Genomic DNA, 57,671 nt, shown 5'->3' on the forward strand with positions numbered 1-57,671 from the left:
CCTTTGCCATGGTGAATCACGTATTACAACAAATGGGAATCCCCGAATTTAATAGGTCCTGACCCTAGATTGTTATGAATTGAAGGGTCAATCATGATGATGGGTTCGGAACGCATTCTTGCTCAGGATGAAATCATCGTTTCCAAAACGGATACCAAGGGGCGCATCCTGTATGCGAACCGGACATTTTTAAGCATAGCGGATTATGAGGAGCGGGAACTGCTTGATAAACCTCATAATATTATCCGGCATCCGGATATGCCGCGCACCATTTTCAAAGTGCTATGGGATCATATCCGTGACGGGAAAGAGGTGTTCTCATATATCAAGAACAGCGCCAAAAACGGCGATTATTACTGGGTGTTTGCCCATGTAACGCCAACATTTGGCGAGGCTGGCCGGGTGGTTGGTTATCATTCCAACCGCCGCGCCCCCGAACGTGCGGCCATCACCGATATGACCAGACTGTACCGGGAATTATGCACCGTTGAAGCGGCGCAAGGCGGGCGGAAAGAAGGGCTTGCCGCCGGTGAAGGGCTTTTGAACGACAAATTGAAGGCCGCCGGTATGACGCTGGACGAGTTTGTCTTTTCCTATGCGTCCGATGAACGGGCGGTTGGATGAGTCTTTCCAAGCGCCCGGAAAAATATTCGGGATAGGCGGGGCGGGCTTTGGAGTTTGATCCTGAATCCTTTGTATTTAACCTTTCTTAAGCCTGTTTGCTGATAGTGGTGACGGCAGGAACCACTCTTGGAAGGTGGCTCTCGGTCATCTTCTGATAGGCATCTTTAAGGCAGATTCGGGCATGTTTCTTATTATCGGTTTTGTGGTCGTGCTCTTCATGGTGTTCGGCGGCTATGTGTTTGCCGGCGGCAAGATGGAGATCATCGTTCACGCACTGCCATTCGAATTGATGATTATTCTCGGCGGGTCGCTCGGGGCGTTTGTGATCGCCAATTCCATGGGCGTGATCAAGAAATCTCTCAGCGGGATGGGGCGGGCCTTCAAAGGCGCAAAATGGAAACGTCAGGATTATGTGGACCTGCTCAGCCTGTTGTTCGTTTTGATCAAAACCATGCGTTCCAAAGGCGTGGTGGCCATTGAGCAGCATATCGAAAAGCCAGAAGAATCAAAGATCTTCAATAACTTTCCCAGAATCGCTGCGGATCATCATGTGGTGGCGTTTATCGCCGATTATTTGCGCATGATGACCATGAATTTCGAAGATCCTCATCAGATGGAAGATGCCATGGATCAGGATCTGGAGCGCCATCATGCAGAAGAGCATGAACCTCAACATGCGCTTCAAACCATGGCCGATGGCTTGCCCGCCGTGGGGATCGTGGCGGCGGTGTTGGGGATCATCAAAACCATGGCCGCCATTAACGAGCCGGTCGAAGTGCTCGGGCGGATGGTGGGGGGCGCTTTGGTTGGCACCTTCTTGGGAATTTTCCTGTCTTATTTGATGGTTGCGCCCATTGCGGGGCGTTTCGGGCAGGTGCTTAATGAAGAAAGCCAGTTCTTCAATATCATCAAAACAGTGCTGATTTCGCATTTGCATGGGAATGCCCCACAGATTTCCGTTGAAATCGGGCGGCGCAATGTACCTGCCCAGCATCAGCCAGACTTTGCTGAACTGGAAGATGCGCTGGCCGAATTGCCGCCAGATCTTTAAACTGGGCTTTTGGGTGCAGGCCAACGCAACCACGCCATGATATGCGACTGGGGAAAAAAGCGCGCAGGGCTTGCGCTTTCCCTTGTCCAAATCGCTGCAGCGCAATAGTCTGCACGGCATGAGCACACAGACATTCCGTATCGGTATTTTGGGCGCATCGGGCTATACCGGTGCCGACCTTGTTCGCATTCTTTCCGTCCATCCCAATATAGAGATTTCGTTGCTGGTGGCGGGCCGCAGTGCCGGGCGCCCATTGGGCGACGTGTTCCCCCATCTTGGGCATCTGGGGTTGCCGGATCTGATTGGTCTGGATGAGGTGGAATGGCCAGCGCTGGATCTGGATCTGGTATTTTGCGCCTTGCCGCATGCCACCACGCAAGAAGTGGTGAAGGGCTTGCTGCATGCAACCGGCCACAGCTTGCTGGATGAAATGCTGATTGAACGGCGCGAAGATCTGGTGTCGGCAGTGCGCCGGGATATCAAGATTGTTGATCTGTCGGCTGATTTCCGCCTTGAAGATCCCGATAGCTACGAAACATGGTATGGCCGCGCCCATCAGGCTCCGGAATTTCAAAGCGCCGCTGTTTATGGGCTGACGGAATTTAACCGCGATGCGGTACGTGGGGCGGCGCTTGTTGCCTGTCCGGGCTGTTATCCCACCGCGGCCTTGCTGGCTTTGTTACCGATTGTGGGGGCACAAGCCATCGACGCATCTGACATTATTATCGATGCCAAATCGGGGGTTACAGGGGGCGGACGCAGCTTGAAGGAATCGATGCTGTTTTGCGAGGTGGCGGAAGCCATGCACCCCTACGGTATCGGTCATCATCGCCATATGCCGGAAATGGAACAGGAACTGGCAAAACGGGCAGGCCAAGAGGTGGGGCTGAGCTTTACACCGCATTTGGTTCCGATGAATCGCGGCGAGCTGGAAACCATTTATGTGCGCTTGGCCAAGGGGCAAAGCGCGGATAATTTGCGCGATATTTTGGCAGACCGTTATGCCAAGGAACCCTTTGTCCGAGTGCTGGACCCCGGTGTTGCGCCGGCCACGCGCCATGTGCGCGGGTCGAATTTATGCGTGCTCAATGTATTTGAAGACCGTATTCCGGGCCGCGCGATCATTGTGGCTGCCATTGATAATCTGGTGAAGGGATCATCGGGGCAGGCGGTGCAGAATATGAATTTGATGCTGGGTCTGCCGGAAACCACCGGTTTGATGCAGGCACCGCTTTTCCCTTGATCCTCTTAAGAACGGGACTGTTTTGCAGATGACCAATCATGGTGGTGGCACGCTTTTGCCGTTTCGGGGCATCTGCCCACAGCTTGCCGATGATGTCTATGTGGCACCGGGGGCGCGGATCATTGGTGATGTGGAAATTGGCGCAGGGTCGTCTATCTGGTTCAATTGCGTTTTACGGGGGGATGTGAACAGCATTCGCGTGGGGCAAGGCAGCAATATTCAAGATGGCACGGTGGTGCATGTGTCGCGCAAAACCCATCCCACCCATATCGGCAATGATGTGTTGATCGGGCATATGGCGATGATCCATGGGTGCAGCTTGCAAGATCGCAGCTTTGTCGGGCTGTCATCCATTGTGATGGATGGCTGCGTGATTGAGGAAGATGGCATGCTGGCGGCGGGGTCGTTGCTCTCGCCGGGTAAATATATTGGCGCAAAAGAATTATGGATGGGCCGTCCGGCGCGTCGGGTTCGGGTGCTGGAAGATGCGGAAATCGCCGCTTATCGCCAAGGAGTTCTGGGCTATGCGGAATTGGCGCAGGTCTATTTGTCCGAAGCGCAGCGACGGGATGGCAAGGACGCACAATGACCGAAGCCGTGCCGCAAGCCAAAACGCAAGGCCTGAGCGCTTGTGCTGAAATTGTGCGTGACCACGATCATGATCGCTGGCTGACATTGCTGTTCGCCGCGCCCCATATGCGCGAGGATCTGGCGGCGCTTTATGCCTTCGCCCATGAAATCGGCAAAACCCGCGAACGGGTGTCCGAGCCGATGATGGGAGAAATCCGCCTGCAATGGTGGCGCGAAAGCATTGAAGGAATTTATGACGGCCTTGCGCGTAAACATCCGGTGGTGGCGGGCTTGGCAGATTTGGTGGCACGCCATAAGCCGGACCGGTCGGTGTTTATCGACCTGATCGATGCCCGCGCCGCTGAACTTTATGATGAAGGCCCGGTGGATTTTGACGGGCTTTTGGCCTATGCGGATCAAACCGGCGGGGCGTTGAACCGGATGGCCGCTTTTTTGTGCGGTGCGCGGGACGATGCGCATTTATCGGCAGCCCATGCTGTGGGGCGGGCCTGGGCTTTGACCGGAATTTTGCGGGCGCTGGCTTTTCAGGCGGCCATGCAGCGCATTACGCTTCCCAAAGATGCGCTGGAAGAGGCGGGCATTGCTCCTGAAAGTCTTTATCGCGGCCAGTTCTCACCGGACATGATCCCCATCATTCGGCGTATTGCCAATGCGGCGCAAAAAGCCATTCGTAAAGCCCAAATACAAAATGGCAGCTATCCTGCCCAGGCGCGTAGCCCCATGCTGCTGGCGGTGCTGGCCCGCGATTATCTTGATCGTTTGGCCCATGCGGGGGATGATCCTTTTGCGGCGCCTTTCGATCGCGGGGCGTTGACCCGTCAACTCAAGCTGTTCTGGGCCGTGTTGCGGGGCCGGTTTTAGGGGCTTTGTCGCCCATATTACGGATTTGGAAAAATTGCTTGAGAGATATGATTCTTAGGCTGTCGCAATGCGCTTTGAGGCTGTTATAGTTGGCATATGAGTACAGAACCCACATCCGATCATATCATTGAAACCTCGTTCGACACCGCATTGTCAGAGCGTTATCTGGCCTATGCTTTGTCAACGATCATGTCCCGCTCATTGCCCGATGTGCGCGATGGCTTGAAGCCTGTGCATCGCCGCTTGCTATATGCCATGCGGCTTTTGAAGCTGGACCCCGGCACCGGTTATAAAAAATGCGCCCGCGTGGTGGGGGATGTGATCGGTAAATATCATCCCCATGGGGATCAGGCGGTTTATGATGCGCTGGTGCGGCTGGCCCAGCATTTTGCGGTGCGTTATCCGCTGATCGACGGGCAGGGCAATTTCGGCAATGTGGATGGCGATAATCCCGCTGCCATGCGTTATACCGAAGCCCGCATGACCGCTATTGCCGCCACCTTGATGGAGGGGCTGGACGAAGATGCCGTTGATTTTCGCCGTACCTATGACGGGGAAGAAGAAGAGCCGGTGGTGTTCCCCGGTGCCTTTCCCAATCTGTTGGCCAATGGGGCGGCGGGGATTGCGGTGGGCATGGCCACATCCATTCCCCCGCATAATGCCGGTGAACTGATCGATGCCCTGCAATTGCTGATAGAAGCACGGTTGGGGCGGCGCGGTCCGGTGACGGATGAAGAATTGGTGGATCGGGTGCCCGGCCCGGATTTTCCCACCGGCGGTATCATTGTGGAACCCCGTGAAAGCATCGCCCAGGCCTATCGCACGGGGCGTGGCGCTTTTCGTACCCGTGCCCGCTGGGAACGGGAAGATATCGGCCACGGAACATGGCAGATCGTGGTCACGGAAATTCCGTATCAGGTGGCAAAGTCCAAGCTGATCGAGAAAATCGCCGAATTGATCAATGACAAGAAATTGCCCATTCTGGCGGATGTGCGCGATGAATCCACCGAAGATATCCGGCTGGTTCTAGAACCGAAAAGCCGCAATGTGGAACCGCAGATTCTGATGGAGAGCTTGTTCAAGCTCACCGATCTGGAGGTGCGCGCCTCGCTCAATCTCAATGTCATTGATCTGGATGGTGCGCCGCGTGTTCTTTCCTTGGGGCAGGCGCTGGAAGCGTTTTTGGATCATCAGCTGGATGTTTTGAAACGCCGTACGCGCTATCGTCTGGAAAAAATCGCCCATAGGCTTGAGGTGCTGGATGGCTATCTCAAGGCCTATCTCAATCTGGATGAAGTGATCCGCATTATCCGCGAAGAAGACCATCCCAAAGCGGAGTTGATGCGCACATTTTCTCTTAATGATGTGCAGGCAGAAGCCATTTTGAATATGCGGCTGCGGTCTTTGCGCAAGCTGGAAGAAATGGAAATCCGTACCGAGCATGAAAAGCTCAGCGCGGAACAGGCGCAGCTCAATGGCTTGTTGGCTTCATCGGAACGCCAATGGATATCGGTTGGGGAAAAACTCTCAGGCATAAAAGATCGTTTCGGTTCCGATACAATTGAAGGCCGCCGCCGCTCCGGCTTTGGTGAAGCTCCGATATTGGATGTGGTGCCCATGGAAGCGATGATCGAACGCGAGCCGGTGACGGTGGTGTGTTCGCGTCGTGGCTGGTTGCGGGCATTGAAAGGGCATATGGCGCCCGATAGCGTGCTGAATTTCAAGGAAGGCGATGAAGAACGCTTCCGCTTCCATGCCTATACCACCGATAAGATTTTCGCCTTCACGTCCCTTGGCCGGATGCACACGCTGCCTGCGGACAAACTGCCCGGCGGGCGCGGCCATGGAGAGGCCTTGCGGCTTTTGGTGGATCTGGATGGGGAAGAAGAGATCGTTGCCCTGATGCCCTATAAAGCGGGAAGCGAATTGCTGCTGGCCTCATCGGAAGGGCGGGGCTTTCGGGCCGAGGCGGATAAGGCTGTGGCCTCTACCCGTAGCGGCAAGCAATTGATGAATGTGGGCAAGGGCGCGCGGGCCACCCATTGTCTGGTTGTTGAAGGCGATACCGTTGCCATTATTGGCGAGAACCGTAAGCTTTTGCTGTTCCCTGTGGAAGAACTGCCGGTGATGGCACGCGGACGCGGTGTGATGCTGCAACGTTATAAGGATGGCGGCATGGCCGACATTCGGTTGCTGAATGCTGCGGAAGGGCTGAGCTGGCCTATGGGGGGGACGCAAGGCCGCACCCGCACGGAGCCGGATATCGCCTTGTGGCTTGGAAAACGCGCAGGCTCCGGCCGCCTGCCGCCCACAGGCTTCCCAAGAAGCAATCGTTTTAGTGGCTAGGAAAGATATGGGCCCCGGCGGTTTCGTCGGGGCTTTTTAAAGCCAAGGCTCAGGCAAGCGAAATGGCGCTGCCATGCTCTAGATCAAGCATATGTGCGGCACTTCCCTGGGTGACAGCGATTTCTGCCAAACCGCAGGAATTGGCGTACCAAAAGGCCATGCCGGGGGGATGATCCGTAAAGGTGCGCCCCCGCGGCAAGCGCTTGCCCCCCACCATCAGACAGCGATCCCCCAACCGGTCCGCATTGATGCCGGTCATGGCATTTCCATAATGGTCAATATAAATGATGCGGCCCAGATCATCGGGCCAATCGCCGCCGGGCATGGGATCTTTCAATTCCTCTAGGGGCAGCGTTTCCCCCATGGCCAAAGTGGCGGCGGCAGGGGCAAATAGATCGCGGCCATGAAAGGATGCGGACAGCCGCACCGGCGCGCGGGTCAGGCGATAGACCGCACGATGTTCCTGCGCGCGGCGGAGCACCATTTCAAATAATCCATTGCCGGGGCCGATAAATTTCCGTCCATCGGCTTCCACCATCACCGGCGGGCGTGGGCCGCCCACACCGGGGTCCACCACCGCGCAGATGACGGCATCCCACGCCAGATCGTCCACAAGGCTTGCCAAAAGATAGGAGGCGGCTTGCGGAGAAAAGGTGGGGGCATCATGCATCAGGTCGATAATGGGAATATTCGGGGCGCGCTGGGCAAGAACCGCTTTCATCTGCCCCACATAAGGGCCATTCCAGCCGAAATCGGTAAAAAGAACGATCATAAGGCACTGCCGAATAGTGGTTTAAGCCTTGAAATATCCAAAGGGAAACGGGCGCTCGCAAAGCCAAAGACGCAAAGGAGCATTCCCATGTTCCGATAGGTTTCCCAAGGCCGCGTCTTCAAGCGACGCTGCGCGCTGCCCGCACCATATCAAGCGATGGGCGGTCAGATGCTGTGCCGCTTGGTTGTAAAAGCGCCTCGGCTTCCACAGCCGTGAGTCCCGAACGGATCACGATGTCCGTCAGGCTATCGCCGCCTTCCAGGGCGTCGGTTGGTTCTGTGACCGGATCTGTGTGCTTGCGTCGAAAGATTTTGAGCATTTTTGCCTCCCTATATGCTCATATTATCGCGTATTTGTGACAAATAGGTGTCAAAAATATCACGCAGCCACAATATCTTGGGTTAATTGTTGTAAAGCATAGCGGGAAGCCAGGTGGCCAATTCCGGGATCAGGGCCAAAAGCAATAAGCCGATGATCTGGATAGCGACAAAGGGCAATGCCCCGCGGTAAATTTCACCGGTCTTGACGGAATCGGGGGCCACACCGCGCAGATAGAATAAGGCAAATCCAAAGGGCGGCGTGAGAAAACTGGTTTGCAAATTCATGGCCATCATAACCCCCAGCCATACCGGATCTACCCCCATGACAAACAGCACAGGGGCAACGATGGGCACCACCACAAAGGTGATTTCAATGAAATCGAGGAAGAAGCCAAGGACGAACATCACCAGCATAACGGTGATCAGGGCACCTGTGGTCCCACCGGGCAGATTGGCCAAGGCGGCTTCAATGCTGTGATCGCCTCCCAAACCGCGAAACACCAGGGAAAACAACGCAGCGCCCACCAAAATGGTGTAAATCATCACCGTCACCCGAACGGTGGACTGCATCACAGGGGCCAAAATTTTGGCTTTCCACAAGCGCCATAGGGCCAAAAGCAGGCCAAATCCGGCAATGGCACACAGCCCAAAAGCAAAGATCAGGGGCATGCCTTGGGTGGCGGGGCCAATTAGAGCGCTTTGCCCCAATACCAAAATCAGGGCGGCGATGGCGGAAATCAAGGGCCAGTTCCGGCCAGATCCAAGGCGGGCGGCCCCAAGGAAAATTGCTCCCACAGCGCCGAGGGACGCCGCTTCGGTGGGGGTAGCAATGCCGCCAAGAATAGAGCCAAGCACAGCAATGATCAGAAGAACCGGTGGCAACAAGGCACCCAAAAGACGCCCGACCATTTGGCGATTGAACAGCTCACCATCGGCAGGCGGCATGGCAGGGCTGGATTTGGGACGAAAAACCGCCTGTGCGATCAGATAGAGCAAATAAAGACCAACCAGCCCCAAGCCGGGCAATAAAGCCCCTGCAAACAACTCTCCCACAGAGACGGCATCGGGCGCGGTGATGCCCATATCCCTTTGTGCCTCTTGATAGGCAGAGGACAGCACATCACCAAGCAAAATCAAAACGATTGAAGGCGGAATGATCTGTCCCAATGTGCCCGCCGCAGCGATGGACCCGGTGGCAAGGGCGGGATCATAGCCGCGCTTGAGCATCACCGGCAGCGACATCATTCCCATGGTGACAACCGTGGCCCCCACAATGCCGGTGGAGGCCGCCAAGAGCGCGCCCACAATCATCACCGAAAAGCCCAGTCCGCCGCGCACCGGCCCAAAAAGCCGTCCCATGGAATCCAGCAAATCTTCTGCCACGCGCGATTTTTCCAGCATCACGCCCATGGCGATGAACAAAGGCACCGCCAACAACAACTCGTTCTGGATCAGGCCATAGATGCGGTCCGGCATCAACAAGATGAAGCCCGGTTCCAAAAGCCCGAACACAAGGCCGATGACCGCAAAAACCAGCGCCACGCCCCCCAGCACAAAGGCGACGGGAAAGCCGGTAAGCAAAAAGCCGAGCAGGGCCAGAAACATAAAGCCGACAAGGGCGGTACCGGCGTTGCTCATAGGGTGGCCTTTTTGTCATCAAACAGGTGCAGGCCCGCCCGCAAAATCAAGGCAATGCTTTGTAGGCTCAGGGTGGTGGCAAACATCAGGATCAGAGCTTTTTTAAGATACACAAAGGGCAGCCCGCCAGTTTCCAAAGACCCTTCATTACTGATGATGCTTTCAAAAACATAAGGAAGGCCGGCCCACCAGATAAGAAACAGGAAAGGCATCAGAAAGATAAAGCTGCCCAGAAAATCCACCCATGAACGGGCGACGGGGTCGGCTGTCCGATAGAACAGATCTACCCGCACATGATCTTCATGCAAAAGCGCATAGCCCGCACCGCCAAGAAAAATCAGGGCATTGATATAAAGGCGTGATTCCTGAAGCCAGATAGAGCCTTGTGCAAAAACAGCGGTGCTTAGAACCAATATGAATTGCACCAGAACCAAAGCCAGCGCCGCCCAGCCCAAAGCATGACCGATGGCTTCATTGAAACGGTCAAGCAACCTGATGACGGCATGGAGCCGGGGATATGGTTCTTTTCTGGTCATCTATTGGTGGAAAAAGCACGGGCGGCGGCAAAGGCTTGTTCGGAAATTTCTCCCCAGCGCGCCCCTCTGCGCCGGGCGGTTTTGAAGCTGTCATAAACCTCTGCGGTGAAGGAATCAGAGGCGGCCACTTCGGCCAAGACCTGTTCGCTGATTTCGGCCATTCGCTTTAAAACGGGATCGGAAAAGCGGCGTAATTTGACATCGGTTGTTTCAATCAACCGTTCCAAAGCCATCGCGTTGTTATGTTCGAATTCCGACCGCATGGTCAGGGATTCTGCCGTTGCAGACTCCTGGATGATCGCCCGTTCCCGATCGTCCAGATCATTCCATAATGATAGATTGACCCCCATGGATAATGTGGTTCCGGGTTCGTGGATGCCGGGATAATAATAGGATTTGGCGATGGTGTGGAAGGCAAAGGCCATATCGTTCCACGGGCCAACCCATTCCGTTGCATCGATGTTGCCCTGATCCAATGCCTGGAACAGTTCACCACCCGCCTTGGTGACGGGGGTGGCGCCCAGACGTTGCATCACTTCACCGCCCAGCCCCGGCATCCGGATGCGCAAGCCGCGGAAATCTTCCAGAGTATCGACGGGGCGCTTGAACCAGCCGCCCATTTGCACGCCGGTATTCCCGGCAATGAATGGCTTGATATTGAACCGCGCCGAGAGGCGATCCCACAAGGCTTGCCCGCCGCCAAAACGGATCCATGCTTCCATCTCGCTGGCGGTCAGCCCCATGGGAACGGCGGCGAAAAAATTGAAGGCCGGCGAGCGGCCCTGCCAATAATATTCCGCGCCATGATAAAGATCCGCTTTGCCTTGGCTTACCGCATCAAAGGCCGACAGGGCCGGGACCAATTCCCCCGCAGCATAAACCTGCACCGCCAATGTGCCGCCCGAAACATCGCTGATACGTTGGGCTAGCCGCGCAGCTCCGGTACCAAGGCCGGGGAAATTCTTGGGCCATGTGGTGACCATACGCAAGGTGCGGGATGCCTGACCGAGAAGGGCAGGGCCCGAGCGGCTGATGTTTTTGGATTGTCCGGACAAGACCAGTCCGGCCGCCAAGCCCGCACCTGTGGCCGCAGCGCCCAAGCCTGCCGCCGATTTAAGCGCCGTGCGGCGGTTTATGCCTTTGTTTGCAGAATCACCCATCAAAAAAGTTGCGCCCCTATGCTGGCAAAAACAGATTTGACTATAAGCAGGTGAGCGTCGGGTGCAAGGGATGTGAAAGGCCGTTCAAGACAGAAAAGTCTTGTCCTGTCACATGGATTTCCAGCCTTCCGCCCCCAGTTTTTCAAGGGGATGGAACGCGCATTTATAGGCCATTTTCGGGCTTTTTTCGATCCAGTAGCCCAGATACACATTACGAAGACCGCGCCTTTTCGCGCGCTGGATATGATCGAGAATGATAAAGGTGCCAAGGGACCGGCGGGCCATATCGGTGTTGAAAAAGCTGTAAACCATCGACAGGCCATCGGACAAAATATCGGTCAGAGCCACGCCAACCAGCTGTCCGCGATTTTCGGTGTTTTCAGGATCATCTGCTTTGGGCGGAAGGCGGTATTCCACCAGCATGGTTTCGATGGGGCTGTTTTCTACCATTTCGGCAAATTCCTGCTGATCCATAGACGCCATGCCGCCATCCCCGTGCCGGTCTTGTAGATAGGTTTTCAAAAGCTGGAATTGTTCGTCGGTGATTTTGGCCGGTTCTTCGAACATCTGAAGATCCGCATTGCGGTTTCTGGTGCGGCGCATGCTTTTGGATGGAAGAAACGCATTGGCTACAACCCGAACGGAAATGCAGGCATTGCAATGATCGCAGGCCGGACGATAGACCACGGACTGGCTGCGGCGAAACCCCACCCTCGACAGGGCTTCATTCAGGGCGTGGGCGTTCGTTCCGGAGAGTTCGGTGAAGACTTTTCGTTCTTCATGGCCGTCCAGATACGGGCAGGGCGATGATGCCGTTACGTAAAAGCGGGGGAACTGCATGGACTGGTCGGTCATGAATGCTCCCTTTTGCCGGACGAGGACACAGGATCAAAAGCCATAATAGAATGCCGCAATGGCGGTGAAGGTCAACCACATGATCACGGTCAGCGGCAGGCCCGCCCTTACGAAATCCAGAAAACGATAATGCCCCGGTCCCATCACCAGCAGATTGGTTTGATAGCCAAAGGGGGTGGCAAAAGAGCATTTCGACGCGAAAATCAGGGCAATCACAAAGACTTCCGGCTCCACACCAATGCGCTGTGCCACGGAAATGGCGATGGGGGTGAACAATACCGCTGTGGCATTGTTCGACAAAACGTTGGTCAAGACCGCCACCAGCAGGAAAAAGCCGGAAATCACCACCAGCGCCGAGGCATCACCCAAAAGCGCAATGACAGTATCGGCGATAAAATTTGCCCCGCCGGTCACCGCCATCGCATGGCCCATGGCAAGGGCTGCGGCGATGATCATGATGATTTTTTGATCGATGGCTCTGGAGGCTTGCCGTATATTGATACAGCTTGACCCGATCATGGCCAGCGCCCCGCCCATTGCTGCTACGGCGATCGGCAGAATACCGAATGCGGCCAGCGCAATGGTTATGGCAAAGATGGCAATGGCCACGCCGCTATTGCGTTCGGCAGGGAAATCCGAGGCAGACCATTCCAGCAACAAAAGATCGCGGTTGCCGCGCAAAGCATGAATGTCGTTCCGACTGCCGAGCAAAAGCAAAACATCGCCCGGCTCCAACACCAATTGCGCCGTATGCGACCGGATCATCCGCGATCGTCTCTGGATGCCAAGAACAACGCAATTGGTCAAAGAGCGAAATCCCACCTGTTCCAGCGTACGGCCTTGCAACCGCGAGGCCGGGGCGATCATCACTTCGGCCATCATGCTTTCCCGACCGGGCAACGGTCCTTCGCCACTATCGGAAGCACCGCCCACGCCGCCGGTATGCCACGCCCCGCTTAAAAGCTCTGGCGATTTCAGCATCATCTGGGTCAGGCTTTGTCGAGTGGCCGCCGCCACCAGCGTATCGCCAGCCAATAAGGACATATCGTGAAAGGGCGGCAACAGCACTTCATCATCGCGGCGGATGCAGCGGATGGTCACATCGGTCAGGCCGGGGAACAGGCCGGAGGTGGCCTTCAGCCCTTCCAGTGCGCCGCCATAGGTGACTTCCAATTGCACCAGAAATTGCTTGGAGGACCCGCCGAATTGCGAGGACATGGTGGCTCTGTCTGTCAGCAAACGGGGCGCGATGAAGGCCACATAAATAAAGCCGACAACCCCAAGCATCAGGCCGGGAAGAAAGATGGTGAAAAAGCCCAGATTTTCTCCGGTGATATGGGCATAGCTGCTGGCCACCAACAGGTTGGCGCTGGAGCCGATAAGGGTGAGATTGCCGCCCAGAATGGCTGCATAGGAAAGCGGGATCATCACCCGGCTGGGGTTCATGTTCATCTTGCCGGCAAGGGCATTCAGGATGGGGATGAAAATGGCCACCACCGGCGTGTTGTTCAAAAAGCCGGAAAACAGCAAGACAATAGCCAGAACACTAAACAGGACCAAACGCGGTGAAGATGTCGCGGGCCCCACCAATCGGCGCACCGGTTCATCCAATGCGCCTGAAACCACCAATGCCTGCCCCATGACCAAAAGGCTGAGAATGGCCATCAGGGCGGGGTCGGCAAATCCGGCGATCAAGGCTTTGACAGAGCCAGCCTGGTCGCCGGATGCGGGATCGGCAATCGGGAAAATCTGGAACACGATCAGCAAGGCGACAATGATCGCCAGCGATGACAGTTCCATGGAAATTCGATCAATGGCGTAAAGCACCATGCCGAAGGCGATCACCGCAAAGGTGATCCACATTTGTATGGATGGATCGGCTGCGATCATAAGACGAAAAAAGGCTCCCCGTTTTTGCCCTCAAGAAAGGCAGACGCACAGTATAGCGTCACAACGGGCTGGCACCAGAGAGTTGTTTTTAAGGGAGGGGCAAGTTTTTAACGACCACCACTGGCTCTGGGGGAAACCACAGGGGCTTCGCGGAGCACCAAAATGGTGATGCGACGATTTTCCGCACGAAACGTGTCTGTTGGATAGAGCGGTTCCGTTGCGGCTTTTCCGGTGACTTCGGAAAACCGATCAGAGCTGACACCGGTGCGCGATAGCACCCGCCGTGCGGAATTGGCACGGTCGGCGGATAATTCCCAGTTGGTGTAATCGCTGCCCGCGCCATATGTCCCGCCATCGGTATGGCCCATAATGGCAATGCGGTTGGGCAAGGTGGACACAATGGCCCCGATTTCCCGTATCAGGCGCTGGGCATAGCCAAACAGATCCGCGGTGCTATCGCGGAACATGGACCGGCCATCCTTGTCGGTGATCTGGATTCGCACGCCTTCCGGTGTTTGTTCGATCAATACCTGGTCTTTATGCTGGGCCAGTTCGGGGGAATCCTGAATGGCTTGGCGCAGGGTTTCTTCCAGGGCATTCATCGCCCCGTCTTGCAGTTTATCTGCAAAATCTGCCTTGGGCGTTTCGGAGCTGTCTTCTGCTTGCGATTGGTCGTCCGCATCGGTTTGCGCCGAAGGCGGCGGCCCTTGGATCTGGGTGATGGATGAACTGGCATCTAAAGCGCCCTGAGATCCAATGACCGTGCCAGCCAAAGGCTTACCGGAGCCGGAGGTGCCGCTCACGCTGGCAGAGGAGGGCGAAAAATAGTCCGCCAACCCCTCGAGCGTTTCCTTATCAGACACATTGAGCAGCCATAAAAGCATGAAAAAGGCCATCATTGCCGTGACGAAATCCGCATAGGCGACTTTCCATGCCCCCCCATGATGACCGCCGCCGCCCCCTTTCTTGACCTTTTTGATCACGATGGGTCTTTGATCGTCTTTTTTCGCCACGAAATGCTCCGCCAACACTGCTCACGAAGCGCAAGCATCCGCCTTTAGCCTTAATATTCCCTTTATGATCAAGGGGCGGTCACGGCAAAGCCCCGCCCGTTTCACCGGAAGATTGCCGCTTCAAAACCAGCTTGTCGCCCGATTGATATGTTTCGGGATTTGTTGAAATTTCGACGAAATCCCCATGAAGCCATTTGTCCATCATGTCGGAATAATGCTTTGAAAAGGGAATGCCCGATTGTCCGGTGGGAATGATGTAGGACGAGCGATCCAGATCGGCCAGATCATAAACCACCCGATAGCTGGGGCCATGGGTGAAGCCATAGGGATCAGGGGCCGAAAAGCTCGGTCCGGCCACATTCACCGTATAGGTACCGCCCGGCGCCGGCGTGGATGTTTCGAAAAACCGGGCAAGAACCGGCACCTGGGAGAAGGGGCGGTGTTCCTGCACGCCCCGATGAAGGCTGCCCCATTGCCAGTCGCGCCATGATCTGGGGGTGCGATCCAGCCGCGATGAAAGATCCTCAAGGGCATCGTTAAAGGCCAGATGCACCCTGTCTGCGCAGCTTTCATCATCTGATGTACCGATATCATCACACCAATTTGCCTTGGTGGTGCCTAGCAAGGCCATCTTCAGGAAATCCACTTTCGCCCCCCAATAGCGGTCGAACTTGTCGCCCAATTCGTCGGCATAGAGTCGTTTGGCCAGAGCACGGTGCCATGCGGTGAAAATCATGGGTTCGGGTCGGTCGGCGGCCATCTCGAAATCCCATGCACCCAAGGCGTCCAGAATATCCTTTTGTGTTTCATCCAACGCTTTTTGCTCTTGGTCCATAAGGCCCAGCATCAGGGGCAGAAGATCGGCAGCAACGGTGGATTTCACATCCATCTGGATGCGGGCCATGCTGGCTTTGTCATGAGGGCCGGTGTCGGCGATCAGTTCACGGATGCGGTCGCCGCGATAGGGAAGCGCCCAACCGCTGGTAAGAAAATGCGGATAATCCGGTCCGACGATTTTTTCATTGGCGGTAACGATCACGCCATTGGCGGGATTTTCACGCTCGGGCATGTCCTCATAAGGGATCGTGCTTTCCCAGTCATAATCAGCCTTCCAGCCCGGTGCGGGTACCAGACCATGGGTGTCGTTTTTTGCCCCGCGGATGGGCACACGCCCCGGTGCATAATATCCGATATTCCCGTCGATATCCGCATATACAATATTCTGGGCCGGTGCCGTATAAAGACGGAGGGCGGTTTTGAACTGCTCATAATTCTTTACGCTGGAAAGGGTCGCCGCAGCGCTCCCCGAAGTGTCCTCTTCATCCAGCGCGGTCCAACGCAAAGCCAGCACGGCGTTTTTTGGCATTTTTTCTGCCAGATCGGCGCGGCCATCGGAAATCACCGGTCCGTGGCGTGTTTCGCGGACAAGAATGGCTTTCGGTTCGGCATCTTTGATATGGATGGTTTCTTCCCGGGTGATGAAGGGGGCCGGGCCGTCCGGGGTCAGATAGGCGGTGCCGTCATCCACCAGCTTTTCCACATATAAATCCTGCACATCCGGATTGACATTGGTGAAGCCCCAGGCGATCCGGTCATTGCGCCCCAAAATCACAAAGGGAATGCCGGGCATGGTGGCCCCGATCACATTTTCTCCGCCGATATTCATATGGGCCAGATACCAAAGAGACGGTGTGGTCAGGCCCAGATGCGGATCATTGGCCAGCAAAGGCATGCCGGTTTTGCTGTGATCGCCGGAAATAACCCAATTATTGGACCCCAGCCCTCTGGGCTTTCCGATATCCGTTTGCGCGGTTTTAATATGGGCAAGGTCCAACCCATCATAAAGTGTGTCCAGATCGGGCAGGGGGAGGGCTTCTTCACCGGGATAGGGCGGGAAGAAATCCATAAGCTGGTCGGTATCAAGGCGGCTGGCCAGATCAAGGCGGGCCAGCTCGCTCCAATAATTACCGCCCAGATCAAGCGCCATCACCTTGAGCCAGCTCAAGCTGTCAATGGGTGTCCAGGGCTCCGGCTCTGTGCCTGTAAGCAGGAATTCCGGCGGCAGCGCCCCTTTGCGGCTGTTCAAAAAGGCATTCACGCCATTGGAATAGGAAACCATCCCGGCGCGGGCTTGTGGTGTTTGATGAGCCCATGCTTTTCGCGCCCGGTCGTAAAGCGATAAGGTGCGCAGGAAGACATCGGTGGAAAGGGTGGCTTCTCCGGCGATTTCAGACAAGCGTCCGGCGGCAATGCGGCGGTGCATGCTCATTTGCCATAGCCGATCCTGTGCATGGGCATAGCCCAAGGCAAAGAACGCATCTTCGGGCGTTTGCGCAACAATATGTGGTACGCCGTGGCGGTCGCGGGTGATGCTGACCTCGGCCTTAAGCCCCTCCAAGGTGACCGTGCCCGATATTTGGGGCAATGCACTTCTAAGATAAACCCAGCCAAAAATCGCACATAGAATGGCCAAAATACCAATGGCGGCGGCTATTTTCCCTATCAGTCGCATGGTCTTTCCTCCCCGGTCTCTTGCTTTTTGCCCCTCACGGGTCTGGACAGTATGTGTCACAGCCCGTTAGCCTGCGCCGATCCGATTATGCTGTGCAACCAGCTTTAACCGAATGGCAAACTGATGACCGATAAGCTGACATTTTTAGGGTTGGGTGTCATGGGCTTTCCTATGGCAGGCCATCTGGCGCAGGCGGGCTATGCCGTCACCGTTTATAACCGCACAGCACAAAAAGCGGAAAAATGGCTGGAAACATATGGGCAGGCCCGATGTGCTCTGGCGGCAACGCCGGCCCAAGCGGTTTGTGAGGCCGATCTGGTTTTTGCCTGCGTGGGGGCGGATAAAGATGTGGAAGACATCTGCGTGGGCGAGGCCGGCGCATTTGCGGCTATGAAGCCCGGCGCGGTCTTCGTCGATCACACCACGGCGTCTGCGCAAGTGGCGCGGGCCATGTATGACAAAGCCAAAGCGCTGGGACTCGGATTTTTGGATGCGCCGGTTTCGGGCGGAGAGGCCGGGGCGCAGGCGGGGCAACTGACCGTGATGTGTGGCGGCGATCAGGCGGATTTCGATCAGGCGCGTCCGGTTATGGAAAATTACGCTAAAATGATGCGCCTGCTCGGCCCTGCGGGGTCGGGACAGACGGCGAAAATGGTCAATCAGATCTGCATCGCCGGAACGCTTCAAGGGCTGTCGGAAGCCCTGCATTTTTGCCAAAGCGCCGGACTTGATGTGGCGGCGGTGGTGGATGTGATCTCAAAAGGGGCGGCGCAAAGCTGGCAAATGGAGAATCGGGCGGCCAGCATGGCTGCAGGGTCTTTTGATTTCGGATTCGCGGTGGATTGGATGCGGAAGGATTTGGCCATCGTTTTAAAAGAAGCGCGCCGCATGGGCGTGTCTTTGCCGTCCACAGCGTTGATCGATCAATTCTATGCGGATGTGCAGGCCATGGGCGGCGGGCGGCAAGATACGTCCAGCCTGATCCGCCGTTTGCGCCACTGATTAAAACGGCCAGCCGCTGAGCGGTTCATAGGGCGGCTTCAGGGCTTGACCTTTTGTCGCGCATGGCTATAGTCCGCGCACTTCGAACGGGCGGCAGATTATGTCCGTCGCCCGCGTGGGCACCTGTTCGTTCTGGATATCGGTTGATCCGCTGAACGGATCTTTCGATGGATGAGCGGCAGGGGGCGATTGGCGTCCGGCCCATGGCGCAATGAAAGGACGCGGTTCGACATGAGCAAGCGTATCTCTGCCAAGCATAAAATCGATCGCCGTATGGGCGAAAATATCTGGGGTCGTGCGAAAAGCCCCGTGAACACCCGCCAATATGGCCCCGGTGAACATGGTCAGCGCCGGAAGGGCAAATTGTCCGATTTCGGTATTCAGCTGCGTGCCAAGCAAAAGCTGAAAGGCTATTACGGCTCGATCACCGAAAAGCAGTTCAATCGCTATTATAAAGAAGCCGCTGGTAAAAAAGGCGATACCGGCGAGCATCTGATCGGCATTCTGGAGCGTCGTTTGGATGCGGTTGTGTACCGCGCCAAATTTGTTCCGACCGTTTTTGCCGCCCGTCAGTTCGTCAGCCACGGCCATGTTCTGGTGAACGGCAAGCGCGCCAATGTTCCCAGCTATATGGTGAAAGAAGGCGATGTGATCGAAGTGCGTGAAAAATCGCGCCAGATGCCGATGGTTCTGGAAGCAGGCCAAAGCCCCGAGCGTGATGTACCGGAATACATCACGGTTGAAGGGACGAAAGCCACCTTCATGCGGGTTCCGACCTTGGATGAAGTGCCTTATCCGGTTCAGATGGAACCGAATCTGGTGGTGGAATTCTATTCGCGTTAATGCGCGATTCGGATTGCCGTTCAAAGCGCCGCAGGGGAAACCTTGCGGCGTTTTTTATGGCGTCTCCCTTTATTGGCGGGATGGCCTGATTTGCGCATAATCCATGCTGTTGTTATTGTTTGACAGCGATAGATTTTTTGCGCTTCGGCCCAGACAAAGATAGCAAAAATGGATCGGACATACGCCCCATGGATGATGCGCACACCTCTTTTATGACTGAAGGTCCGGCGAATATTATCATCCGGGATGGTGCACCCGAAGATACGGATCAGGTGATTGGCCTGATTGGCAGATGCTTTGCCGCTTATCCCGGTTGCGTTCTCGATCTTCCCGGTCTGGATGCGGACCTACCCCGGATCTGTGACACTTTCGCCCGTCAAAATGGGCGCTTTTGGGTGGCGGAGCGGGCTGGAACAGTGCTTGGCTGTATCGGCTATGTGCCATGCGGACAGGATGTGGTTGAATTGAAGCGGCTTTATGTGGATGCGTCTAGCCGCCGGTCTGGGCTGGCCACTGCGTTATTGAATCGGGTGCTGCACGCTGCGCAATCAGTGCACGCCACGCGCATTGATCTGTGGTCTGATACCCGTTTCGTTGAGGCCCATGCCTTTTATCACAAGCACGGGTTTGTCATGCCCGGCGAAATGCGAGACTTGCACGATCCTTCCAACACAACGGAATATTTGTTTCAGAAAAGGCTTTAAGGGACCGCCTTGAATTTTAATCATTCTCATTTCGTTAAAAATTTATTAAAGTCTGCTTTGAGGGTCGATCGAAACAGGTGACATATGATTTCTCTTTTTGCTGCAGCATCTATTGCATTGTTTTCCGCGCCGGAGCAGGCGGATCGCCCCGTGGATATTCCCGTTGAACACTGCGCTTTTTCAGAAATTTCCAAAGCGCTTGCGGGGCATGAGCAGTGGCATGATCTTGCCGGGCTTTTCTACACAGACCCCGAATTGGCTGCAGAATTTTCAGAAATGATGCCGGGTTTCAAAATGGCTTATTTCCATGCCGATAGCACTGGCGTGCTGTTGGTTGGAGGAGAACGGTTAAGCCGCAGCCCGTCAGAGCCGCAACAAAACCATGGCTATTGGGTGCAGGCCGTCGATGAAACGCAAGAAGCGTGCGCCCAAGAAGGGGTAGCCTGTGATGTTGAAGCCTTTTCCGAGGCTCCTTTCGGGCTGTCTGCCAGCACCTATATCCAATCCGATGCGGATCGGACACGCCGCGAAACGCTGGCCTTTGTCGGTGGGAACCAATGCGTCTATTCCATCCAGTTTTCAGGCCCGGAATCCGCCATCAGCGATGACGGGTGGCATGACCTGAAAGTCGCCTTGCTGGATTTGCGGGCTCTTGTGAAGCTGGCTCCGGTTGGCCCCCGTTGAGTGCGATTGTGATCGCGTCAATCGGGATAGGATATTGAAACATCTCTGGATACGGCTACTGTAAAGGGTGATCCTTTTATGGAAGGGATGCGATGTTCTTTCGGCGGAAACTGTTGCGTTTATCTGTAATCTGCTTTGGGACAATGGGCGCCAGCCTGGTGTCCCTTGCGCAGGAAAACGCTGATCTGCCTGACCTGCGCCGCGCCTATGATCTGGGGGAGCCGGGGGCTGCCTTGGCCTTGGGCACAGCCTTATTGGAAAGCGATGAAGACGCACAATGGGCCCAAGCCATTGCCTTATTGGAGCAGGCCGCGTCTCAGGGTGCGCCGGTTTATCTGCTGATCGCCGATGCATATCGGGACGGTTTGGGCGTGCCGGTGAATTTGGAAAAGGCGGCAAACTGGTATCGAATCGGAGCGGAAACCGGCGACGGATTGGCGCAGTTCGAGCTGGGCCGCATGTATCTGGAAGGATTGGGGCTGACCCGTGATATGGTGCAGGCAGCGCTTTATCTGCAATTGGCCAGTGACCGCTTGACCGATCCGCGCTTGAAAGAGGACGCCGAAGCTGCCTTGGCCCATGCCAAATGGGGCGCAGACTGGAAGGATTGGCAGGAAGTGAAGCTGCTTTTGCAATCCTGGAAGCCAAAGCGCTTGTCTGATCTTTTGAATTGATCCCGTGCCGATGACCAAGAACCTCAACAGAGCCACCCCATAAAGAAAGCGGCGCTGTCATATGACAAACGCCGCTTCAAGGGTGCGAGATGTTTCAGGCAAAACATCTCGCGAGTCGCACCTTAAGTCTCAGGCTCGCTTAAGGACGACACACCCCCTTAGAAGCACAGCCCGTGCCAAAGCAGGCGATGCTGTGGATTCAATGGCTTATGGATTTGAGTGGGCAGGGCGGGGCGGCCTATGTGCCAAAACCTGACAAGGGAGGCCCCCGTTTTGGCACGCCTGTCCCTATTCGGGGCAGGCTATTTCTTTATGAAAGGTCGGCGTCTGCCAGCGATTGCAGTTGATCCAGATCGAGGATTTCGATCTGGTTGACCGCTTTGATCCGAATGATCTGGCTGGATTTCAAGCGAGAAAGAATACGGCTCACGGTTTCAATGGTCAGGCCAAGATAATCGGCAATGTCGCTGCGGGTCATGGCAAGATGCACATGTAAGGCGGGATCATCGCAGCCCCCCTGCTTGTGGGACAAGCCGATCAGGAAAGAAGCCACCCGTTCCTGTGCGGTTTTGCGGCCAAGGGCAAATACCAGATCCAGCATCGCATCCATGGCGGCGGCGCCCATACGGCGTAATTGCCGGTCCATTTCAGGGAAGCGTTCCACCAGTTCATCCAAAGACCGGCGATCAAAGCGGCAGAGCTTTGCATCCGAGAGCGCCTCGGCAGAGAAGCTGTAGTTTTCCGACAAGGTTAAACCGACAAAATCGCCCTTGGACAAAAAGCCCAGAATTTGCCGTCGTCCATCGGAGGACACGCGGGATACAGCAACGTCGCCGCTGATGATATTATACACATTGTCGGTCGGGTCGCCTTCAAGGATCAGGTTTTTCCCCCGCATCAATTCAAAGCGGGAGGCCCGTGCGGCCAGATGTTGAAGCTGGTGATCGTCTAGGCCGGAACAGAGAAAGCTCTGGCGGGCCGGACAGCTAAGGCACATGACCTTCGGGGCCGTCCGGTCGAAAGGGGCAGGCCGATTTGTCATCAAAGCTCCCCCTGAATGTGGGTGGTTCATGAAAAAGACTGTGCTTCGGGATCAGGCGGCTTTGCTGTCCACGCCATCTTTGAAGCGATAAAAGAGAGACTCGCCATCCTTGGTTAGAAGGTGGGCCTTGATCAGATAGCCATCATCATCTATCCAGAATTCATGGCTCAAGGCGTCTTTTTCCAGATTGACGATGCGGTAATAACGCGCATCCTGAATCTGGCCATTCAATTCCACCTTCACCCGATCATGGCATTCCAGACGGGACGGGCGCATCAGGCCGGTTAGGGTGTCGAGCAGCATGAAATCCTTTTGCCCCTCGTCGATCCAGAAATCTGTTTTTGTGAAGCTGCTGGGGACCAGATCCAAAGGCGCGGTTTGGGTGGCCTCATCGGTGGTGAGCATATAATGATCGTCTGTCGCCTCAAGCGCGACTTCTTCGCGGTCATTGTTGCGGCGGGTTTTGCTGGTCATTTCGACAAGCTGCCCATTCCGCCAGATTTCCTGTGCCTTATGGTCCATTTTAAAGACCGTGATAAAGGCCATTTTCACACGTATGCGGGCTTCGATATCGACGGAAACGCCGTTATCATTGGTGAAGTCATAAGAAACGCTGTGGGTCCCGATTTCAGACCCTTTGCGATCAATAGCATAGGTCAGCGTTGTTTTTTCGGGAGCCTTATTCACGGCGCTCGCCGGAGCAATATAAGCTGTTGTGATGGCGAGCAGGACGAGTGAAAAACGTTTTTTTAATGTCAAAACATACGCCTCATTTTATAAGCATAAACCGCGAAGCGCTTGTCGCGCGCTCATGTCAAGCACAAGCAAAGTTGATTGCGAAGCTTATGATAAACAACTCTTCACGAAGATTCCATAACTTATAATGTTAAATTGAGGCGAAAAAGGGCCGGATCATACGTTTACACGGAATAATTGTCTTCAAGTTGTTATTACAATTAAACAAAATACAATTTATTTTTGTTTAATTGTTTCGGAAAAGCACTGTTCATCTTGTTCGTCAATCCAGAGATGCGGAGCGATTCGCAGCCAATCGCCGCGAACGCTGACATAGACATTCCGGCTTTTCCAGTCTGCGGCCACGTCTGCTGCGGCTTTATGGGGATGGCGGGCCGCGATCATATGGGGGCTACGCCAGCTTTCGGGAGTAACGGCATATCCCGCATCAAGAAGGTGATCGACCAAGCGGTGGTTCAATGCGGACAGACTTTCGGCGATGGCCGCGATCTTCCAATCCAGAATCATCTGCAAGGCATCGCGTGCCAAGGGCATCAACTGGAAATTTGACCGTTCGCCCATATCAAAGCGCCGCGACCCGGGTTGGTAAGCATCCTGATAATCCACAAGGCGGCTGAAATCTTCCGATCCGGCGCGCAAGATCCAGTTTTCTTCCAAAGGACGCCCGTCCCGCCAGCGCGGGCTTACATACATATAGCCCAGTGCATAAGGGCCAAAGAGCCATTTATAGCCCGCCGCCACGGCAAAATCCGGATCGATTTCCGCCAAGGACACCGGAAGTGCGCCCAAGGACTGGGTCAGATCGAGAAACAAAGCCGCGCCCACCGCACGGGTTGCTTTGCGAATGGCCACAAGATCCAGCATTGCGCCGGTTGACCAATGCACATGGGGAATCGCCACTAAGGATATCTGCGACCCCAATTGGTCGATCTGGTCTAAAAGTGCGGCTGTCCAATCCTGTTCCGCAGGGCCGGGAACGGCAAGAACGGTTGCCCCATGTTCGGCAGCAAGCCGCGTCCAACCATAATAATTGGAGGGAAATTCCTCGGCCAATGTCAGGATGACCGAGCCTTTTTCCGGCGTTAAATTGCGCGCCGCCGTTGCCACGGCATAGCTTGCAGAGGGGACAAGGGCGACCGCATCGCTGTCGCAGGCCATTATCCGTGCGGCCAGTGCACGCACCTCTTCGCTTTGGGTGAAGAAATCTTGCGGTGTGACCTGCCATGGCCGTTGCCGAAGAGCGACGGTGCGATCATTGGTGGCGGCAAAGGCTTTCGGTGCCGGTGTCATATAGGCGGCATTGAGATAGCACAGCTCTCTGGGCAGGTCGAAGCGATCTCTTTGTGGTGCGATCATGGCTTAGAGCTTTTTTTGTGCAAAGGGCTTTGGGGGCTTGGGGGGCTTGGGCGTTTTCCCCCATATGGTGGACCGGGCAGCCAGACGGGCGGCATCGAAATCTTCTAAACGATTGCCGGAAATGATGGATTGTAGATCCTGCACATAGGCTTCCCGTCGCTCGGAATACTGGATCAATCCGGGGGTAAGGGGGCGTCCTGTCACCGGCTGGTCATTGGCCCGCAACGTTTGGCGGATGGTCCGGAGATGCGTATAGGCACGGTTGCGGTTGATATTGCGTATATAGCCACGCACCGAATCGATCAGGAAGTCAAAGGCTTTGATCCGGTGGGTTTTGCCGCTTCCCCGGCGGGTGGGAACGATGCCGTTGTCTTCGTCATTCCATGTCCATTGGCCATAAAGGGCATTGCCGGTTTGGGCAAAGCGCGATGTGCCCCAGCCGCTTTCAATGGCTGCCTGTGCCAAGGCCAAAGACGGCGGGACAATATCCACCCGTTTTGCCAGACGCTTCAGGCTGTCATCCCTGATTTTAAAGTCGGACCCCAAGCCGTAGGTGCGGGCAAGCCGATGCAGCCAGCGTTTGTTAAGGGTGCTCAGGCGCGCTTCTTTTGCCCTTTGTTCCATAAGGGTCAAAAGCCGTTTTCTGTCTTCCAATACCAGTTCATTCACCCGCAAGATCAGTGGCAGCATTGTGGCAATGAAAGCCCGTTTGCGGTCGGTGGCGCGGGGGATATCTTGCAATCCATCGGGCAAAGACGCGAAAAATATGCGGGGAACGGCGTGGGCGCCTTTCCGGATATCAGGCAAGCGATATCCAAGTTTTTGATAAAGCTGGTCAAGAGCATCCGGCGGTGCAAGATGGCGTGCATAGACCACCCGATCGGCTGAAAACGCCCGTTCCCGTGCCATATTCCCCTGAAAAACGGCCATCGCAAGAATGGCAACAAAAAGCAGGGCTGGCGTTAAGAAAAGAAAGAGTTTGCGCATATATAAGGCTCATTGACCGTTTCTATCGCGTGTCACATGACGGGAATGATCGGGGGCTGTCAATGTTTCACAAGATGGCCCGGCAGATATTGAAAGCAGGATGGACAGCCTTGCAAGATCTGGTAACAAAGAGGCCGAAACGCGGCAATTTGGAGAAATTTGCGTGCAAAATATGACGAACGGACAGGGGCGGACCTTGAAGCGCGGGGCCCATATCCTTGTGCTTGGGAATGAAAAGGGCGGTTCGGGGAAATCCACAACGGCGATGCATTTGCTGATGGCCTTGGCGGCTCAGGGGCGGCGTGTGGCGGCGATTGATCTGGATTCCCGTCAGCGCAGCCTGTCGCGTTATCTGGAGAATCGCAGCCGCTTCATTGCGGACAATTCGGTTTCTCTCGAGGTGCCTGTGGTGCATACTATCGCCCGGTCGGAATTGAATTCGGTTGATGCGGCCAAAGCGGAAGAAAAAGAGCGCCTGATGGCGGCACTTTCGGAATTGCGATCTTTGTGCGATGTGGTGGTGATTGATTCTCCGGGCAGCGATACCAATCTGGCCCGCTTGGCCCATGCGCAGGCCGATACCATCGTGACGCCTTTGAACGATAGCTTTGTCGATCTGGACCTTTTGGCCCGCGTGAACAGCACCAGTTATGAGATCGAAGGCCCCAGCCATTATGCGGAAATGGTGTGGGAGGCCCGCAAGCACCGGGCCATTGCGGACCGCTCGCAAATCGACTGGATCGTGATGCGCAACCGTGTTTCTTCCTTGAACGCCCGCAATAAGGCGCGTGTAGAAAAGGTGTTGGCGGCCTTGGCAAAGCGGGTTGGTTTTCGCTTTATCCCCGGCCTGAATGAGCGGGTGATCTATCGCGAGTTGTTTTTAAAGGGCCTGACGCTGGTGGATCTGAAAAAAACCGCGGGGCTAGGCGTGAGCCAATCGCTGACCATGAGCCAGGTGGCGGCCCGGAATGAACTGCGTCGGGTGGTGGAAGCGTTGAATTTACCGCCGGTGGCAGAGACGGCTTCCGCTGCGGAATAACCTTTAAAGCCATCACATAAAAAGCCTGCGGCGAGTGATCGCCGCAGGCTTTTTCTATGGGAGTTGTTTGTCGCCTGGTCTTGGTTCAGACTTTCACACGCTCTCGCTTGTTCATCACCACAAGGCCGGTGAGACCCATAAGGCAGATCAGGAACAGAGCAAGGGTATGGGGTTCCGCAACGGCGACCAGATTGGTGGACACCACATCAAGTTCAATCCGGAAGTCCCACGCGCCACCAAAGCCTGTGCGACTCATATTCCAGAGTGACCGATAGGTGCCGGAGCCAAGTACAATATCGGAGAAAGCATGTGTGGCCGTGCCCCCAAGCCAATTTTCGCGAGGACCACCGAGAGTGTCGCCCGTGACAATATTCCGTAGAAAGGAGGTGCTTTGCCAATAAATTGTGGGGCCGACAAGGGACAAATCTTCCAGAATGAAGCGATAGCCCACAAGCTGTGTGTCTTCGGCGATTTCAAAGGAAAAATCATTTACCTTCAGGCAAGAGTTAAAGGCGCCCCCCACCCAACAGCCGCGTCCCTCAACCACATTGGTTCCCACACCCATGGTCAGGGGGGCATTGAAGCGCAAAAGCCCGTCGATGGCCTCATCATAGTGAATTGGCGTTGCTTTCGCTTCCAGAGAAGCTGTGAAAAGCGTGACAAGGCTGATTAAAAAAAGAATGGGTCTCATGGGATATCCTATGGTCATAGTGCTCATATAAATTATAGCAATTTGAATCTATGTCAGCATTTTTTATGCCAAATGCTGTTTCCTTTTGATTTTATTGGGTTTTATTTTGTTGCGTTGCAATAAGATCTGAAAAACTGTCAAAGATTCAGACAGGGCTTTCCCATTTTGAAACAGTATAAAAAGGCCCGCCTTTTCACCGGGCCGATTTACGGTGCCGTCCGGGCTTGGCTTTTCCTTTCCCTCCCGGTTTTCTTTTAGCCTTGTCGCGGCCGGCCTTTGGTGTTGTGCCGGATTTATGTGGTCCTGCGCTGTGCTTTTTATAGGGGCGGCCGGATGATGGTTTGCCGTTTCGGTTCGGTTCGTTCACCAGTTCCAGTTTCAACCCACCAGAGATGGGTTGCGCTTCAGAAAGCCGCACATCCACCACATCGCCGAGCCGGTAAACCTGGCCATGGCGTTGCCCCACCAAGGCATGTTGGTGTTCTTCATATTGGTAGAAATCCGATCCCATGGTGGAGACAGGAACCAGCCCGTCGCCGCCCGAAGGCATCAGGGTGACAAACAGGCCAAAGCGGGTGACGCCGGAAATACGGCCTTTGAAACTGTGCCCGATACGCCCTGCAAGGAAGGCGGCCAGATAGCGGTCCACACTATCGCGTTCCGCTGCCATGGCGCGGCGTTCGGTTTGGGAAATGGCTTCTCCCAAGTCTCCCATCGCATCGATTTCGCTATCGAGCAGGCCATCATCGCCAAAGCCAAGTGCGCGAATAAGCCCGCGATGCACCAATAGATCGGCATAGCGCCGGATCGGTGAGGTGAAATGTGCATAGCGCGTAAGGGCAAGGCCGAAATGGCCTTTGTTTTCAGGGCTATAATAGGCTTGGGTTTGGGAGCGCAGCACCACTTGATTGATCAATATGGCATGGGGGGTATCGCGGAATTTTTCCAATACCTTATTGAACATGCGCGGGCTTAGGATTTGGGAACGGGCCAGCTTATAATCCAATGTGCCAAGGAAATCGCGCAGGGCTTCCACCTTGTCCATGGCCGGTTCTTCATGCACGCGGTACATGCAGGCCATACGCTTTTGCTCCAGCGTTTCGGCGGCACATACATTGGCCCAGACCATCAGATCTTCGATCACCCGATGGGCACGCAGCGGCACGCGGGGCACGATCTCGGCAATTTCCCCATCTTTGTCCAACAGGATCTTCTTTTCGTCCGATTGGATTTCCAGGGGGGAACGCTCAGTCCGGGCTTCGGTGATGGCATCATGGGCGGCATAAAGCGGCTTCAGGACAGGGTCCAGCAAAGGGGCCGCTTTGGAGGATGGATTGCCGTCCATTGCGCCTTGCACTTCTTCATAGGAAATATTGGCGGCAGAGCGCATCACGCCGCGCACAAAGCGGTGGCGCTGCTTTTGTCCATGGGCATCAAACCACATATGCACCGCCATGCAGGGGCGGTCCTCACCGGGCCTCAAGGAACATAGATCCGTTGACAGTTCTTCGGGCAGCATGGGCACAACCCGGTCAGGGAAATAGGCGGAATTGCCGCGCAGGCGGGCATCCCGATCCAAAGCGCTATTGGGGCGCACATAATAGGCCACATCGGCAATGGCGACGATCACATGCCAGCCGCCCGGATTGGCCGGGTCCGTATCAGGTTCGGCAAATACCGCGTCATCATGGTCGCGGGCATCCGCAGGGTCGATGGTGATCAGCGAAATAGCCCGCAGATCTTCGCGGCCATCAAAAGGGGCAGGGCGGGCCGCTCGGGCTTCGGCCAGGGCTTCTTCGGAAAATTCCGTCGGCAGATCATATTGATGGATAGCAATCAGCGAGATTTGCTTTGTTTGCGATACATCACCATGCCGTTCCACGATGCGGGCGGGCTTCAGGCCCCTTTGCTGGTTGTGGCGGCGGGGCAACAAATCCGCGGTCACCAGTTCACCATCCAGCGCGCCGGCCACATCGCCTTGATCAATCAGCAATTCATCCCGGGCCTTTTTATCAATGGGCACCACGCGCCCGCCCAGATCACTGCCGTGGAAAACACCCAGCATTTGCTTGGTCGAGCCTTCCAGAACCTTGATGATGCTGGCGCTATAGCTTTGCTGGTCTTCCAAAAGTGTGAGCCGCACCAAAGCGCGATCTCCACGGCCCAAGGCCTTGGTTTTGCCGCGCATCTTGCCGTCGGAGAGATAGATTTTTGGGGCAGGTGCATCGCTGTGCCAATTGGCTGGCCGGGCCAGCACATCGCCAAAGGCATCGGGGCCAGTGATGTCCACCACGGTCACGCTGGGCAGCCGCCCCGCAGGACGCAAGGTTTTTGAAGAATCGCGCTCGATCACACCGTCTTCCACCATTTCGCGCAGGCGGTGCTTCAATTCAATGCGATCAGACCCCTTCACCGAAAAGGCGCGGGCGATTTCCCGCTTGGTGATCTTTTCGTCGCTGCTTTCCAAAAATTGCAGAATGTCTGCCTTTGATGGAAGGGTCGATTTTCGGTCAGTCGGGGCCTTGCTCACGTCGTTTCTTTCTAAACAAGGCTGCCCATTTTTCAGGTTTTTTCAGGGACGGCCTTTTTTTGCGTTTTGCTGCTTTTCGCGGGGGCTTTCTTTGCAGAGCCTGCGGCTTTTGCAGCGGGTTTCTTGGCGGCAGTTGCTTTCTTCGTTGTTGTTTTTTTAGCCGCCGGCTTCTTCTTTGCCGCCGGTTTCTTCTTTGCTGCCGTTTTTTTCGCGGCGGGCTTGCCCCCCTTGGCTTCCTTTGCTGCCAATAGTGCCAGCGCTTCATCCAATGTCAGCGCTTGCGGGTCCGTGTCTTTGGGCAGGGTTGCATTGGTCTTTTGATGGTTCACATAAGGGCCATAACGACCGTCCATAACACGGATTGGCTTGCCCGTCTCGGGGTGATCGCCAAGGGCTTTGAGCTCGCTTTTGGCAGCGGTCCGGCCTTTGGCATTTTCCGCCAAGGCAGCGATGGCCCTGTTCATGCCGACAGTAAACACCTCTTCGGTGGAACTGAGCTTTCCATAGCTTTTTTCATGCTGAACATAAGGACCATAACGCCCGATATTGGCGATGATCGGCTGGCCGCTTTCGGGATGTTTGCCCACTTCGCGGGGAAGGGACAGCAGCTTTAAAGCGGTGGGGAGGTCTATATCATCGGCGGACATATCGCGCGGGATCGAAGCGCGGGGCGGCTTTTCGCCTTTTTCCACCGCTTCCCCGCGCTGCAAATAGGCTCCGAAACGGCCTGAACGCAAGGTGATCTCTTCGCCGCTTTCAGGGTCGGTTCCCAATATTTTTGGTCCGTCTGCCGCCGCTGTGGCACCGGCATCCGCGCCGCTTTCCGAGAATTGTCGGGTATAGCGGCAGTCCGGATAATTGGAGCAGCCGATGAAAGCTCCGAACTTCCCTGTTTTCAAAGACAGGCGGCCATCTTCACAAGACGGACATTTGCGCGGGTCGGTTTCGCCATCCGTGGATTTGAAGATATAAGGGCCAAGAAAATCGTTCAGCTTTTCCAGAATATCCGTGTTGCGAATGGCCAGAACATCTTCGGTGCGCGGTTTGAATTCACTCCAGAACGCACGCAGAACCGCTTTCCAATCGGCTTCCCCCGCGGAAATATCATCCAGCTGGTCTTCCAGCTTGGCGGTGAAATCATATTCCACATAGCGTGCGAAAAAGCTTTCAAGGAAGGCCGTGACCAGCCGCCCTTTATCATCGGGAATGAAGCGCTTTTTCTCCAGACGCACATAATTGCGGGCCGCCAGCACTTCCAGAATCGAGGCATAGGTGGACGGGCGCCCGATCCCCAGTTCTTCCAGCTTTTTCACAAGGCTGGCTTCAGTAAAGCGGGGCGGCGGTTCGGTGAAATGCTGGGCCGGATTGACCTTTTCCGTGGTCACATCTTCGCCTTCCTCTACGCGGGGCAGGCGGGCTTCGGCCTCATCTTCTTCATCGTCGCGGCCTTCTTGATATAGCGTCAAAAAGCCATCGAAGGTGATCACGGTGCCGGTGGCGCGCAAGCCCACATCGCCGGAGCGCGATGTCAGATCTATGCTGGTGCGTTCCACATCGGCGCTTTGCATCTGGCTGGCCAGTGTGCGCTTCCAGATCAGTTCATAGAGTTTATATTCATCATCATTCAGGGCCGCCCGCAGCTTTTGCGGCAACAAGCCGGGGTCGGTGGGGCGGATGGCCTCATGGGCTTCCTGAGCGTTTTTCGCTTTGGATTTATAGGCCCGGGGCGCATTGGGCAGATAGGCCTCGCCATAGCGGGCGGCAATGGTTTGACGGGCGCTGGCAATGGCTTCGGCGGCGATGGAAACCCCGTCGGTTCGCATATAGGTGATCAAGCCGGTGGTTTCACCGCCCACGGTTTTGCCTTCATAAAGCGTTTGTGCCAACCGCATGGTGCGCGAGGCACCAAATCCCAGTTTGCGCGCGGCTTCCTGTTGCAATGTGGAGGTGGTGAAAGGCGGCTGCGGATGGCGCTTGCCGGGTTTTTTCTCCACCGATGACACAGAGAAGTCGCGGTTTTTGATGGCCTCAACAGCACGCATGGCGCTTTGTTCATCGCCAAGGCTGTAGCGATCGAGCTTTTCCCCTTCCAATGTGACCAGCCGGGCCGTAAAGCCATTGCCCGCCAGCGTTTTTACGGCGGTTTCGACGGTCCAATATTCGCGGGGGACAAATTGTTCGATCTGCAGTTCCCGCTCGCAGATCAGCCGCAATGCCACCGATTGCACCCGCCCTGCGGAGCGTGCACCGGGCAGTTTGCGCCACAAGACCGGAGACAAGGTAAAGCCCACCAGATAATCCAGCGCCCGGCGCGCCAGATAGGCATCCACCAGTTCCTGATCGATATCGCGGGGCGTATTGATCCCCGCCTGAACCGCGCGTTTGGTGATTTCGTTGAACACCACGCGCTTTACTGTCACGCCCTTTAGAACGCGTTTTTTCTTTAAAACATCCAGAACATGCCAGGAAATGGCCTCACCCTCGCGGTCGGGGTCAGTGGCCAGATACAGATGGTCAGCCCCTTTTACGGCAGCGGCAATTTCGGTGAGGCGCTTTTGCGAAGCGCGCTCCACTTCCCATTGCATGGCGAAATCCTCGTCAGGGAGCACCGACCCGTCCTTTGACGGAAGGTCGCGTACATGCCCATAGGACGCGAGAACTTTGAAAGTGCTGCCAAGATATTTGTTGATCGTTTTTGCCTTGGCGGGCGACTCGACGATAACGACATCCATATTGTGCTTTCCGTCGGTTTCGGCCTTACTCTTATGGGGGCAGGAGCTAAAGGCGTGTTGGGCTGCTGTCAATAAGCAGTGTTAGAAGCTCGCGCCGCAAAGAGCGACTTTTGAACCGGGCAGGCGTTCCACGGTGCCTGCCAGTTCAAGCTCTAAAAGCGCGGTTAAAACGATGCCAATGTCAAGCCCTGCATCGCGGGCCAGATCATCTATGCGGGTTGGTGTCGGGGATAAAAGATCGCGCAATGTTTGTCGGTCCTGTGCGGAAATGTCTTCGGTGACGGGCAGGCTTTGTCGGCCATATGCGGGCCCTTCCGGCTCGGCCAGAGGGGTTTGCAGGCCGGCCAAGGCATCCAGAATATCGGCTGAACTTTCCACCAAAGTGGCACCGGATTTAATTAAGGCATTGGCCCCTTTTGCCCGTGGGTCCAGTGGCGAGCCGGGGATGGCAAACACCTCGCGGCCCTGTTCGCCCGCCAAACGTGCGGTGATCAAGGAGCCTGATCTTTGTGCGGCTTCCACCACCAATATTCCAAGGGACAGGCCGGAAATGATCCGGTTGCGCTTGGGGAAGTGACGGGCTTGTGGTTGCACGCCCAAAGGCTCGTCGCTGACCAGAAGCCCTTGTTCCGAAATAGATTTTTGTAGCTCCTCATTTTCGCGCGGATAATAGATATCCAGCCCCCCTGCCACCACGGCAATGGTGCCGCCCATGAGGGCGCCTTGATGAGCGGCGGTATCCACGCCCCGCGCCAAACCCGACACCACCGCTACACCGGCTTCGGCCAGATCTTTGGCAATTTTATAGGCTTGTTGGCGGCCAATGCTGCTGGCATTGCGCGCCCCCACTATGCCGATGGTGGGCTGGTCTGCCAGATGGCGTGCGCCTTTGGCGATCAAGACCGGTGGGGCATCTTCGGTGGCGGCAAGGCGTTCGGGATAATCGCAATCCCCTAAAATGAGGGCCGTAGCACCAAAGGCATCGATCCGCGCCAGTTCTTTTTCAATCACAGATTTGGACGGGATGCTGAGCGGCTTTTTCCGGCCACCTCTTCGGGCCAGATCGGGGATGGCCTCGATGGCCTTCACCGCCGTTTTGAATTGCGAAATCAGGGCGCGAAATGTGGTTGGCCCGATACTTTCGGTGCGAATCAGGCGCATACGGGCGATTTTTTCCGCACTATTCAAAGCGGGCACGGTTGATCCGGGGCCAAAGGGCAGGGGAGGCTGTGTGTTCATGCCAGCATGGTCTTCATGGCAGCGGCGATGGTCAATTAAAAGTTGAATATTTTCGGGAAAATCTCCGGGTAAGAAGAGATTTCCATCAGGATTCGGATGTGTCGGATTTGCCTTTTTTACCGATCCGGGGCTCTGTTCCTGCAAGGATACGGCGGATATTGGCCTCATGCTTTATGAAGATCGCAATGGCCAAGGCGCCGGTCAGGATAACCGTGGGGCTATCGGCAAATATCCATGCATAAAAGGGAGACAACGCAGCAGACATAAGCCCCGCAAGGGACGACATGCGGAACAAGGCCAGCACAAGAAGCCATGTGCCCCCCCAAAGCAGCCCCACAGGCCATGCCAAAGCGCATAAAAGGCCGCCGAATGTGGCCACGCCCTTGCCGCCCTTGAAGCCCAGATAAACGGGATAAAGATGGCCAAGAAAGGCCGCCGCCCCCGCCAGCGGGGCAACATCGGGGGCCAATTTCAAAGCGATCAGATAAGCCAGAGCTCCTTTGCCGCCATCCAGAAGCAATGTGGCCAATGCAATGGGCTTGTTTCCGGTGCGCAAAACATTGGTGGCGCCGATATTGCCCGATCCGATTTTGCGCACATCGCCCAATCCGGCCGCTTTGGAAAGCACCAGACCAAAAGGGATAGACCCCAGCAAATAGCCCAGAACAAGGGCCAATAGGCTGTGGACTGTCGGGTCGTTCATGGCTTGCCTCCCATAAAAACGGTTTCGCCGGCGATCACCGTGCGTGAAAGCTTGCCTTGAACCGGTTGGCCCTCAAACGGGGTATTTTGGGTTTCCGACAGGAAGTCTTCGGGATTGATGCGCCAAGGGCGGTTGAGATCGAACAGGATGAAATCGGCACGGGCACCGGGGGCCAATGTTCCTGCATCCAGCCCTAAAATGCGGGCGGGATTGGTGCTCAACATGGCCAGAATATGCATCAGATCCACATCATAGCCATGATAAAGCGACAGGCTCAAGGCCAGCAGGGTTTGGTATCCCACCGCCCCATGCGCTGCTTCGGTAAAGGGCAGGCGCTTGTTTTCCTGATCCTGCGGATCATGGGCCGAGCAGATCACATCGATCAACCCTTCGCGGATTGCTTCAACGATGGCCGCGCGGTCGGCTTCCGAGCGTAGGGGCGGCGACAGCTTGGCAAAGGTGCGGTAATCGGCAACGGCGGTTTCATTGAGAATGAAATGCTGTGGCGATACTCCGCAACTCATGGGCAATTCCCGCGCTTTATTTCGCCGGATCGCATCCAGACTAGCAGCGGTGGAAATCTGCGCATGGTGCAGTCGCCCGCCAGTCAGCTCCACAAGGCGTGCATCGCGTTCGATCATCATCACTTCGGCGGCGGCAGGAATGCCCGCAAGTCCCAAACGGGTGGCGGTTTCGCCTTCGGTCATCACACCGTTTTTCGCCAAAGACGGATCTTGTGCATGCTGTATGATGGGGCGATTGAACAGGCGGGCATATTCCAAAAGGCGGCGCATCATTTGCGAATCGGCAATGGCCTGTCGCCCGTCGCCAAAGCCGATAGCGCCGGCCTCGCTCATCAGGCCCAGTTCCGCCATGGAGCGTCCTTGCAAACCTTTCGTTGCCGCGCCCAGCGGATGCACCATGACGCCATTGTTGCCGCTGTGCGCCACTTGGGCGATTTTTGCGGCATCATCAAGCGGGACCGATTGGTCGGGTATCAAGACAAGGCGGGTGATGCCTCCGGCCGCGGCGGCGTTAAAATCCGGCTGGAAGCTGTGCATATCCACAAGGCCCGGTGCCAGAATTTGGCCTTTGCAATCGATGATTTCCGTTTCGGGCGGGATAGGAAGATCGGCACCAATGGCGTCGATGCACCCATCCACCACCAACAGCGATCCGGTTTCGTCGCGGCCACAGGACGGGTCCATCAGGCGGGCATTCACATAGGCGGTGCGGCTCATCGGGCGTCCCCTTCATCGCAACCACCGCGCAGATGGCGGGTGAGCACATCCATGCACCCCATGCGCACCGCCACGCCCATTTCCACCTGTTCCTCGATGGCGGAATGTTGGAGATCGTCAGCGACCGATGTGGCGATTTCCACGCCCCGGTTCATGGGGCCGGGATGCATCACCAAAACATCGGGCCTGGCGGCTTTCAGCTTGCTTTTTGTCAGGCCGTAGAAATGGAAAAACTCTCGCTCGCTGGGAACGAAGGCTCCTTGCATACGCTCTTTTTGCAAGCGCAGCATCATCACCACATCGCAATCGCGCAGGCCTTCGCTCATTTGATTATGCACTTCAACACCCAAGCGTTCGCAGGCTTGCGGGATCAGTGTTGGCGGGGCCACCACACGCACCCGCGCCCCCATGGCATTAAGCAGATGGATATTGGAACGGGCCACGCGGGAATGGGTGATATCGCCACAAATGGCAATGGTCAGCCCGTGTATGCGGCCTTTGCGGCGACGAATGGTGAGCGCATCCAAAAGCGCTTGTGTGGGATGTTCGTGACGGCCGTCTCCGGCATTGATGACCGCACAATTGACCTTTTGCGACAATAGCGACACCGCTCCGGACTGGGCATGTCGGACCACCAGAACATCGGGCCGCATGGCGTTCAGCGTTTGGGCCGTATCCAGCAGGGTTTCCCCTTTTTTGATGGAAGACGCGCCCACTGAAAAAGACACGGTGTCCATCCCCAATCGCTTTCCGGCGATTTCAAAAGACATCAAAGTGCGGGTAGACGATTCGAAAAACAGATTGATCTGCGTTAATCCGCGTAAAGGCGCATGCTGATGCTGGCGCTTTCTTTGGGCGTCGGCATATTCTTGGGCAATATCCAGAAGATATTGAATCTGTTCCGGGGCCAGCCCTTCAATTCCAAGAAGATGGCGGTGGGGGAACGGGTCGCCGCCGGGCGGATCGATCATCGCCCGAAGATATGGCTCACGCTCAGGCTTTGGTTCATGTGTCATGTTGCGTCCTGATCCTCGCCGGTGGCTTATAAAAGCGCATGCGTTCAAGAGCAAGGGCCGTTGAAGATGAACAGCAGATAACGCGCAGCTTCAGAACCGGTTCAGCGCCGGTCCGTCATGGTGTGTCTCATGGAAATCGCCGAGCACAAAAGGAGACGGGCAATGACACACTCAGCAGGTATCCGGGGTGTTTTCAAAAAAAGCGCCCTTGTGGCCGGGCTTTTCGCCTTCCCGGCTTTGGTAGGGCTGCAAGCAGGCACAGCATATGCAGGGCCAAGCCATAGCCATAGCGAACGGGTAAGCATAAAGGGCGCACAGGCCGGTTATCACCGCACGGCTTATAAAGAGCGCTCTTCCGCCTATGCTTATAGCAAGGCGCAGCACAAGGCGGAAAAGCGGGCTTATAAGGCCAAGAAAAAGGCCCATAAAAAGGCCAAAAAATATAGCAAGAACCGGCGTCATTACCCTGTGAATGCGGGGCGGGGGTATAAAGATCCGCATGGGGCAAACTATGACCAACGGCGCTCGTCTGCCCGTGGGTATTATGCCTCGGCTCCCCATCACGGGCGGCATGTGGCGCATAATCATGGCCACAAGCAACGGTTCTATGATGCCCGTCGCGGCGCGTGGTTTTATCGCACCGTACCGTGCAACCATTATCGTTAAGCGATGAAATGCGATGCCGTTGCAGGTGTAAAGGCCTGCAACGGTTTTCTTGTTCGGGTGTAAATTTCCCTCAGTTAAGGTCTTGACGCAGGCCTCAGGACTTCACTATATGAGCGCGCCTGTTCGGTATCGCCCTCAAGGGGGCGCGTTGGCTGTGCCATTATGTGCAAGCCGATGCAGATCGGGGCGGAGTAGCTCAGCTGGTTAGAGCACCGGAATCATAATCCGGGTGTCGGGGGTTCAAGTCCCTCCTCCGCTACCAACAATCACTGTTTAATCCGGGCCAGCCATTTCACGTTATTCATGTTGGTTTGAAGTAAGCCTGCGTTGAAGCTGCGCTAGCTTCTGCGGTTCATTCTTTGTTTGCTTTTCTTTTTTGCTGCTTGCGGATGTGCATGTGCATGTGCATGGGCATGGGCATGGGGGGCGCGTTGGGGCTGCCTGATGGGCTTTTTCCAAATTTTATCAACGGTTGAAAATCGTATTTTTATGCCGGATGATACGCGCGTCCTCGCTCTGGCGTGAATTTTGGAAAAAGGCTTGGCTGATGAAAGCATCCGATCTTCTTGTGAAATGTCTGGAGCGGGAAGGGATCGAACTGATTTTCGGTGTCCCCGGCGAGGAAAATGCCGATTTTATGATGAGCCTGCGCGATAGTTCGATCCGCTTTGTGCTCACCCGCCATGAACAGGGCGCGGCATTCATGGCAGAGGTTTATGGGCGGCTGACAGGCAATCCCGCAGGATGCTTGGGGACATTGGGTCCGGGCGCCACCAATCTGATCACGGGCGTTGCAGATGGCAATATGGACCGTGCGCCTATGCTGGTGCTGACAGGGCAGGCCGCCACCACCCGCCAGCATAAGGAAAGCCATCAGGTGATGGATGTGGTGGATATGTATGAAGCGGTGACCAAATGGGCCGTGTCGGTACAGCATCCCGATAATATCCCCGAAATGGTGCGTAAGGCGGTGCGCATGGCGCGCGGCGAAAAGCCCGGTGCGGTGCTTATTGAACTGGCCGAAGATATGGCCAAGCGTGAGGCGGGCGAGGGATGCAAACCCATGGAGCCGCGCCGGTTCCGCCGTCCGGCCCCCGATGACAAAATCATGGACAATGCGTGGAGGCTGATCCGCGCCGCCAAGCACCCCATCATCATTGCGGGGAATGGCACCATTCGCAAACGTGCCTCCAAGCAGCTGCGCCAGTTTTGCGACGCCACCGGCATTGGCGTGCTCTCTACGTTTATGGCCAAGGGCGCGGTGGACCGGGATGCAGAACACTGCCTGTTCACCATTGGCTTGCAGCAAAAGGATTATCCTTCCTTTGCCATTGAAGAAGCGGATCTGGTGATTACGCTGGGTTATGATCTGGTGGAATATCCGCCGCGCTTGTGGAATCCCGATGGGGACAAATGTATTGTCCATCTGGATTTCCTGCCTGCCGAGATCGACATCCATTATCATCCGCGTGTGGAATGTGTGGGCGATCTGGCCCATGCCTTGTGGATGCTTAATGAACGGGTTGCCCGCGATGGTCCCGGCGATCATGATTTCAGCTTGCAGCGCCATATGCGGGCCAAAATGCTCGACGATTTCGCCGTTCATAAAGATGATGATACCGAAGGCCTTATTCGCCCGCAAAAAGCTCTGTGGGATGTGCGGGAAGCCCTGGGCCCCAATGATCTTTTGCTATCGGGTGTGGGGGCGCACAAAATGTGGATCGGTCGTTACTACCAGTGCAATGAACCCAATAGCTGCATCATTCCCAATGGCTTTTGTTCTATGGGCCTGCCTTTGCCCGGTGCCATTGCCGCCTCCCTGATACAAATAGACCGCAAGGTGCTCGGCATCGCAGGGGACGGTGATTTCATGATGAATGTACAGGAAATGGAAACCGCGCGGCGGCTGGATTGCGATTTGACCATGTTGGTGTGGGAAGATGGCGGTTATGGGCTGATTTCATGGAAACAGGAAAACGAATTTGGCACGCATACGGACCTTTCCTTCAACAATCCGGATTGGATGACCCTGGCCAATGCTTTTGGCTGGCAAGGGCAATATGTGAAAAATGCGCGCGATCTGCGCCCGGCGCTGGATAAAGCCTTGGCGCATGAGGGACCGTCTTTGGTGGTGATGCCGGTGGATTACCGCGAAAACAGGCTTCTGACAAAACGGCTAGGCGAGATTGAAATCACCATATAGGAGCGTGTCATGTTGAAAGACAGCTACCCCCTTTATCTCGCCAATGAACCCGTAATGACGGATGAGTCTCTAAAGGTTCTGGATAAATACTCCGGCAAGGTGGCAACGAAAGTGGCACTGGCTGGCCCCAAAGAAATCGAGGCGGCGATCCAGGCAGCCCATGATGCTGCCCCCGCCATGGCTGCCCTTAAAAGCTATCAGCGTCGTGCTGTTCTGGAGCATTGTGTGGCGCGCTTTCGGGAGCGGGCGGAAGAACTGGCCGAGGCATTGTGTATCGAGGCGGGGAAACCCATCAAGGATTCCAGAGGCGAAGTGGTGCGCCTTATTGAAACCTTCCGCGTCGCTGCCGCAGAAGCCGAACGTATTGAAGGGCGGGTTCTGTCCCTTGATAATCACGAACGGGCGGCGGCCTATTTCGGTATGACCAAACGGGTGCCTATCGGCCCTGTATCCTTGATTACGCCATTCAATTTCCCTCTTAATCTCACCGCTCATAAGGTGGCTCCGGCCATTGCTGCGGGTTGTCCTTTTGTGTTGAAACCGGCTGAGAAAACCCCCATCGGTGCGCTGATTATCGGTGAAATTCTGGCCGAAACGGATCTTCCCAAGGGCGCGTTTTCGGTGCTCACCTGTATGGTGGAAAATGCCGGTCCGTTCACGAAGGATGATCGCTTGAAGCTGTTGAGCTTTACAGGGTCCGACAAGGTGGGGTGGATGCTGAAAGGGCAGGCGGGCAAGAAGAAAGTGGTGTTGGAACTGGGTGGCAATGCTGCCTGTATCGTTGATGAAACGGCGGACATTGCCGATGCTGCCGAGCGCATTGTTTTTGGTGCTTATTATCAATCGGGGCAAAGCTGTATCAGCGTGCAGCGTATCCTTGCCCACAAAGATATCTATGCGGACTTGCGCCAAGCACTGGCTTCCAAGGTGAAGGATCTGGTGGCGGGCGATCCGCGGGATGAAAAAACCTTCATCGGTCCGGTGATTTCCGAAGGCGATGGCGAGCGGCTGAAATCATGGATTGATGCGGCGGTAAAAGGCGGGGCTAAAATATTGGCGGGCGGTAAGCGCGATGGTGTGATGGTCGATGCGACCTTACTGGAAAACCTGCCCAAAGACTGTGATCTATATCGCAAGGAGGCCTTTGGCCCGGTGGCGGCTATGGAAGAATTTGCGGATTTCGACGAGGCTTTGACCCGCGCCAATGACAGCCGTTATGGCCTGCAGGCGGGCGTATTTACCCGCGATATTTTGCGTGCCCATCGGGCTTGGGATCGTCTGGAGGTGGGGGGCGTGATCATCAATGATGTACCGTCATGGCGGGTGGACCATATGCCCTATGGCGGGGTGAAGGACAGCGGCATTGGCCGTGAAGGGCTGACTTGGGCCATCGAAGATATGACGGAACTGCGCTTGATGGTGCTGCGTCGCACCGACGAGGATTAAGGCGAGGCCCCTAACATCGCGGTGCGAAGCTGTTTGCATCGGCCATCGACCACCAACGGGCATAAGGTGTGTCCTTTGGTGCATCGAGAAGGCTGTTGGGCGCGATAAAATCGTAAATCTTATCGGCGGAATTCACGAGATTTTCACTGACCCGTACCCGCAAATGATGCGGGCGAAGCTGGGACGGATGATCCAGCCCGGCAGAGGCTACATAATGGGCAAGGGCATGGATGGTGTTCTTGTGGAATTGATAGCAGCGCGGGCCTTTGTGGGCGACCACAAGCCCGGCCTGTCGCCAGTGATTTTGTGTTGCAATGCCGGTGGGGCAGCGGTCGGTGTGGCATTTTCGGGTTTGAACGCAACCCAAAGAGAACATGAAGCCTCTTGCGGCATTACACCAATCGGCCCCAAGGGCGAGATTGGCCGCCATCATATGTCCATTGGTGATTTTTCCGGCAACGCCGATGCGGATTTTATCGCGCAAGCCGGTGCCGATCAGGGCATTGACCACGAAAACCAGCCCCTCACGCAAGGGGGTGCCCACATGGTCCGATAATTCAATGGGGGCGGCGCCGGTTCCGCCTTCTGCTCCATCCACAACGATAAAATCCGGGGTGATGCCGGTTTCCAACATGGCTTTGGTGAGCGCCAGAAACTCCCAGCGATGCCCCAGACACATCTTGAATCCCACCGGCTTTCCGCCCGATAAGTCCCGTAATTGGGTCAGCCAGTGCATCATGCTTTTGGGGGTATCGAATGCTGTGTGGCTGGGCGGCGAAATCACTTCTTTCCACGGCTCCACCCCGCGTGTCTGGGCGATTTCCGGCGTTACCTTGGGGCCGGGCAGCACGCCGCCATGGCCGGGCTTGGCCCCTTGGTTCAGCTTTACCTCGATCATCTTTACCTGATCGTTTTGCGCCTTTTTGGCAAAGGCATGCGGATCGAAATGCCCGTCTTTGGTGCGGCAGCCAAAATAGCCGGTGCCGATTTCCCACACCAGATCGCCCCCGTGCTTCTGGTGATAAGGGGAGAGCCCGCCTTCGCCGGTATCGTGGTAAAACCCGCCCATTTTCGCGCCAAGATTAAGTGCTTCGATCGCATGGGCTCCCAAAGACCCAAAGCTCATGGCCGAGATATTGAGAAGCGAAGCGCGATATGGTTTTTTGCAGGCCTCTCCGCCGATATTCACGCGGAAACAGTCCGGATCGGGATGCTTTGCATTGATGGCGTGATTGATCCATTCATAGCTCGGTGAATAGAGATCCATCTTGGTGCCAAAAGCCTGCAGCGCTTCGATATTTTTTGAGCGTTGATAAACCAGCGCCCGTTCGTCATGGCTGAAAGGGCGGCCTTCATCATCGGCGATGAACAGATATTCCCGCAGATAAGGGCGCAGCCATTCAAAGAACCAACGGATATGGGCGCTGACAGGATAAAGCCGCAAAAGGGAATGATCCCTTTGCAGCAGATCCCAAAGCCCCAAAATCATCAAAGGCCCCAATGCGATCAACGGCCATAGCCAATGGGGAGAGAGCAGCCATCCCAAAACAGCGCAGGCCAGTGCGCCCAGAAAAATCAGCACCAAGGGAAGATAGCGCATGATGTTCAGCCTTTCCGATCCATTGCCCCTTTGTGTAGGGAACAATCAAGATGTCGGAAAGGCAAGCCCTTCTTGGGAGCGGTTTTTATTCCGCGTCGAAATCGGTGAATGTTTTGCCTTCTTGCGCCAGTTTTTGAAGCAAGGGGGCGGGCGTCCACCAGCGTGTGCCCACCGTTTCTCCAAACTGTTTGATCCTGTCGCAAATCTTGTCAAGGCCGCGCTGGCTGGCATAAAACATCGGGCCGCCGCGCCAACGGGGAAAGCCATAGCCATAAAGATAGGTCACATCGATATCCGATGCGCGCATGGCGATGCGGTCTTCCAGAATACGCGCCCCTTCATTCACCAAAGACAAGATGCAGCGATCAATGATTTCCTCATCGGATATGGTCCGCCGTGTGATGCCTGCCTTTTGTGCCTCTTCTTCGGTAATCTTATCGACAGCCGAATCAGGGAGAGGGGTGCGGTTGCCGGCTTCATAGCGATAGATTCCGGCGCCGGTTTTCTGGCCCTTCCGGTCCATTTCCACCAAGCGGTTCATCACCCGGTAAGCATTGGGATCAAAGCGGCTTGCGGGGAATTGTTTGCGCAGCATATAGCCGATATCCATCCCCGCCATGTCGATCATTTGTAATGGTCCCATGGGATAGCCGAAATCGCGGATGGCTTTATCAATCTGCTGTGGGGCCGCGCCTTCCAGCATCAACAGCCCCGCTTCACGCAAATAACCTTCCAGCATCCGGTTGCCGATAAAGCCGTGGCACACACGGGCGATCACCGCGATCTTGCGGATTTTCTTGGCCAGAAGCATGGCCGTTGCCAGCACATCCGGAGCGGTTTTTTTGGCCTCCACCACTTCCAAAAGTTTCATGATATTGGCCGGTGAAAAGAAATGCAGGCCTAAAATATCGGCCGGACGACCGGTGACGGAAGCGATGTCATCCACATTCAGATAGCTGGTATTGGTGGCCAGTATCGCGCCCTTTTTCGCCACCTTGTCAAGGTCGCGGAAAATGGACTTTTTGACCTCCATCTTTTCAAACACCGCTTCGATGATGATATCGGCTTTAGAAAGGGCGGTCATATCCGTTGTGATAGAAAACAGCGCTTCTTGTGTGGTGTGGGCGGCCTTATCAATGCGTCCGCGTGCCAGATTTTCATCAAGGCTTTTATGGATGCTGTTCCGGGCGCGTTTCAACGCCTCTGCATCCCGCTCGATCATGGTGACATAAAGGCCTGCACCAAGGCACGCCAAAGCAATGCCGCAGCCCATGGTGCCCCCGCCGATAATGCCAATCTGGTTGAAAGGGCGCGGCGTGGCGTTTTGGGCGTGCTTTGGCAAGCGGGCGGCCTTGCGCTCGGCGAAAAAGGCATGTTGCAAGGCTTTGGATTGAGGGCTTGCCATACAGGCAATAAGGATTGACCGCTCTTTGGCCGCGCCATCTTCAAAGGGCAGGGTCAGTGCCGCTTCCAACGCATCAATGGCCTTTTGTGGCGCCAGCATGCCGCGCATTTTTTTGGTGGCGTCTGCCCGTGCCTTGGCCAACAGATCCGCTTCCGATCCGTTTTGAGCCACTTCCATCTGCGATAGACGGCGCGGCGCTGTGCCGTCTGATATGATCTTGTCTGCATAAGCGATGGCGGCCCGGGGCAAGGCATCGGCTTCGCCTTTCACCAGACCGTCCACAAGGCCCGCCTGATGGGCTTTTTGGGCGGTGATGGGCTTGCCAGACACAATCATGTCCAAGGCCAATGGCAAACCCACAAGGCGGGGCAGGCGTTGGGTGCCTTGGGCGCCGGGAATGATGCCCAAGGTTACTTCTGGCAGCCCGAGTTTTGCGCCTTCATGGGCGATGCGGAAATGACAGGCCAGCGCCAGTTCCAGCCCGCCGCCTAATGCGGTGCCGTGAATGGCGGCAATCACGGGCTTGGGGCTTTGTTCCAAAGCGTCGATGACCTGAGGAAAGCCGGGAGATTTTGGAGGGAGGCCGAATTCGGTGATGTCGGCACCGGCCATGAAGGTACGGCCCTTGGCGATCAGAACAATGGCGGCAATATGATCGTCGGCATTGGCGGCGTTTATCTGTGTAATAATGCCTTCACGCACTGCTTGGGAGATGGCATTGACCGGCGGATGATCCACCGCGATGACGCCAATACGGCCTTGTTTATGCAGTGATACGGTTGACATGACAGTCTCCAATCTTTCAGGCAAGCAAGGATCTGTTGTCCTTGAGCGCCGACATCAAAGCGTCGAAATCCGCATGGGAATTATAAAAATGTGGCGATACCCGCAGATTGCCGTCCCGGCACGAGGTGATCACATTGCGTTCGGCCAATGCCGCCACCAGCTTATGGTCGTCGGTGGATTTTACGGCGATCATCGCTCCGTGTCGATCGGGGCTTTCCGGGGTCATCAGCGTGCCGCCCATGGCTTTGACCTCGTCGATGAATCGTGATGTCAATTCCCGCACATGGCTTTGGATATTGCCGACACCCGCTTCAAGGATCATTTGCAACCCCGCTTGGGCCGCATAAAGCGCCGGAATGGGCGGGGTCCCACTTTCAAAGCGCCGGGCATTATGGGCGGGGATATGATGATGCATGTCCATGGCGTGCACATCTTCCTGCGCAAACCAGCCGGTGGCATAGGGGTTGAGCGTTTTTAGATGATCTTTGCGCACATATAAAAAGCCGACACCCGCGCTGGATAGCAGATATTTTAACACGCCCGAGATCAGGATATCCACATTCAGCGCCCGCACATCGATGGGGATGGCCCCTGCAGCCTGAGAAGAATCGAGGATGACCATGGCGCCTCGATCATGGGCAAGGCGGATGATCCGTTCCACCTCGTTCATGGCCCCGTTTCGGTAACATATATGGGCGATGGAAACGATTTGGGTTCGGTCGTCGATCAAGCGTTCATATTCGGAAAAGGGTATGGTTGCGCCCTGTTGGCGGGCATGAACCACGTCATAGCCGCGCCCTTCCTGCGCCAGCCAGATCTGGCCAACGGTGGGAAATTCAAAGTCGCTCAGCACCACCTTGTTGCGTGTGGATGTTGGTTGCATGGCGCTGATCACCGCATTCAGCCCCGCCGAGGCCGAGGTGGTGACGGCGATTTCATCGGGTTCGGCATGGATCAGCTGTGCACAAAGATCGCGTACGGCTTCGTTCTTGCCAACGAATTCCTCCCAATCCGCCCCTTTGCTAAAGCGGCTATCGAGATAAGCCTGATAGGACGCCGCCACTTCAAGCGACAGCGCGCCATAAGAGCAGCTATTGATATAGGCTTTGTGCTCAAAAATCGGGAAATGGCTGCGGATGTCATCAAACATGGCTTATCCCAAAATCAAAATGGCAAGAATGGCGATGGGCGCAATGATGCGCAAAAAGAACCGCCACAGGGTGATCAGATGTTTGGAGCGGGCCAGATCGGCACCGATCAGGCTGAGCGGCAAGGCCCAACCCACAAAAAGCGCGATCAACAGGCCGTTGATGGGCAATAACAGATTGGAAATGCTGTAATCCAATATGCCGAAAATCGTGCGCGTTTCCCAGCCGGGAAGGAAAGATAGCAGATACACGCTTTCCCAATCATTGAAGGATAACGCCGCAGCCGCCCCTACAAGCCACGCGGCAAAGCCTGCAAGAATGGCGCCTTTCCGGCGGGTAAGGCCGCGGCCTTCTAGCCATGAAACGACAGGCTCCAAAGTGGCGATGCCGGTGGTAAAGGCGGCGAAGAACAACAAGATGAAAAAAGCACTTCCGACAAAATACCCGCCGGTCATTTGGCCGAATGCGGTGGGCAGGGCCACAAAGACCAGGCCTTCACCGCCCGCGGTTTCCAGCCCGAAGCTGAACACGATGGGGAAGATGGCCAACCCTGCCAAAATGGCCACGGCGGTATCGGCGATGCAGATTTGCGCCGCCGCCAAGGGCAGATTGGCTTTTTCGTCCAGATAGGCCCCGAAGGTCATTAAGGCGCCAATCCCTACCGCCAGCGAGAAAAAGGCCTGCCCAACGGCAGCCAGCACACTTTCTCCTGTCAGTTTTGAAAAATCTGGAGCCAGCAAAAACTGTGCACCTTTTTGGAAATCGCCTTCCAAAAAGCCATAAAGCACCAGCCCGATCAGCAGGATAAACAAAGCGGGCATCATGATTTTGGCCACCCGTTCGATGCCGGAACGGATGTTGAACGACACCACATAGGTAACAGCCAGCATGAACAGAAAATGCAGGCCCAAAAGCCGCGCCGGCGAGGCCATCAGATCATCAAAGCGCTGTTGATATTGGGCAGGGTTATCATAGCCGAAACCGCCGCTTGCGATAAAAGACAGCAGATAATCCACCACCCATCCCGCCACCACGGAATAATAGCCGATGCCGATGAAGGGGATGAAAATGCTCAAGGCCCCGATGATGCGCCACGCCTTGTTTGCCCCTGCTTCGCCAATGACGCGGGCAATGGACAGTTCGGCATTGGACCGTCCGTGCCGTCCAATGGCCAGTTCCGCCAGCATGATGGGAAAACCGATCCCCGCCACGGCCAAAAGATAGATCACCACAAAGGCACCGCCGCCATTGTCTGCGGCAACAAAGGGAAACCGCCATAAATTTCCCAAACCCACAGCCGCGCCGGCGGCGGCCAAAACAAATGTCATGCGCGAAGACCAGCGCTGCGCGGCGACGGCATTGATGGGCGCATCCTTAGACATGCGCGCGCTCTTGCTTGCGGTTTGGCGTTATCATCGTCTGGCCCCCATAAATAAAGCTGTTCAGTAATTGATAGCCGGGCTGCCTGCGGGATAAAAGGCTCCCATCAGCCGCATACCGCTTTCGCTGGTACATTCCAGCGAATGAAGCTGTTTTTTGGGCAGGAAAATCACATCGCCGGGCTTTACAGCGGCGCGGGCATTTTCTGTCCACATAAAGCCCTCGCCACTGAGAATCGTGATGGCTTCTTCATAAAGATGCCGGTGGGCTGCCGCCCGTGACCGAGGGATCTCGCCGATAAACTGTGTCACCTGCTTTGATCCCATATCTTCGCCCACAAGCACCTGATAAAACCGGTCGGCCATGGTCTGTCTTTTGGCCGGGTCCATGGCCATCATGCGCTGGGGAATGCGGTCATCAAATATGTCCGGCATGGTATCAAGCGGCGTTGGTTCGGGGCCGGTGGGGCATATCACGCAGGAAAGTTCGATGGGGGTATCGGATAAGGAGCGAGCATGAAACCCTTCGCCGGGGCGCACATAAAACCCGGTTTGCGGTCCTGCCTTGAATATTTTCCCGCCGATGGTGATGTGGGCCGATCCCTGATTCAAAAACAGGACCATTTCACTGCCTTCGACCATCAAGGCCTGGGCATCGGCGCCGGGTTGGAGCAAAAACTGCGATAAAAATCTGGCCCCGTCACGGCCTGCAATCACCGGTCGTATCTGCCAGCCCCCCACATGATGGGCTGTGGTCTTTGTTGGCGTTACCACATAGCAGCCGCCATCAAGCACCGCCTTGCCCTTTTCATCGGGCGGTATGATGGGCAGGGACGCGCTGGCGGCAATGTCTTCTTGGCTGGCTTCTTCATAGCTATCGTCCAGAGCATTGTGCGAGCCATCGCAAAAAGGTGGGTTTCTGGTTTGCTTACAGGCGCAAAACAGCACCTCTTCGCCATCTTTTTTCGCTTTATAGATCAAGGGTTCAAAGCCGGTGCCTTTATGGGAGCCATCACAAAAGGGCTGGGATTTGCTGAGGCCGCATTGGCACCAGAAATAGGCTTTTCCCTTCCGTTTCAAGGTAACGAGACAGGGTTTCTTGGCGGCGATATGGGGCGTACTCATCGGATTGCCTTTATTATAGGAAGGCACCGCCGGTTGGCGAGACATGCCTGTGGGCGGTGCCAGATACCATGGGGGCTGTGGTCAGAAACGGTAGGCCACATGACCTCCGAATGTGAAGGGGCGGACGGTGACAAAAGAAAGGGGGTCTTGCGCCGAATTGATGGCATCCACCTGCGCCCGTTTATCGAACAGGTTTTTCGCAAAGACCGAGAGATCCCAATGGTCGTTGGTTATCCCCGCTTTCAGATTGACGATGGTGTAGCTGTCAAGCGGCACATTAAAGGGACTGGTTTCGCGGAATTGCGTATCAACGCTGCCGCGATAGCTGATGTCGATCCGGACGAGCCCATCAAGATCGCTGGTGAGGGGGCGTTCATATTGTGCCGCGGCAAAGCCTTGGAAATCCGGCACATTGGGCAATTGATCGCCCTTCAGTCCGGCATTGGGATCAAAGCTGGGGGATAAAGGATCGGACAAGGGCTGGCTTTCGGTGATGCGGGCATCTTGCCATGAGCCACCAAAGCTGAGATCCAGCCCTGCAATGGGGCGGATGGTAACATCGAATTCGATGCCGTCGATTTCCGCTTCACCGGCATTGGTGATGATGGGAAAGGCTCCGGATGGATCAAGGCCTTCCACCTGAATATTATCCCACAAGATCACGAAGGCGGCAGCATTCACCACAAGACGATTATCAAAAAATCCGCCTTTCCAGCCGATTTCATAATTCCACAGGCTGTCGGGATCGAAGCCTTCCGGCACGGGCACACCGGTGGGGTTGATGGCGGCATCATTGGTGCCACCGACGCGAAAGCCTTCCGCTGCGGTGAAATAGACCAGATGGTCGTCATTCACTTTATAAGAGGCATTGCCCTTGATCTGGAAGGTGTCGGAGCCGGAAGAAATATCAACGGCGCGGGTTTCATTATTGAAGCCGACAAAAGGCTTTGTTTCCAAACCGCTAGAGACAATATCGAAATTGAAGTACCGCCCGCCAAAGGTCAATGACAGCTTGTTTGTGGCCTCTAAGGTTACTTCGCCAAACAGGGCTTCTTGATCCAGTTCATCGGATTTGGTGCGCCCGAAAATGGCGGCATTGGGCGGGCCATCAAGGAAGAAATCCTTGGTGATGTCGAACGGCCCAAGGGGAAGTCCCAATTCATTGGTGGCCACCACTTCCACATCGAAATCCTTGTCTTCGCGGGATAAAAATCCGCCGATGACGAAATTGACAGGACCATCAAGGCTGGAGGCGAAGCGTAGTTCATGGCTCCATAATTCGCGCTTTTGCGGCTGCCTTGTAAGAGCCGCTGCGGGGGCGCCGAAAAACAGCAAGACAGGCGTTGAATCGAAGCGGAAGGTGACATCGCGCTCGAAATAATTAGAGGTGGCGAAAAAGCTGCCAAAGCCCGCATCATATTGAGCTTTTACGCTATAAAGCTCGATGCTTTCATCCCAATCATTGACGGTGAAATCCTGATTGGTGAGATCCCCCAAAGCGGGCGCATCAAAGCCAAAGGCTTGCAGATTTTCCAGATAGGCGGGTTGGTAGCTGGTGGAAAAACGCGAACTGCCGCCTACATCGCGGTTCTGAATGAGGGCGGCAACGCTTAGTTCCAGCCGATCGGTGGGCAGCCAGCGCACAGACACTCTGCCGCCTTCCACATTATTGGAATTGATGTCTTTCAGGCCAAGGCGCACATTGTCGATATAACCCGCTTCATCACTGATCCAGCCGACAGCCCGCACCGCCAGCTTGTCTTTGATGATGGGCAGGTTCAGCATGCCATTGGTGCGGTAATTGGTGCCGCCATTATCGGTGGTGGAAATTTCACCTTCCACATTGAAATCAACAGCCGAAGGATCGGCTTCATTGGGGATGAAGCGGATGGTGCCGCTCATGGAGCTGGCCCCATAAAGGGTGCCTTGCGGGCCTTTCAGCACTTCGATGCGGGCCAGATCATGCAGTTCGATATCTGCTTGCCGGCCGCCGCCATCCTGTTTGTTACGCGCGGTGATGACCGCTTCATCATAATAAACGCCAACGGTTGCGGTGCCCGAGCTGTTGACGCCGCGGATGATATATTCCTTGTCGCCGGGGCCGAGATCTTGAAATTGCAGGCTGGGGATCATCCCCGCCAGATCAGAGAATTCCGTGGCCAACATATCGTCGATGGTATTGCCGCCGATGGCCTGAATGGCGGCGGGCACATCACGCACCCGTTGCGGGCCACGCTTTTGGCCGGTGACGGTGATTTCCTCGATAGCATCGCGCCCGCCAGAGGGATTTTGTGCAGGATCGGTTTGCGCGAGAGCGCCGGGGGCAGGTGTCGTGGTTAAAACTACGGCCATGGCAAATGCGCTGGCGCAGGTTGCTTTATGGCGAACAGGCTTCGCTTGGTAACAAATAAGCCGTGACATCGTGTCCTCCCATTTTTCCAGTCCCTTGCCGAGACTCTGAGAGGATATTTTATGCATGAAACGTATGTGGATAAAACAAATATTTTAAAAATAAAGCATTAATCTTGAAGGCGGCAGCAATAAGCGCTTCAGGCTCAAAGAAAAGCCCCGGACTTTAAAGCTTTTCAATCGGGCACAATGGCCGTGGTTTCGATTTCCAAAAGGGCATCAGGCTCCACCAGCCCCGCCACCTGTACCGCTGTCATGGTGGGATAATGTGCGCCGATCAGAGTGCGGTAAATGGCGCCGATATCCGGCAAAGACGACCGGTAGCCATCTATGTCCACAATATACCATGTCATGCGGACAATATGATGGGGGGCCGCATCGCCTGCTTTCAAAACCGCCAGGGTATTTTCAAGAATTTGGCGGAACTGCCCGGCGAAATCGGGCGGGAAGCGCCCTTGGGTATCCCAACCCACTTGGCCCGCAACGAAAATCTGTCGGCCACGGGTGGAAAGGCCATTGGAATAGCCTTTGGGGCGCGGCCAGCCATCCGGCAATAAAATATCCATAGTTTCTTTCCTTCGAGGCGTTGGAGCGTTCAAATGGCTCCATTCATTTTATGTTTAAACTAATGGCGTTCTAGCGTACTCTACGCCCATGTACAAGCCACGACAAAGAATTGCTTATCCGTCAAGCGCCGGTTCCTGGCCCGATGAAGTGCAAGCGAAAGCCGCTCGGTTGTTCTCTCCACTTGAAGCGGGGCCGCTGTTTCTCAAGGAGCGCAGCTGGGTTCCGGCCATGGTGCCGTGGCGTGCCAGCGCAGATGGGTTCGTCACCGACGAGGTGTTGGATTGGTACGGGCGATTTGCGCAAAGCCGCCCCGGCGCTATCGTTGTGGAGGCGACGGGTATCCGTGATATTCCCAGCGGTCCCTTATTGCGCATCGGGGATGATCGCTTTTTACCCGGCCTTCAAAAACTGGTGAAACGGGTGCACGAAGAAAGCGGCGGGCAGACGCGGCTGTTGATTCAATTGATCGATTTTTTGGCCATTCGCCGTCGTCCAAAGCCCGAAACATATTTCGATCGTTATCTGGAGCTGACCGACCGGCACCGTGATGTGCTGAATATGGCCCATGCCTCAGACGCCGATATACGCGCATATCTGAAAACACTGGATGATGAAGCGCTGAAAAGGGTTTTAAGCCCCCGCGAATGGGAAGCGCTTGAAATGGGCTATCGGGAGCGGGTGACAGATACCCATCTCCCCCATATCCGCGATCTGCCGCAGACTTTGCCCGGCCTTTTTGCCGATGCGGCCCGCAGAACCAAAGAAGCCGGTTTTGACGGGGTGGAGCTGCATTATGCCCATGCCTATACAATGGCATCGTTCCTATCCGCGCTTAATACCAGAACCGATGGCTATGGAGGCGTGCCGGAGCATCGGCTTCGCTTGCCTTTGGACGTGTATTTTGCTGTGCGTGATGCGGTGGGGAAGGGCTATGCGGTGGGCTGCCGTTTTTTGACGGAAGATTGTATCAAGGGCGGCACCGGATTGTCTGAATCCACCCGGTTCGGGGTGGCCTTTGCCCGCGCCGGAATGGATTTCCTTTCCACTTCGCGTGGGGGGAAATTTGAAGATGCGATGCAGCCAAAGCCCGGTGCTGCGGCCTATCCCTATACCGGGCCAAGCGGTTATGAATGTATGCCGCAATTCTTGTCCGACGAACGGGGGCCTTATGGGCGTAATATCGGCCCCACAGCCCAAATCCGTATGGCCATCAGGGAGGCTGGCTTTGAAACGCCGGTGGTGGTGACCGGCGGCATCCATAATTTCCAGCAGGCGGAAGGGATTTTGGCTGCGGGTCAAGCGGATATCATCGGCGCGGCGCGGCAATCGCTGGCGGACCCTGATTGGTGGCGTAAAATGCGCATGGGGCTGGGTGATGCCGTGCGCCTGTGCGAATATACCAATTATTGCGAAGGGCTGGATCAAAAGCACAAGCAAGTGACATGCAAGCTTTGGGATCGTCTGGATCTGGATGACCCGACTGTGCGTTTGAGCCGGGATGGGCGGCGTCGTCTCACGGCACCCCGATGGCGCGATGGGGACGAAACCTGAAAATACGCTTTATTGTTCCAGAACCTGTCGGGCGATGATCAGCTTTTGCACTTCCGATGCGCCTTCATAAATGCGCAGGGCGCGGATTTCGCGGTAGAGCTTTTCCACCGGATGGCCAGAGCGCACACCAAGGCCGCCAAAAATCTGTACGGCCTTGTCGATGCTGTTTTGGGCATGGTCGGTGGCATAAAGTTTGGCCATGGCGGCTTCCCGCGTTACCCGCGTTTTCTTGACATCTTTTGTCCAAGCGGCGCGGTAGATTAAAAGCGCGCTGGCATCAATATCCAAAGCCATGTCGGCGATTTGCGCCTGCACCAGTTGCAACGCGGCCATGGGGGCACCGAACAAATGCCGGTTGGTGACGCGGTGGCTGGATTCTTCCAAAGCGCGGCGGGCAAATCCAAGGGCGGCGGCCCCCACGGTGGAGCGGAAAATATCCAGCGTTGCCATGGCCGCCTTGAAGCCCGATCCGGCTTCATGCAGGCGGTTTTCCTGTGGCACCATCATATCTTTAAATGACAAACGCGCCAAAGGATGCGGGGCGATCACCGGAATACGTTCGGCAATGGATAGTCCCGGCGTTTGGGCATCCACCACAAAGGCGGAAATGCCGCGCGCCCCCGGCGCTTCCCCCGTGCGGGCAAACAGAGTGTAGAAATCCGCGATCCCGCCATTGGAGATCCATGTTTTCTCGCCATTGACCAGATAACCGTCCGATATGGGGGTGGCGGTGGTGCGCATGGCTGCCACATCCGATCCTGCATCCGGCTCCGATAGTGCAAAGGCCGCCACTTTTTTGCCCTTGGCCACTTCGGGGAGGTAACGGGCTTGTAGGTCGGGGCTGCCAAACAGGCTGATGGTGCCGCTTCCCAGCCCTTGCATGGCAAATACGAAATCCGCCAATCCCGAATGGCGGGCCAGCGTTTCGCGGATCAGGCACAATGACCGCACATCCAGCGTATCAAACATCCCACCATGGGCTTTCGGCACCACATAACGCAGCCATCCGGCCGCGGCGAGGCGGCCCAGAATGGTGCCGCATAACGCGTCCACCGCCGCTTGATTTTCATGGGCGGCTTCTTCTAAAGGCGCGATCTCCTGTTTCGCCCAGACATCCAGATCATGGGCAAGGCTGCGGTGGTGATCGTCAAAAAACGGCCAATCGAGAAAACTTTTATCTGCCATCAATCGCCCTCGAAAATCGGGGTTTCCTTTTTGACGAACGCCTCATAGGCACGCACGAAATCTTTGGTTTGCATGCAGATGGCCTGAGCCTGTGCTTCGGCCTCGATGGCGGCATCCAGGCTCATGTCCCATTCCATATTCAACTGGTTCTTGGTGACGCCATGGGCAAATGTGGGGCCATGGGCCAGCATATGAGCGGTTTTTTGCGCTTCGGCCAAAAGATCGGTTGCAGGCACAAGGCGATTGTAAAAGCCCCAGCGTTCGCCTTCCTCTGCGCGCATTATCCGGCCGGAAAACAACAGGTCCGAGGCGCGTCCTTGTCCGATGATGCGGGGCAGAATGGCGCAGGCTCCCATATCGCAGCCCGCAAGACCCACGCGGGTAAACAGAAACGCCGTTTTGCAATCCGGCGTGCCATAACGCAGATCGGACGCCATGGCGATGATGGCCCCGGCGCCCACACAAATGCCGTCCACCGCGGCGATTACGGGCTGCGGGCAGCCGCGAATGGCCTTTACCAGATCTCCGGTCATGCGGGTGAATTCAAGCAAATGCGGCATGTCCATCTTTGTCAAAGGACCGATGATTTCATGCACATCGCCGCCGGAAGAAAAATTTCCGCCCGCGCCGGTTATAACCACGGCCTTGATCTGGTCGTCATAGGCCAGCGCCCGGAAGCGGTCGCGCAGATCGGCATAAATCCCGAAGGTCAGGGGATTTTTACGGTCGGGACGGTTCAGGGTCACGGTGACCACCCGGCCTTTGATGTCCCACAGGATTTGGCCCGGCTCTGCTTTTTGCGATGTCATGACGGGTTTTTCTCCGGATTGCTGCGGATGACGGAATTTTGCACCTGCCGCAGATCGTCCATCAAACGGTTTTCTTCCTCCACCGATATGCTGGCGAACATTTCATCGATCCAGTTTTCATGCACATGGGCCATGGCCTTGAATTGTTCCATGCCTTTATCGGTCAGCTTCACATAATGGGTGCGGCGGTCTTTGGGGGCGCGGCTACGGACCACGAAACCGTCCGCTTCAAGCCGGGATACAAGGCCGGTGACATTGCCATTGGAAACCATCAGGAAACGTGACAATTCTCCCATGGTCAGCCCATCGGGGTGGCGCTCCAAGGCGGACAGCACATCAAAGCGCGGCAAGGTGGTGCTGAATTGCTCTGCCAGCCGGTTGCGAATGGTGTTTTCGATCAGGATGGTGCAACTCAGCATCCGCAACCACAGCCTCAAAGACTGCTTGCTATGGGGCGCGCCCCCCAGCTTTTCAGGAAAAGTCTTTGGTAGATGGGTCATTCACATTACCTCACCTCCGGCAATCGCAAGGGCTTGCCCCGTTATCGAACCTGCGTCAGACGAACAGAGCCACAGTGCTTGTGCGGCGATTTCGTCCGGTGTGATCAACCGCTTTTGCGGATTGTCCTTTGCGAGTTCGGCTAGGGCTTCGGTTTCCGTGCGGCCGGTTTTCTTCATTATGATGTCAACAGAGCGCCTTACGATATCCGTATCGGTAAAGCCGGGGCAAATAGAATTCACCGTGATGGATGTGCGGGCAAGTTCCAGCGCCATGGCCCGTGTCAGCCCAATGACCCCGTGTTTGGCAGCCACATAGGCGCTGACATAAGGATAGCCCTTCAATCCGGCGGTGCTGGCAATATTGATGATGCGCCCAAAACCGTGCTCTTTCATGCCGGCAAGGACAGCCATGCTGCACAAGAACACGCCGTCAAGATTGACCGCCATCACCTTGCGCCACATTTCGAAGCTGGTTTTGGATAAGGGCGCACTGGGAGCAATGCCCGCATTGTTCACCAAAATGGTCACCGGACCAAAGCGTTTGGCCGCCTGCTCGAATGCAGTGGCGACAGCGGCTTCATCGCAAATGTCCACCGCGATTGCCTGAGCCTTTGGGAGCTTAGTCGCCAAGGCCTGAAGCCGCTCTTCATCGCGGGCCATCAAGGTGATGGCCGCCCCCGCATCGGCCAAGCGCTTTGCAATCGCTTTCCCGATGCCGGTCCCGCCGCCGGTGACGACCGCATGCTGTTTGGCAAGGTCGGTCATGCTTTTATCTCGAGCATATCGGCGGCCATTTCCGCAGCCCGCGCGAGATTGCGTTCAAGCTGGCTAAATCCCGAAAGATAGGGTTTGGGGGTGGCAACGCCGTGATAGCCTTGTTCCGCTGCGGCGCGGAGGGCCCAGTTCGGGTCCAGCAGATGCGGCCGACCAAGGGCGCAAAGATCGGCCCGGCCAGAGGCCAGAATCGAATTGACATGATCGATCTCGTAAATATTGCCCACGGCCATGGTGGCCACATGCGCTTCATTGCGGATCTGATCGGAAAATGGCGTCTGGAACATGCGGCCATAAACCGGCTTGGCTTTGGGGGAGGTTTGCCCCGCCGATACATCGATCAGGTCGGCCCCTGCCTCGGCAAATGCGCGGCTGATTGCCAGAATATCTTCCGGACTGATGCCATCGCCTTCGACCCAATCACAGGCGGAAATACGCACGGCCATGGGTTTATGGTCGGGCCACACGGCACGTATGGCGCGGAAGACTTCCAGCGGATAGCGCAAGCGATTTTCCACCGGCCCACCATAGCTGTCGGTGCGGGTGTTCATCAGCGGGGTGAGAAAGCTGGATATCAAATAGCCGTGGGCGGCATGCAGTTCGATCATATCGAACCCGGCTTCATCGGCCATTTTGGCGGCCCGAACATGGTCATCGCGGACCCGGTCCATATCGGCACGATCCATGGGCTTTGGCGTTTGGTTTTGGGGGCTCCATGGCACGTCTGACGCGGCGATGATCGGCCAGGCTCCTTCGTCTAGCGGTACATCATAACCGTCCCAACCGACTTTCGTTGCGCCCTTGGGACCTGCATGGCCAAGCTGCATGCAGATGCGCGCCTCGCTATGGCTATGGACAAAATCCACCACCCGTTTCCATGCTGCAAGATGGTCCGGCTTATACATGCCTGCACAGCCCGGCGAAATGCGCCCGTCACGGGAAACATCGGTCATTTCTGTATAAACAAGGCCCGCGCCACCCATGGCCCGAGCCCCATAATGGACCAGGTGGAAATCATTGATGGTGCCATCATCGGCGCTATACATGGACATGGGCGAGACGACGATACGGTTTTTCAGTTCCATGGACCGCAGTTTGAACGGCGTGAACATGGGGGGAATGGCCTCGTTCTTATCGGCGCCAGCAGCCTTGCAGGCATACCAGCGCTCGACATTTTCCAGCCAATCCCGGTCACGCAAGCGCAGATTTTCATGGCTCACCCGCTGCGACCGGGTCAGCATGGAATAGGCGAATTGCATGGGATCAAAGTGCGTATAGCGTTCCACATGCTCAAACCATTCGGTGGAATTGCGTGCTGCACTTTGCAGCTTCAAAACCTCCACTTCGCGTTCTTCTTGATACCGGGCCAAAGCATCCGGCACGGACAGATCGTTGCTGTTTAAAACATTGGCCAGACTTATGGCATCTTCGAAAGCCAGCTTGGTGCCCGATCCGATGGAAAAATGC

48 protein-coding genes and 1 tRNA gene (1 of these 49 running past the window's edge) are annotated in these 57,671 nt (G+C 55.8%); 17 read left to right on the forward strand and 32 right to left on the reverse strand.

Going from position 1 to position 57,671, the window contains the following annotated elements; genetic code table 11:
* Positions 1 to 93 precede the first annotated feature (93 nt).
* From IEX96_RS10830 to parC, 6 genes are all read left to right on the forward strand, one after another.
* On the forward strand, positions 94 to 624 hold the full coding sequence (locus tag IEX96_RS10830) for a PAS domain-containing protein (protein ID WP_150005552.1): 531 nt from the start codon (positions 94 to 96) through the stop codon (positions 622 to 624).
* A gap of 181 nt (positions 625 to 805) precedes the next feature.
* A complete protein-coding gene (gene motA, locus IEX96_RS10835) occupies positions 806 to 1,675 on the forward strand; it encodes a flagellar motor stator protein MotA (protein ID WP_150000661.1) in 870 nt (289 codons plus the stop codon).
* Between the two features lie 118 nt (positions 1,676 to 1,793).
* Complete coding sequence (gene argC / locus IEX96_RS10840) at positions 1,794 to 2,918, forward strand: N-acetyl-gamma-glutamyl-phosphate reductase (protein WP_188873919.1); 1,125 nt, start codon at positions 1,794 to 1,796, stop codon at positions 2,916 to 2,918.
* Between the two features lie 28 nt (positions 2,919 to 2,946).
* On the forward strand, positions 2,947 to 3,507 hold the full coding sequence (locus tag IEX96_RS10845) for a gamma carbonic anhydrase family protein (protein ID WP_150005553.1): 561 nt from the start codon (positions 2,947 to 2,949) through the stop codon (positions 3,505 to 3,507).
* Positions 3,504 to 4,370, forward strand: a complete 867-nt coding sequence (locus IEX96_RS10850) for a phytoene/squalene synthase family protein (RefSeq protein ID WP_150005554.1) — start codon at positions 3,504 to 3,506, stop codon at positions 4,368 to 4,370. Before IEX96_RS10845 ends, IEX96_RS10850 begins: the two co-directional genes overlap by 4 nt.
* 96 nt (positions 4,371 to 4,466) lie before the next feature.
* Positions 4,467 to 6,716 (forward strand): DNA topoisomerase IV subunit A, encoded by a 2,250-nt coding sequence (gene parC / locus IEX96_RS10855; RefSeq protein ID WP_188873920.1) that lies wholly within the window; start codon positions 4,467 to 4,469, stop codon positions 6,714 to 6,716.
* 49 nt (positions 6,717 to 6,765) lie between these two features.
* On the opposite strand, the gene IEX96_RS10860 is transcribed toward parC, so the two are convergent.
* The 9 genes from IEX96_RS10860 to IEX96_RS10900 form a co-directional block, all read right to left on the reverse strand.
* Positions 6,766 to 7,488 (reverse strand): SAM hydrolase/SAM-dependent halogenase family protein, encoded by a 723-nt coding sequence (locus IEX96_RS10860; RefSeq protein WP_150005555.1) that lies wholly within the window; start codon positions 7,486 to 7,488, stop codon positions 6,766 to 6,768.
* 118 nt (positions 7,489 to 7,606) lie between these two features.
* Positions 7,607 to 7,807, reverse strand: coding sequence for a hypothetical protein (locus IEX96_RS10865; RefSeq protein WP_150005556.1), 201 nt, complete (start codon positions 7,805 to 7,807; stop codon positions 7,607 to 7,609).
* Between the two features lie 82 nt (positions 7,808 to 7,889).
* Complete coding sequence (locus IEX96_RS10870) at positions 7,890 to 9,446, reverse strand: TRAP transporter large permease (RefSeq protein ID WP_150005557.1); 1,557 nt, start codon at positions 9,444 to 9,446, stop codon at positions 7,890 to 7,892.
* Positions 9,443 to 9,937: a TRAP transporter small permease subunit gene (locus IEX96_RS10875; protein ID WP_229773686.1), complete on the reverse strand. Its 495-nt coding sequence runs from the start codon at positions 9,935 to 9,937 to the stop codon at positions 9,443 to 9,445. Before IEX96_RS10875 ends, IEX96_RS10870 begins: the two co-directional genes overlap by 4 nt.
* A gap of 41 nt (positions 9,938 to 9,978) precedes the next feature.
* The gene (locus IEX96_RS10880; protein WP_229773687.1) at positions 9,979 to 11,142 is read right to left on the reverse strand and encodes a TRAP transporter substrate-binding protein; all 1,164 of its coding nucleotides are present in this window, start codon (positions 11,140 to 11,142) and stop codon (positions 9,979 to 9,981) included.
* Positions 11,143 to 11,250: 108 nt separating this feature from the next.
* Entirely contained in the window at positions 11,251 to 11,997 is a 747-nt protein-coding gene (locus IEX96_RS10885; protein ID WP_150005559.1) for an arginyltransferase, read from the reverse strand.
* A 33-nt stretch (positions 11,998 to 12,030) separates the two neighbouring features.
* On the reverse strand, positions 12,031 to 13,887 hold the full coding sequence (locus IEX96_RS10890; protein ID WP_150005560.1) for an SLC13 family permease: 1,857 nt from the start codon (positions 13,885 to 13,887) through the stop codon (positions 12,031 to 12,033).
* A 107-nt stretch (positions 13,888 to 13,994) separates the two neighbouring features.
* A complete protein-coding gene (locus IEX96_RS10895; protein ID WP_150005561.1) occupies positions 13,995 to 14,900 on the reverse strand; it encodes a flagellar motor protein MotB in 906 nt (301 codons plus the stop codon).
* Positions 14,901 to 14,979: 79 nt separating this feature from the next.
* Positions 14,980 to 17,412 (reverse strand): penicillin acylase family protein, encoded by a 2,433-nt coding sequence (locus tag IEX96_RS10900; protein WP_150005562.1) that lies wholly within the window; start codon positions 17,410 to 17,412, stop codon positions 14,980 to 14,982.
* Positions 17,413 to 17,535: 123 nt separating this feature from the next.
* On the opposite strand from IEX96_RS10900, the gene IEX96_RS10905 reads away from it, so the two are divergent.
* The 5 genes from IEX96_RS10905 to IEX96_RS10925 all read left to right on the forward strand — a co-directional run bounded on the left by IEX96_RS10905 (position 17,536) and on the right by IEX96_RS10925 (position 21,319).
* Positions 17,536 to 18,414, forward strand: a complete 879-nt coding sequence (locus IEX96_RS10905; protein ID WP_188873921.1) for an NAD(P)-dependent oxidoreductase — start codon at positions 17,536 to 17,538, stop codon at positions 18,412 to 18,414.
* A gap of 231 nt (positions 18,415 to 18,645) precedes the next feature.
* Complete coding sequence (gene rpsD / locus IEX96_RS10910) at positions 18,646 to 19,257, forward strand: 30S ribosomal protein S4 (RefSeq protein ID WP_150000649.1); 612 nt, start codon at positions 18,646 to 18,648, stop codon at positions 19,255 to 19,257.
* Between the two features lie 212 nt (positions 19,258 to 19,469).
* Complete coding sequence (locus IEX96_RS10915; protein ID WP_188873922.1) at positions 19,470 to 19,961, forward strand: GNAT family N-acetyltransferase; 492 nt, start codon at positions 19,470 to 19,472, stop codon at positions 19,959 to 19,961.
* A gap of 84 nt (positions 19,962 to 20,045) precedes the next feature.
* Positions 20,046 to 20,645 carry a hypothetical protein gene (locus tag IEX96_RS10920; RefSeq protein ID WP_150005564.1) on the forward strand — a complete coding sequence of 200 codons (600 nt, stop codon included), beginning with the start codon at positions 20,046 to 20,048 and terminating at the stop codon, positions 20,643 to 20,645.
* Between the two features lie 158 nt (positions 20,646 to 20,803).
* Positions 20,804 to 21,319 carry a tetratricopeptide repeat protein gene (locus IEX96_RS10925; RefSeq protein ID WP_188873923.1) on the forward strand — a complete coding sequence of 172 codons (516 nt, stop codon included), beginning with the start codon at positions 20,804 to 20,806 and terminating at the stop codon, positions 21,317 to 21,319.
* Between the two features lie 310 nt (positions 21,320 to 21,629).
* Here the strand turns inward: IEX96_RS10925 and IEX96_RS10930 are convergent, their stop codons facing one another.
* The 4 genes from IEX96_RS10930 to IEX96_RS10945 all read right to left on the reverse strand — a co-directional run bounded on the left by IEX96_RS10930 (position 21,630) and on the right by IEX96_RS10945 (position 25,460).
* Entirely contained in the window at positions 21,630 to 22,361 is a 732-nt protein-coding gene (locus IEX96_RS10930; protein WP_188873924.1) for a Crp/Fnr family transcriptional regulator, read from the reverse strand.
* A 51-nt stretch (positions 22,362 to 22,412) separates the two neighbouring features.
* Positions 22,413 to 23,048, reverse strand: a complete 636-nt coding sequence (locus IEX96_RS10935) for a DUF6134 family protein (protein ID WP_150005567.1) — start codon at positions 23,046 to 23,048, stop codon at positions 22,413 to 22,415.
* Positions 23,049 to 23,333: 285 nt separating this feature from the next.
* Positions 23,334 to 24,473, reverse strand: coding sequence for an aminotransferase class V-fold PLP-dependent enzyme (locus tag IEX96_RS10940; protein ID WP_229773688.1), 1,140 nt, complete (start codon positions 24,471 to 24,473; stop codon positions 23,334 to 23,336).
* Between the two features lie 3 nt (positions 24,474 to 24,476).
* Entirely contained in the window at positions 24,477 to 25,460 is a 984-nt protein-coding gene (locus IEX96_RS10945) for a glucosaminidase domain-containing protein (RefSeq protein ID WP_188873925.1), read from the reverse strand.
* Between the two features lie 172 nt (positions 25,461 to 25,632).
* Between IEX96_RS10945 and IEX96_RS10950 the strand changes: the two genes are divergently transcribed.
* A complete protein-coding gene (locus IEX96_RS10950; protein ID WP_229773706.1) occupies positions 25,633 to 26,499 on the forward strand; it encodes a division plane positioning ATPase MipZ in 867 nt (288 codons plus the stop codon).
* Positions 26,500 to 26,584: 85 nt separating this feature from the next.
* Here IEX96_RS10950 and IEX96_RS10955 read toward each other — a convergent pair whose 3' ends face one another.
* From IEX96_RS10955 to IEX96_RS10985, 7 genes are all read right to left on the reverse strand, one after another.
* Positions 26,585 to 27,190 (reverse strand): hypothetical protein, encoded by a 606-nt coding sequence (locus IEX96_RS10955; protein ID WP_150005570.1) that lies wholly within the window; start codon positions 27,188 to 27,190, stop codon positions 26,585 to 26,587.
* Positions 27,191 to 27,383: 193 nt separating this feature from the next.
* Entirely contained in the window at positions 27,384 to 29,720 is a 2,337-nt protein-coding gene (gene rnr, locus IEX96_RS10960) for a ribonuclease R (protein ID WP_229773689.1), read from the reverse strand.
* 32 nt (positions 29,721 to 29,752) lie between these two features.
* Positions 29,753 to 32,452, reverse strand: coding sequence for a type I DNA topoisomerase (topA, locus tag IEX96_RS10965; protein ID WP_150005572.1), 2,700 nt, complete (start codon positions 32,450 to 32,452; stop codon positions 29,753 to 29,755).
* An 81-nt stretch (positions 32,453 to 32,533) separates the two neighbouring features.
* Positions 32,534 to 33,691: a DNA-processing protein DprA gene (gene dprA, locus IEX96_RS10970; RefSeq protein WP_188873926.1), complete on the reverse strand. Its 1,158-nt coding sequence runs from the start codon at positions 33,689 to 33,691 to the stop codon at positions 32,534 to 32,536.
* Positions 33,692 to 33,776: 85 nt separating this feature from the next.
* Positions 33,777 to 34,394 (reverse strand): glycerol-3-phosphate 1-O-acyltransferase PlsY, encoded by a 618-nt coding sequence (gene plsY / locus IEX96_RS10975; protein WP_150005573.1) that lies wholly within the window; start codon positions 34,392 to 34,394, stop codon positions 33,777 to 33,779.
* Positions 34,391 to 35,635: a dihydroorotase gene (gene pyrC, locus IEX96_RS10980; RefSeq protein WP_188873927.1), complete on the reverse strand. Its 1,245-nt coding sequence runs from the start codon at positions 35,633 to 35,635 to the stop codon at positions 34,391 to 34,393. The genes plsY and pyrC overlap by 4 nt, the downstream gene beginning before the upstream one ends.
* On the reverse strand, positions 35,632 to 36,651 hold the full coding sequence (locus IEX96_RS10985) for an aspartate carbamoyltransferase catalytic subunit (protein ID WP_229773690.1): 1,020 nt from the start codon (positions 36,649 to 36,651) through the stop codon (positions 35,632 to 35,634). The genes pyrC and IEX96_RS10985 overlap by 4 nt, the downstream gene beginning before the upstream one ends.
* Positions 36,652 to 36,813: 162 nt before the next feature.
* Between IEX96_RS10985 and IEX96_RS10990 the strand changes: the two genes are divergently transcribed.
* The 4 genes from IEX96_RS10990 (at position 36,814) to IEX96_RS11005 (ending at position 40,966) form a co-directional block, all read left to right on the forward strand.
* On the forward strand, positions 36,814 to 37,317 hold the full coding sequence (locus tag IEX96_RS10990) for a hypothetical protein (RefSeq protein WP_188873928.1): 504 nt from the start codon (positions 36,814 to 36,816) through the stop codon (positions 37,315 to 37,317).
* Between the two features lie 185 nt (positions 37,318 to 37,502).
* Positions 37,503 to 37,579: transfer RNA gene (locus tag IEX96_RS10995), tRNA-Met, on the forward strand.
* Positions 37,580 to 37,864: 285 nt separating this feature from the next.
* Positions 37,865 to 39,520 carry an acetolactate synthase large subunit gene (locus IEX96_RS11000; protein WP_188873929.1) on the forward strand — a complete coding sequence of 552 codons (1,656 nt, stop codon included), beginning with the start codon at positions 37,865 to 37,867 and terminating at the stop codon, positions 39,518 to 39,520.
* Between the two features lie 9 nt (positions 39,521 to 39,529).
* A complete protein-coding gene (locus IEX96_RS11005; RefSeq protein WP_150005575.1) occupies positions 39,530 to 40,966 on the forward strand; it encodes an aldehyde dehydrogenase family protein in 1,437 nt (478 codons plus the stop codon).
* 10 nt (positions 40,967 to 40,976) lie between these two features.
* On the opposite strand, the gene IEX96_RS11010 is transcribed toward IEX96_RS11005, so the two are convergent.
* The 7 genes from IEX96_RS11010 to IEX96_RS11040 form a co-directional block, all read right to left on the reverse strand.
* Positions 40,977 to 42,566 carry an FMN-binding glutamate synthase family protein gene (locus IEX96_RS11010; RefSeq protein WP_188873930.1) on the reverse strand — a complete coding sequence of 530 codons (1,590 nt, stop codon included), beginning with the start codon at positions 42,564 to 42,566 and terminating at the stop codon, positions 40,977 to 40,979.
* 85 nt (positions 42,567 to 42,651) lie between these two features.
* On the reverse strand, positions 42,652 to 44,757 hold the full coding sequence (locus tag IEX96_RS11015) for a 3-hydroxyacyl-CoA dehydrogenase NAD-binding domain-containing protein (protein WP_150005576.1): 2,106 nt from the start codon (positions 44,755 to 44,757) through the stop codon (positions 42,652 to 42,654).
* A 16-nt stretch (positions 44,758 to 44,773) separates the two neighbouring features.
* On the reverse strand, positions 44,774 to 45,907 hold the full coding sequence (locus tag IEX96_RS11020; protein WP_150005577.1) for an aminotransferase class V-fold PLP-dependent enzyme: 1,134 nt from the start codon (positions 45,905 to 45,907) through the stop codon (positions 44,774 to 44,776).
* A 3-nt stretch (positions 45,908 to 45,910) separates the two neighbouring features.
* Positions 45,911 to 47,287: a sodium-dependent transporter gene (locus tag IEX96_RS11025; protein WP_188873931.1), complete on the reverse strand. Its 1,377-nt coding sequence runs from the start codon at positions 47,285 to 47,287 to the stop codon at positions 45,911 to 45,913.
* 60 nt (positions 47,288 to 47,347) lie between these two features.
* Positions 47,348 to 48,409 carry a CDGSH iron-sulfur domain-containing protein gene (locus IEX96_RS11030; protein ID WP_150005580.1) on the reverse strand — a complete coding sequence of 354 codons (1,062 nt, stop codon included), beginning with the start codon at positions 48,407 to 48,409 and terminating at the stop codon, positions 47,348 to 47,350.
* Between the two features lie 81 nt (positions 48,410 to 48,490).
* Positions 48,491 to 50,761: a TonB-dependent receptor gene (locus tag IEX96_RS11035; RefSeq protein ID WP_188873932.1), complete on the reverse strand. Its 2,271-nt coding sequence runs from the start codon at positions 50,759 to 50,761 to the stop codon at positions 48,491 to 48,493.
* A gap of 233 nt (positions 50,762 to 50,994) precedes the next feature.
* Positions 50,995 to 51,384, reverse strand: coding sequence for a RidA family protein (locus IEX96_RS11040; RefSeq protein ID WP_150005583.1), 390 nt, complete (start codon positions 51,382 to 51,384; stop codon positions 50,995 to 50,997).
* 88 nt (positions 51,385 to 51,472) lie between these two features.
* On the opposite strand from IEX96_RS11040, the gene IEX96_RS11045 reads away from it, so the two are divergent.
* Positions 51,473 to 52,936, forward strand: coding sequence for an oxidoreductase (locus IEX96_RS11045; RefSeq protein ID WP_150005584.1), 1,464 nt, complete (start codon positions 51,473 to 51,475; stop codon positions 52,934 to 52,936).
* A gap of 9 nt (positions 52,937 to 52,945) precedes the next feature.
* Here the strand turns inward: IEX96_RS11045 and IEX96_RS11050 are convergent, their stop codons facing one another.
* The 5 genes in view from IEX96_RS11050 to IEX96_RS11070 are tightly spaced (each overlapping or abutting the next) and all read right to left on the reverse strand, a layout consistent with a single transcriptional unit that may run on beyond the window.
* A complete protein-coding gene (locus IEX96_RS11050) occupies positions 52,946 to 54,121 on the reverse strand; it encodes an acyl-CoA dehydrogenase family protein (RefSeq protein WP_150005585.1) in 1,176 nt (391 codons plus the stop codon).
* A complete protein-coding gene (locus tag IEX96_RS11055) occupies positions 54,121 to 54,930 on the reverse strand; it encodes an enoyl-CoA hydratase family protein (RefSeq protein WP_150005586.1) in 810 nt (269 codons plus the stop codon). The genes IEX96_RS11050 and IEX96_RS11055 overlap by 1 nt, the downstream gene beginning before the upstream one ends.
* Positions 54,927 to 55,430 (reverse strand): MarR family winged helix-turn-helix transcriptional regulator, encoded by a 504-nt coding sequence (locus tag IEX96_RS11060; protein ID WP_150005587.1) that lies wholly within the window; start codon positions 55,428 to 55,430, stop codon positions 54,927 to 54,929. The genes IEX96_RS11055 and IEX96_RS11060 overlap by 4 nt, the downstream gene beginning before the upstream one ends.
* Complete coding sequence (locus IEX96_RS11065) at positions 55,431 to 56,195, reverse strand: SDR family NAD(P)-dependent oxidoreductase (protein WP_150005588.1); 765 nt, start codon at positions 56,193 to 56,195, stop codon at positions 55,431 to 55,433.
* Positions 56,192 to 57,671: the 3' portion of a bifunctional salicylyl-CoA 5-hydroxylase/oxidoreductase gene (locus IEX96_RS11070; RefSeq protein WP_188873933.1), read on the reverse strand. Its footprint extends 830 nt past the window's final position; the window shows 1,480 of its 2,310 coding nt (coding positions 831–2,310); its start codon lies off the right edge, out of view; it ends in the stop codon at positions 56,192 to 56,194. Before IEX96_RS11070 ends, IEX96_RS11065 begins: the two co-directional genes overlap by 4 nt.

The organism is Iodidimonas muriae (genome assembly GCF_014647255.1).
Classification (GTDB): domain Bacteria; phylum Pseudomonadota; class Alphaproteobacteria; order Sphingomonadales; family Rhodothalassiaceae; genus Iodidimonas; species Iodidimonas muriae.

Coding starts and splice junctions, on each gene's coding strand:
- IEX96_RS10830 (WP_150005552.1), top strand. CDS start 94: ATGATGATGGGTTCGGAACGCATTCTTGCTCAGGATGAAATCATCGTT.
- motA (WP_150000661.1), top strand. CDS start 806: ATGTTTCTTATTATCGGTTTTGTGGTCGTGCTCTTCATGGTGTTCGGC.
- argC (WP_188873919.1), top strand. CDS start 1,794: ATGAGCACACAGACATTCCGTATCGGTATTTTGGGCGCATCGGGCTAT.
- IEX96_RS10845 (WP_150005553.1), top strand. CDS start 2,947: ATGACCAATCATGGTGGTGGCACGCTTTTGCCGTTTCGGGGCATCTGC.
- IEX96_RS10850 (WP_150005554.1), top strand. CDS start 3,504: ATGACCGAAGCCGTGCCGCAAGCCAAAACGCAAGGCCTGAGCGCTTGT.
- parC (WP_188873920.1), top strand. CDS start 4,467: ATGAGTACAGAACCCACATCCGATCATATCATTGAAACCTCGTTCGAC.
- IEX96_RS10860 (WP_150005555.1), bottom strand. CDS start 7,488: ATGATCGTTCTTTTTACCGATTTCGGCTGGAATGGCCCTTATGTGGGG.
- IEX96_RS10865 (WP_150005556.1), bottom strand. CDS start 7,807: ATGCTCAAAATCTTTCGACGCAAGCACACAGATCCGGTCACAGAACCA.
- IEX96_RS10870 (WP_150005557.1), bottom strand. CDS start 9,446: ATGAGCAACGCCGGTACCGCCCTTGTCGGCTTTATGTTTCTGGCCCTG.
- IEX96_RS10880 (WP_229773687.1), bottom strand. CDS start 11,142: ATGGGTGATTCTGCAAACAAAGGCATAAACCGCCGCACGGCGCTTAAA.
- IEX96_RS10885 (WP_150005559.1), bottom strand. CDS start 11,997: ATGACCGACCAGTCCATGCAGTTCCCCCGCTTTTACGTAACGGCATCA.
- IEX96_RS10890 (WP_150005560.1), bottom strand. CDS start 13,887: ATGATCGCAGCCGATCCATCCATACAAATGTGGATCACCTTTGCGGTG.
- IEX96_RS10900 (WP_150005562.1), bottom strand. CDS start 17,412: ATGCGACTGATAGGGAAAATAGCCGCCGCCATTGGTATTTTGGCCATT.
- IEX96_RS10905 (WP_188873921.1), top strand. CDS start 17,536: ATGACCGATAAGCTGACATTTTTAGGGTTGGGTGTCATGGGCTTTCCT.
- rpsD (WP_150000649.1), top strand. CDS start 18,646: ATGAGCAAGCGTATCTCTGCCAAGCATAAAATCGATCGCCGTATGGGC.
- IEX96_RS10915 (WP_188873922.1), top strand. CDS start 19,470: ATGACTGAAGGTCCGGCGAATATTATCATCCGGGATGGTGCACCCGAA.
- IEX96_RS10920 (WP_150005564.1), top strand. CDS start 20,046: ATGATTTCTCTTTTTGCTGCAGCATCTATTGCATTGTTTTCCGCGCCG.
- IEX96_RS10930 (WP_188873924.1), bottom strand. CDS start 22,361: ATGACAAATCGGCCTGCCCCTTTCGACCGGACGGCCCCGAAGGTCATG.
- IEX96_RS10940 (WP_229773688.1), bottom strand. CDS start 24,473: ATGATCGCACCACAAAGAGATCGCTTCGACCTGCCCAGAGAGCTGTGC.
- IEX96_RS10945 (WP_188873925.1), bottom strand. CDS start 25,460: ATGCGCAAACTCTTTCTTTTCTTAACGCCAGCCCTGCTTTTTGTTGCC.
- IEX96_RS10950 (WP_229773706.1), top strand. CDS start 25,633: ATGACGAACGGACAGGGGCGGACCTTGAAGCGCGGGGCCCATATCCTT.
- IEX96_RS10955 (WP_150005570.1), bottom strand. CDS start 27,190: ATGAGACCCATTCTTTTTTTAATCAGCCTTGTCACGCTTTTCACAGCT.
- topA (WP_150005572.1), bottom strand. CDS start 32,452: ATGGATGTCGTTATCGTCGAGTCGCCCGCCAAGGCAAAAACGATCAAC.
- dprA (WP_188873926.1), bottom strand. CDS start 33,691: ATGAACACACAGCCTCCCCTGCCCTTTGGCCCCGGATCAACCGTGCCC.
- plsY (WP_150005573.1), bottom strand. CDS start 34,394: ATGAACGACCCGACAGTCCACAGCCTATTGGCCCTTGTTCTGGGCTAT.
- pyrC (WP_188873927.1), bottom strand. CDS start 35,635: ATGAGCCGCACCGCCTATGTGAATGCCCGCCTGATGGACCCGTCCTGT.
- IEX96_RS10985 (WP_229773690.1), bottom strand. CDS start 36,651: ATGACACATGAACCAAAGCCTGAGCGTGAGCCATATCTTCGGGCGATG.
- IEX96_RS10990 (WP_188873928.1), top strand. CDS start 36,814: ATGACACACTCAGCAGGTATCCGGGGTGTTTTCAAAAAAAGCGCCCTT.
- IEX96_RS11000 (WP_188873929.1), top strand. CDS start 37,865: ATGAAAGCATCCGATCTTCTTGTGAAATGTCTGGAGCGGGAAGGGATC.
- IEX96_RS11005 (WP_150005575.1), top strand. CDS start 39,530: ATGTTGAAAGACAGCTACCCCCTTTATCTCGCCAATGAACCCGTAATG.
- IEX96_RS11010 (WP_188873930.1), bottom strand. CDS start 42,566: ATGCGCTATCTTCCCTTGGTGCTGATTTTTCTGGGCGCACTGGCCTGC.
- IEX96_RS11015 (WP_150005576.1), bottom strand. CDS start 44,757: ATGTCAACCGTATCACTGCATAAACAAGGCCGTATTGGCGTCATCGCG.
- IEX96_RS11020 (WP_150005577.1), bottom strand. CDS start 45,907: ATGTTTGATGACATCCGCAGCCATTTCCCGATTTTTGAGCACAAAGCC.
- IEX96_RS11025 (WP_188873931.1), bottom strand. CDS start 47,287: ATGTCTAAGGATGCGCCCATCAATGCCGTCGCCGCGCAGCGCTGGTCT.
- IEX96_RS11030 (WP_150005580.1), bottom strand. CDS start 48,409: ATGAGTACGCCCCATATCGCCGCCAAGAAACCCTGTCTCGTTACCTTG.
- IEX96_RS11035 (WP_188873932.1), bottom strand. CDS start 50,761: ATGGCCGTAGTTTTAACCACGACACCTGCCCCCGGCGCTCTCGCGCAA.
- IEX96_RS11040 (WP_150005583.1), bottom strand. CDS start 51,384: ATGGATATTTTATTGCCGGATGGCTGGCCGCGCCCCAAAGGCTATTCC.
- IEX96_RS11045 (WP_150005584.1), top strand. CDS start 51,473: ATGTACAAGCCACGACAAAGAATTGCTTATCCGTCAAGCGCCGGTTCC.
- IEX96_RS11050 (WP_150005585.1), bottom strand. CDS start 54,121: ATGGCAGATAAAAGTTTTCTCGATTGGCCGTTTTTTGACGATCACCAC.
- IEX96_RS11055 (WP_150005586.1), bottom strand. CDS start 54,930: ATGACATCGCAAAAAGCAGAGCCGGGCCAAATCCTGTGGGACATCAAA.
- IEX96_RS11060 (WP_150005587.1), bottom strand. CDS start 55,430: ATGACCCATCTACCAAAGACTTTTCCTGAAAAGCTGGGGGGCGCGCCC.
- IEX96_RS11065 (WP_150005588.1), bottom strand. CDS start 56,195: ATGACCGACCTTGCCAAACAGCATGCGGTCGTCACCGGCGGCGGGACC.